This window comes from Escherichia sp. WS3227_2 (assembly GCF_046486495.1).
GTDB lineage: Bacteria > Pseudomonadota > Gammaproteobacteria > Enterobacterales > Enterobacteriaceae > Escherichia > Escherichia coli.
Window position 1 is genome coordinate 1 of sequence record NZ_JBJQLG010000018.1, and the last position, 57,671, is coordinate 57,671.

Genomic DNA, 57,671 nt, shown 5'->3' on the forward strand with positions numbered 1-57,671 from the left:
GGTGGTCCCACCTGACCCCATGCCGAACTCAGAAGTGAAACGCCGTAGCGCCGATGGTAGTGTGGGGTCTCCCCATGCGAGAGTAGGGAACTGCCAGGCATCAAATTAAGCGAAAGGCCATCCGTCAGGATGGCCTTTTTGCGTTGGTGAAAAAAATGCCGGGTGCGACGCTGGCGCGTCTTCTCCAGCCTGGGCAGGCACGGCAGGGGCAGCTTATTCCCCCACATACGCCAGATTCAGCAACGGATACGGTTTCCCCAAATCGTCCACCTCAGAGCGTCCCGTAACCTTAAAACCCATCTTCTTATAGAACCCAACAGCCTGCTTATTTTGCTCATTAACATTGGTTGTCAGTTCCGGTGCCATCGAGAGCGCATGTTCCACCAGCATCCGACCCACGCCGCAGCCGCGCACATCAGGATCGATAAACAGCGCATCCATATGCTGCCCACTTAACAACATAAACCCAACCGGCCGATCCCGCTCATTAACCGCGACCCACAACGGTGCTTCCGGCAGAAAGGAACGAACCAGCTCTTCCAGCTCGACCCGATACTCTGCTGATAAAAAATCGTGGGTGGCATCGACAGATCGACACCAAATCGCAACGAGTTCCTCCCCTTCCTCATGCCGCGAACGGCGAATACTAATAACCATTTTCTCTCCTTTTCGTCATTCTTATATTCTAACGTAGCCTTTTCCTTGAAACTTTCTCACCTTCAACATGCAGGCTCGACATTGGCAAATTTTCTGGTTATCTTCAGCTATCTGGATGTCTAAACGTATAAGCGTATGTAGTGAGGTAATCAGGTTATGCCGATTCGTGTGCCGGACGAGCTACCCGCCGTCAATTTCTTGCGTGAAGAAAACGTTTTTGTGATGACAACTTCTCGTGCGTCTGGTCAGGAAATTCGTCCACTTAAGGTTCTGATCCTAAACCTGATGCCGAAGAAGATTGAAACTGAAAATCAGTTTCTGCGCCTGCTTTCAAACTCACCTTTGCAGGTCGATATTCAGCTGTTGCGCATCGATTCCCGCGAATCGCGCAACACGCCCGCAGAGCATCTGAACAATTTCTACTGTAACTTTGAAGATATTCAGGAACAAAACTTTGACGGTCTGATAGTTACCGGCGCGCCGCTGGGCCTGGTGGAGTTTAATGATGTCGCTTACTGGCCGCAGATCAAACAGGTGCTGGAGTGGTCGAAAGATCACGTCACCTCGACGCTGTTTGTCTGTTGGGCGGTCCAAGCCGCGCTCAATATCCTCTACGGCATTCCTAAGCAAACCCGCACCGACAAACTCTCTGGCGTTTACGAGCATCATATTCTCCATCCTCATGCGCTTCTGACGCGTGGCTTTGATGATTCATTCCTGGCACCGCATTCGCGCTATGCTGACTTTCCGGCAGCGTTGATTCGTGATTACACCGATCTGGAAATTCTGGCAGAGACGGAAGAAGGGGATGCATATCTGTTTGCCAGCAAAGATAAGCGAATTGCCTTTGTGACGGGCCATCCCGAATATGATGCGCAAACGCTGGCGCAGGAATATTTCCGCGATGTGGAAGCCGGACTAGACCCGGAAGTACCGTATAACTATTTCCCGCACAATGATCCGCAAAACAAACCGCGAGCGAGCTGGCGTAGTCACGGTAATTTGCTGTTTACCAACTGGCTCAACTATTACGTCTACCAGATCACGCCATACGATCTACGGCACATGAATCCAACGCTGGATTAATCTTCTGTGATAGTCGATCGTTAAGCGATTCAGCACCTTACCTCAGGCACCTTCGGGTGCCTTTTTTATTTCCGAAACGCACCTCAGTAGGTGAATAAATTTTATTCATATTGTTATCAATAAGTTATCATGTATTTTTAATTAAAATGGAAATTGTTTTTGATTTTGCATTTTAAATGAGTAGTCTTAGTTGTGCTGAACGAAAAGCGCACAACGATCCTTCGTTCACAGTGGGGAAGTTTTCGGATCCATGACGAGGAGCTGCACGATGACTGAACAGGCAACAACAACCGATGAACTGGCTTTCATAAGGCCGTATGGCGAGCAGGAGAAGCAAATTCTTACTGCCGAAGCGGTAGAATTTCTGACTGAGCTGGTGACGCATTTTACGCCACAACGCAATAAACTTCTGGCAGCGCGCATTCAGCAGCAGCAGGATATCGATAACGGAACGTTGCCTGATTTTATTTCGGAAACAGCTTCCATTCGTGATGCTGACTGGAAAATTCGTGGTATTCCCGCGGACTTACAAGATCGTCGGGTAGAGATTACCGGCCCGGTTGAGCGCAAGATGGTGATCAACGCGCTCAACGCCAATGTGAAAGTCTTTATGGCCGATTTCGAAGATTCACTGGCACCAGACTGGAACAAAGTGATCGACGGGCAAATTAACCTGCGTGATGCAGTTAACGGCACCATCAGCTATACCAATGAAGCAGGCAAAATTTATCAGCTCAAGCCCAATCCAGCGGTGTTGATTTGTCGGGTACGCGGTCTGCACTTGCCGGAAAAACATGTCACCTGGCGTGGTGAGGCAATCCCCGGTAGCCTGTTTGATTTTGCGCTCTATTTCTTCCACAACTATCAGGCACTGTTGGCAAAGGGCAGCGGTCCCTATTTCTATCTGCCGAAAACCCAGTCCTGGCAGGAAGCGGCCTGGTGGAGCGAAGTCTTCAGCTATGCAGAAGATCGCTTTAATCTGCCGCGCGGCACCATCAAGGCGACGTTGCTGATTGAAACGCTGCCCGCCGTGTTCCAGATGGATGAAATCCTTCACGCGCTGCGTGACCATATTGTTGGTCTGAACTGCGGTCGTTGGGATTACATCTTCAGCTATATCAAAACGTTGAAAAACTATCCCGATCGCGTCCTGCCAGACAGACAGGCAGTGACGATGGATAAACCGTTCCTTAATGCCTACTCACGCCTGCTGATTAAAACCTGCCATAAACGCGGTGCTTTTGCTATGGGCGGCATGGCAGCGTTTATTCCGAGCAAAGATGAAGAGCGTAATAACCAGGTGCTCAACAAAGTAAAAGCGGATAAAGCGCTGGAAGCCAATAACGGTCACGATGGCACATGGATCGCTCACCCAGGCCTTGCGGATACGGCAATGGCGGTATTCAACGACATTCTCGGCTCCCGTAAAAATCAGCTTGAAGTGATGCGCGAACAAGACGCGCCGATTACTGCCGATCAGCTGCTGGCACCTTGTGATGGTGAACGCACCGAAGAAGGTATGCGCGCCAACATTCGCGTGGCTGTGCAGTACATCGAAGCATGGATCTCCGGCAACGGCTGCGTGCCGATTTATGGCCTGATGGAAGATGCGGCGACGGCTGAAATTTCCCGTACCTCGATCTGGCAGTGGATCCATCATCAAAAAACGTTGAGCAATGGCAAACCGGTGACCAAAGCCTTGTTCCGCCAGATGCTGGGCGAAGAGATGAAAGTCATTGCCAGCGAACTGGGCGAAGAACGTTTCTCCCAGGGGCGTTTTGACGATGCCGCACGCTTGATGGAACAGATCACCACTTCCGATGAGTTAATAGATTTCCTGACCCTGCCAGGCTACCGCCTGTTAGCGTAAACCACCACATAACTATGGAGCATCTGCACATGAAAACCCGTACACAACAAATTGAAGAATTACAGAAAGAGTGGACTCAACCGCGTTGGGAAGGCATTACTCGCCCGTACAGCGCGGAAGATGTGGTGAAATTACGCGGTTCAGTCAATCCTGAATGCACCCTGGCGCAACTGGGCGCGGCGAAAATGTGGCGTCTGCTGCACGGCGAGTCGAAAAAAGGCTACATCAACAGCCTCGGCGCACTGACTGGCGGTCAGGCGCTGCAACAGGCGAAAGCGGGTATTGAAGCAGTCTATCTGTCGGGATGGCAGGTAGCGGCGGACGCTAACCTGGCGGCCAGCATGTATCCGGATCAGTCGCTCTATCCGGCAAACTCGGTGCCAGCTGTGGTGGAGCGGATCAACAATACTTTCCGCCGTGCGGATCAGATCCAATGGTCCGCGGGCATTGAGCCGGGCGATCCGCGCTATGTCGATTACTTCCTGCCGATCGTTGCCGATGCGGAAGCCGGTTTTGGCGGTGTCCTGAATGCCTTTGAACTGATGAAAGCGATGATTGAAGCCGGTGCAGCGGCAGTTCACTTCGAAGATCAGCTGGCATCAGTGAAGAAATGCGGTCACATGGGCGGCAAAGTTTTAGTGCCAACTCAGGAAGCTATTCAGAAACTGGTCGCGGCGCGTCTGGCAGCTGACGTGACGGGCGTTCCAACCCTGCTGGTTGCTCGTACCGATGCCGATGCGGCGGATCTGATTACCTCCGATTGCGACCCATATGACAGCGAATTTATTACCGGCGAGCGTACCAGCGAAGGCTTCTTCCGTACTCATGCAGGTATTGAACAAGCGATCAGCCGTGGCCTGGCGTATGCGCCATATGCTGACCTGGTATGGTGTGAAACCTCCACGCCAGACCTGGAACTGGCGCGTCGCTTTGCACAAGCTATCCACGCGAAATATCCGGGCAAACTGCTGGCTTATAACTGCTCGCCGTCGTTCAACTGGCAGAAAAACCTCGACGACAAAACTATTGCCAGCTTCCAGCAGCAGCTGTCGGATATGGGCTACAAGTTCCAGTTCATCACCCTGGCAGGCATCCACAGCATGTGGTTTAACATGTTCGACCTGGCAAATGCCTATGCCCAGGGCGAAGGCATGAAGCATTACGTTGAGAAAGTGCAGCAGCCGGAATTTGCCGCTGCGAAAGATGGCTATACCTTCGTATCTCACCAGCAGGAAGTGGGTACAGGTTATTTCGATAAAGTGACGACCATTATTCAGGGCGGCACGTCTTCAGTCACCGCGCTGACCGGCTCCACCGAAGAATCGCAGTTCTAACAACCAACGCCCCTTTCCGTAAGGCGAGGGGCGAATTAAGGAGAGGCGATGCCGCGTGGCCTGGAATTACTGATTGCACAAACCATTTTGCAAGGTTTCGACGCTCAGTATGGTCGATTCCTCGAAGTGACTTCCGGGGCGCAGCAGCGTTTCGAACAAGCCGACTGGCACGCTGTCCAGCAGGCGATGAAAAACCGTATCCATCTTTACGATCATCACGTGGGTCTGGTCGTGGAGCAACTGCGCTGCATTACCAACGGCCAAAGCACGGACGCGGCATTTTTACTGCGCGTCAAAGAGCATTACACCCGGCTGTTGCCGGATTACCCGCGCTTCGAGATTGCGGAGAGCTTTTTTAACTCCGTGTACTGTCGGTTATTTGACCACCGCTCGCTTACTCCCGAGCGGCTTTTTATCTTTAGCTCCCAGCCAGAGCGCCGTTTTCGTACCATTCCCCGCCCGCTGGCGAAAGACTTTCACCCCGATCACGGCTGGGAATCTCTGCTGATGCGCGTTATCAGCGATCTGCCGCTGCGTCTGCGTTGGCAGAATAAAAGCCGTGACATTCATTACATCGTTCGCCATCTGACGGAAACGCTGGGGACAGACAACCTCGCGGAAAGTCATTTACAGGTGGCGAACGAACTGTTTTACCGCAATAAAGCCGCCTGGCTGGTGGGCAAACTGATCACGCCTTCCGGCACATTGCCATTTTTGCTGCCGATCCACCAGACGGACGACGGCGAGTTATTTATTGATACCTGTCTGACGACGACCGCCGAAGCGAGCATCGTCTTTGGCTTTGCGCGTTCTTATTTTATGGTTTACGCGCCGCTGCCCGCAGCGCTGGTCGAGTGGCTACGGGAAATTCTGCCAGGTAAAACCACCGCTGAATTGTATATGGCTATCGGCTGCCAGAAGCACGCCAAAACCGAAAGCTACCGCGAATATCTCGTTTATCTCCAGGGCTGTAATGAGCAGTTCATTGAAGCGCCGGGTATTCGTGGCATGGTGATGCTGGTGTTTACGCTGCCGGGCTTTGATCGGGTATTCAAAGTGATCAAAGACAAGTTCGCGCCGCAGAAAGAGATGTCTGCCGCTCACGTTCGCGCCTGCTATCAACTGGTGAAAGAGCACGATCGCGTGGGCCGAATGGCGGACACCCAGGAGTTTGAAAACTTTGTGCTGGAGAAGCGGCATATTTCCCCGGCATTAATGGCATTACTGCTCCAGGAAGCAGCGGAAAAAATCACCGATCTCGGCGAACAAATTGTGATTCGCCATCTTTATATTGAGCGGCGGATGGTGCCGCTCAATATCTGGCTGGAACAAGTGGAAGGTCAGCAGCTGCGCGACGCCATTGAAGAGTACGGTAACGCTATTCGCCAGCTTGCCGCTGCTAACATTTTCCCTGGCGACATGCTGTTTAAAAACTTCGGTGTCACCCGTCACGGGCGTGTGGTGTTTTATGATTACGACGAAATTTGCTACATGACGGAAGTGAACTTCCGCGACATCCCGCCGCCGCGCTACCCGGAGGACGAACTTGCCAGCGAACCGTGGTACAGCGTCTCGCCGGGCGATGTTTTCCCGGAAGAGTTTCGCCACTGGCTATGCGCCGACCCCCGCATTGGGCCACTCTTTGAAGAGATGCACGCCGACCTGTTCCGCGCTGATTACTGGCGCGCACTACAAAACCGTATTCGTGAAGGACATGTGGAAGATGTTTATGCGTATCGGCGCAGGCAAAGATTTAGCGTACGGTATGGGGAGATGCTTTTTTGAGTAAAGCTTCCATAGAATTTTTCTCCGCAATGTATCGAGGGTTATCCGTAAAGCCAAAGCTTTCAGCCATCTTATTTATCGTATTAAGGATTAATTCAGCAATAACCCGGTGATCCAATTCAAAAGCCAACTCAAAGGCAGAGTATTTTTGTGGCGCTTTGTGTTGCCAAAAATCCATAATATCTTCAGCAGTAAATCCAAACAGGCGTGCATGGTCAGATAAAGCAAGATAAACCGTCTCTACAACGTTTTGTTGTTTATGCTGTATCGCTGAAAACAAACCGGGATATTCATTAGAGTTATTTGCCAGGAGGAGGGGCTTCATATTTTTTTTATCGAATTTAAACGTATTAAACAGAGTGGGTAATGCGTTAAAAATAGTATTAATAACGTTCATATGTCCGCGCTGCATGGCCATAAACAAACCCGTGTCGCGCGCAAGACTTTTAGCGGTCAGAAGATCTACAATATCGGAAGCTGAAATGTTAATTTCCTGGGCCAGACAAGGTAATGCTTCGAGAATAACTTTCACGATATCGCTATGTCCATTTTGCATCGCCAGGTATAGTCCTGGGCAACCATAAAAATCCTTTGCCTTCAGGAGATCGAGTACCTGTTCTTTAGTCAAATGACATGTGCGAATTAACAACGGTAATGCGTCCAAAAAAACTTTCAGCATGTCGGCATCACCATTCGCCATAACATGGTATAAAACATGGCTGGACGTTCTATTTTTGGCACTCAGGAATTTATACACTTGTTCGTTATCTAAATGATGTGTTGCGGCCAGTTTAGGTAAGGCGTTCAGAATCGAGGTTACAACATTTTTATCCTTACGTGATATCGCTAAAAATAATCCAGAACAACCATTTTTATCTTTTGCCTCCAGAATATGCATGAGATTTTTTTTCGAGAGTAACCCTTCATATCCTGGCTCTGACAATGAATTGAAAATAGTCTCAACGATATCCGCATTACCATAATTTATAGCCAAATATAAGCCTGGCAGGTTAATACTATTATAGGCAGTCAACATTTCTGTTCTATGTAGTTCTGGCATTTTCTGGAGCTGAATCATCAGTTGCGTAAGTTGGTGATTCTGACCAATTGCCATGAGCAAATTCATCGTTGAAGGTGATAATGGAGGGGTTATTTCATCCACAGATCCTTTTAACATCAATAGCTGTTCTTTCGGAAGTGCTGGAATTATTGCAACAGATTGGTTAATAACATGATCATTTGACCATTTCAGGAGGCTATAATCTACATTCATAAAGTCCATCAGTGAATAGTGTTTAATATCCTCTTTACTTTCGCTCATGATTCTTATTTTATCGTTAGTTACATTTGGATCATAAACCGAAACCACGTAATGGGTACATCCTTCAGTTGTGTTCTTTATTCTTAGCCGGACCGTCAAAGCATGGTTATCCACCAATAATATGGCTGCCATAACACTGATGCCATTTGATTCCATCTTGTCAAAATATGCTTTCATAACTAGCCCGAAATCACCGCAGGCAGCAACGCAACGCCCCTCAGGACGGCTGGAAATCAACGCCAAAGTCTGATTTTTGCATTTTTTGTTGAAGTGAGTGAGAAATTTTTCAGCTGAAGAGTAATCATCTTTATGGGGTTTGTAGTCAACATTCTGATAAATATCATTAATATATTGTGCAGCAATGTGTCGGCATACTATACGGTTTTGGGGTCGCCCCGGAAAATAACATTGACCATTAAGTTTAATTCTTGGAAATTCTTTTTCTTTTCTATCTGATTTTAGATTTAATTTTTGTTTATCAAGAGCGTCTGAGCGTTGAGGTAAAATTTCCATCAGGTATTCTTCAAATATTGGAGCAATGGTTTGAGTGAGTGTCGTGTTTTCATTTTTATTAATTATCGTAATTTCTTTTTTATCAGTCTGTAAGACGGACGTGGAAAACTTAATGACAAAATCCTTGTTACTAAAGATATGACGACCATTTTGTCTACAGTTCTCTGAGAAGCTTTTTAATAGAGGCGTCGCCAGCTCCTTGCCAGAAAATTTATCCTCGAGTTCTTTATAAAACAATTCACTCAGGGTTTGGTGTTCATTTGTCTGGGCTGTATTATTAATATTTGCAGAGAAAGAACTACGAGGAATACGAGTAATCATTTAAATATCTCATTGTTTATTGATGTCTTGAATTTTAACTATCAGAACAGTGAAAAAATTTAATATGATTACAAGTAAAGAAATATCATAAATCGCTCAATCTCATAATGCAGCCGTAAAAGTTTCGGTGGAATGAGATCTTGCGATTTTGTTAATAATTAAGTGGTTTGATGTTTAAAAATAATGCTGAGGTAATAAAAGCGTGTGAAGTATATGACAATAAGTTATTTTGGCGTCAATGCGATTAACAGACACCCTTATTCTATTGCCAGTCGGGTATGACGGGCAGAATATTGCCTCTGCCCGCCAGAAAAAGTCAGCGCATTCCACCGTACGCCAGCGTCACTTCCTTCGCCGCTTTAATCACCATCGCGCCAAACTCGGTCACGCGGTCATCGGTAATACGTGAAATCGGTCCGGAAATAGAAATTGCGGCAAACGGTTCACGGTGCTCATCGAAAATACACGCTGCAAGGCAACGTAGCCCCAGCGCATGTTCCTCATCGTCAAATGAATAACCCCGTTTGCGCGTTTGGGCGAGATCTTCTTTTAAATGCACAGGAGACACCAGCGTTGCGTGGGTATAGGCATGTAACCCTTTGCGGTGCAGCAGCTTCGTCACCTGTTCTTCGCTCAGTTGGGCTAAAAAGGCTTTACCCGCACCGGAAGCATGCATCGGTAATTTACCGCCGATAGGCGCGGACATTCGCATCAGGTGAGTACATTGTACCTGATCGATAATAATCGCTTCATGATCGCTTTGATCCAGCACCGCCATATTCACGGTTTCGCCGGACTCTTCCATCAGATTGCGCAGAATAGGATGGACAATGGCTAACAGATTACGACTCTGAAGAAAGCTGCTACCGACCATAAAAGCATGCGCGCCGATCGCCCAGTGTCCCAGTTCGCCAACCTGACGCACAAAGCCCTGCTGTTGCATCGTGGTTAGCAGGCGGTGGGTCGTGGAATTGGGTAACCCGGCTTGTTGCGCCAGCTCCGTGAGTGCCACACTGCCATTGGATTCGGCAATCCACTCCAGTAATTTCAGGCCACGCGTTAAAGACTGAACCTGTCCAGTCGCTGGTGCGGTGGCAACGGCGGGTTTTCTGCCGCGTTTCGCGGGAATGGGTGCGACCATGACAGTCTCCTTTTTCTGTATCGTGGAAATCATTTTCATTTTTATTGTTAGCTAATGCAATAGTTGCTGAACTGATCCGATGAGTTAATGTTGAACAAATCTCATGTTGCGTGGTGGTCGCTTTTACCACAGATGCGTTTATGCCAGTATGGTTTGTTGAATTTTTATTAAATCTGGGTTGAGCGTGTCGGGAGCAAGTGTGAGCAGCAAAGTGGAACAACTGCGTGCGCAGTTAAATGAACGTATTCTGGTGCTGGACGGCGGTATGGGCACCATGATCCAGAGCTATCGACTGAACGAAGCCGATTTTCGTGGTGAACGCTTTGCCGACTGGCCATGCGACCTCAAAGGCAACAACGACCTGCTGGTACTCAGTAAACCGGAAGTGATCGCCGCTATCCACAACGCCTACTTTGAAGCGGGCGCGGATATCATCGAAACCAACACCTTCAACTCCACAACCATTGCGATGGCGGATTACCAGATGGAATCCCTGTCGGCGGAAATCAACTTTGCGGCGGCGAAACTGGCGCGCGCCTGTGCTGATGAGTGGACCGCGCGCACGCCGGAGAAACCGCGCTACGTTGCCGGTGTTCTCGGCCCGACCAACCGCACGGCGTCTATTTCTCCGGACGTCAACGATCCGGCATTCCGCAACATCACTTTTGACCAGCTGGTGGCGGCCTATCGCGAATCCACCAAAGCGCTGGTGGAAGGTGGTGCGGATCTGATCCTGATTGAAACCGTTTTCGACACCCTTAACGCCAAAGCGGCGGTCTTTGCGGTGAAAACGGAGTTTGAAGCGCTGGGCGTTGAGCTGCCGATTATGATCTCCGGCACCATCACCGACGCCTCCGGGCGCACGCTCTCCGGGCAGACTACTGAAGCGTTTTACAACTCCCTGCGCCACGCTGAAGCGCTGACCTTTGGCCTGAACTGTGCGCTGGGGCCAGACGAACTGCGCCAGTACGTACAGGAACTGTCGCGTATTGCGGAATGCTATGTCACCGCGCACCCGAACGCCGGGCTGCCCAACGCCTTTGGTGAATACGATCTCGACGCCGACACGATGGCAAAACAGATACGTGAATGGGCACAAGCGGGCTTTCTCAATATTGTCGGCGGCTGCTGTGGCACCACGCCACAACATATTGCAGCGATGAGTCGTGCAGTAGAAGGATTAGCGCCGCGCAAACTGCCGGAAATCCCCGTAGCCTGCCGTTTGTCCGGCCTGGAGCCGCTGAACATTGGCGACGATAGCCTGTTTGTGAACGTGGGTGAACGCACCAACGTCACCGGTTCCGCTAAGTTCAAGCGCCTGATCAAAGAAGAGAAATACAGCGAGGCACTGGATGTGGCGCGTCAGCAGGTGGAAAACGGTGCGCAGATTATCGATATCAATATGGATGAAGGGATGCTCGACGCCGAAGCGGCGATGGTGCGTTTTCTCAATCTGATTGCCGGTGAACCGGATATCGCTCGCGTGCCGATTATGATCGACTCCTCAAAATGGGACGTCATTGAAAAAGGTCTGAAGTGTATCCAGGGCAAAGGCATTGTTAACTCTATCTCGATGAAAGAGGGCGTCGACGCTTTTATCCATCACGCGAAATTGTTGCGTCGTTACGGTGCGGCAGTGGTGGTAATGGCCTTTGACGAACAGGGGCAGGCCGATACCCGCGCACGGAAAATCGAGATTTGCCGTCGGGCGTACAAAATCCTCACCGAAGAAGTTGGCTTCCCGCCAGAAGATATCATCTTCGACCCGAACATCTTCGCGGTCGCAACTGGCATTGAAGAGCACAACAACTACGCACAGGACTTTATCGGCGCGTGTGAAGACATCAAACGCGAACTGCCGCACGCGCTGATCTCCGGCGGCGTATCTAACGTTTCTTTCTCATTCCGTGGTAACGATCCGGTGCGCGAAGCCATTCACGCGGTGTTCCTCTACTACGCTATTCGCAATGGCATGGATATGGGGATCGTCAACGCCGGGCAGCTGGCGATTTACGACGACTTGCCCGCTGAACTGCGCGACGCGGTGGAAGATGTGATTCTTAACCGTCGCGACGATGGCACTGAGCGTTTACTGGAGCTTGCCGAGAAATATCGCGGCAGCAAAACCGACGACACCGCTAACGCCCAGCAGGCGGAGTGGCGCTCGTGGGAAGTGAATAAACGTCTGGAATACTCGCTGGTCAAAGGCATTACCGAGTTTATCGAGCAGGATACCGAAGAAGCCCGCCAGCAGGCTACGCGCCCGATTGAAGTGATTGAAGGCCCGTTGATGGACGGCATGAACGTGGTCGGCGATCTGTTTGGCGAAGGGAAAATGTTCCTGCCACAGGTGGTCAAATCGGCGCGCGTCATGAAGCAGGCGGTGGCCTACCTCGAACCGTTTATTGAAGCCAGCAAAGAGCAGGGCAAAACCAACGGCAAGATGGTGATCGCCACCGTGAAGGGCGACGTCCACGACATCGGTAAAAATATCGTTGGTGTGGTGCTGCAATGTAACAACTACGAAATTGTCGATCTCGGCGTGATGGTGCCTGCGGAAAAAATTCTCCGTACCGCCAAAGAAGTGAATGCTGATTTGATTGGCCTTTCAGGATTGATCACGCCGTCGCTGGACGAGATGGTTAACGTGGCGAAAGAGATGGAGCGTCAGGGCTTCACCATTCCGTTACTGATTGGCGGCGCGACCACCTCAAAAGCGCACACGGCGGTGAAAATTGAGCAGAACTACAGCGGCCCGACGGTGTATGTACAGAACGCATCGCGCACCGTTGGTGTGGTGGCGGCGCTGCTTTCCGATACTCAGCGTGATGATTTTGTCGCTCGTACCCGCAAGGAGTACGAAACCGTACGTATTCAGCACGGGCGCAAGAAACCGCGCACACCACCGGTCACGCTGGAAGCGGCGCGTGATAACGACTTCGCTTTTGACTGGCAGGCTTATACGCCGCCGGTGGCGCACCGTCTCGGCGTGCAGGAAGTCGAAGCCAGCATCGAAACGCTGCGTAATTACATCGACTGGACACCGTTCTTTATGACCTGGTCGCTGGCCGGGAAGTATCCGCGCATTCTGGAAGATGAAGTGGTAGGCGTTGAGGCGCAGCGGCTGTTTAAAGACGCCAACGACATGCTGGATAAATTAAGCGCCGAAAAAACGCTGAATCCGCGTGGCGTGGTGGGCCTGTTCCCGGCAAACCGTGTGGGCGATGACATTGAAATCTACCGTGACGAAACGCGTACCCATGTGATCAACGTCAGCCACCATCTGCGTCAACAGACCGAAAAAACCGGCTTCGCTAACTACTGTCTCGCTGACTTCGTTGCGCCGAAGCTTTCTGGTAAAGCAGATTACATCGGCGCATTTGCCGTGACTGGCGGGCTGGAAGAGGACGCACTGGCTGATGCCTTTGAAGCGCAGCACGATGATTACAACAAAATCATGGTGAAAGCGCTTGCCGACCGTTTAGCCGAAGCCTTTGCGGAGTATCTCCATGAGCGTGTGCGTAAAGTCTACTGGGGCTATGCGCCGAACGAGAACCTCAGCAACGAAGAACTGATCCGCGAAAACTACCAGGGCATCCGTCCGGCACCGGGCTATCCGGCCTGCCCGGAACATACGGAAAAAGCCACCATCTGGGAGCTGCTGGAAGTGGAAAAACACACTGGCATGAAACTCACAGAATCTTTCGCCATGTGGCCTGGTGCATCGGTTTCGGGTTGGTACTTCAGCCACCCGGACAGCAAGTATTACGCGGTGGCGCAAATCCAGCGCGATCAGGTTGAAGACTATGCCCGCCGTAAAGGTATGAGCGTCTCAGATGTTGAGCGCTGGCTGGCACCGAATCTGGGGTATGACGCGGACTGATTCACAAATCTGTCACTTTTCCTTACAACAAACAGGGCGCTCAATGAGTGCCCTGTCTCTTTATTAATATGAAACACTTATACTGGAATCAGGCTGGAATAATCTTAGCCGGAAAAACGAAGGTCAAAAGGCACAGTAAAGATGCCAGTCAGCGTGTTTCCGATCCTTTGGTCATTCAATTGCTTCAGGAACATATAACGATAAGGAGAACCTGAACTCGTGTTAACGCTGCTTCACCTGCTTTCTGCCGTCGCCCTGCTGGTCTGGGGGACTCATATTGTTCGAACCGGCGTAATGCGCGTCTTCGGCGCGCGTTTGCGTACTGTCCTTAGCCGGAGCGTCGAAAAAAAGCCGCTCGCCTTTTGCGCGGGGATCGGCGTTACCGCACTGGTACAGAGCAGTAATGCCACCACCATGCTGGTGACCTCGTTCGTCGCTCAGGATCTGGTAGCCCTCGCACCGGCTCTGGTGATTGTGCTGGGTGCAGATGTCGGGACGGCGCTAATGGCGCGTATTCTCACCTTCGACTTATCCTGGCTGTCACCATTACTTATTTTTATCGGCGTGATTTTTTTCCTCGGACGCAAACAGTCACGCGCCGGGCAACTGGGCCGCGTCGGTATTGGTCTTGGGTTGATTTTGCTGGCGTTGGAGTTGATTGTGCAGGCCGTAACGCCGATCACCCAGGCAAACGGCGTTCAGGTGATCTTTGCCTCGCTGACCGGCGATATTCTGCTGGATGCGCTGATTGGCGCGATGTTCGCCATTATCAGCTACTCCAGCCTTGCTGCTGTACTGCTGACCGCGACTCTGACCGCCGCAGGCATTATCTCCTTCCCCGTGGCGCTCTGTCTGGTGATTGGTGCTAACCTCGGTTCCGGCCTGCTGGCGATGCTCAACAACAGTGCCGCCAATGCCGCAGCCCGCCGTGTCGCGCTGGGTAGTCTGCTGTTTAAGCTGGTGGGTAGCCTGATTATCCTGCCGTTTGTCCATTTGCTGGCAGAGACAATGGGGAAGTTGTCATTGCCAAAAGCGGAACTGGTGATCTATTTCCACGTCTTCTACAACCTTGTACGTTGCCTGGTCATGCTGCCATTTGTTGACCCGATGGCACGGTTTTGCAAAACGATTATTCGCGATGAACCGGAACTGGATACCCAGCTACGGCCCAAACATCTGGATGTCAGCGCGCTGGATACGCCCACGCTTGCTCTGGCGAACGCCGCGCGCGAAACCCTGCGCATTGGCGACGCCATGGAACAGATGATGGAAGGGTTGAATAAAGTGATGCACGGCGAGCCACGGCAGGAGAAAGAGCTGCGTAAGCTGGCAGATGATATCAACGTTCTCTACACCGCCATTAAGCTGTATCTGGCGCGAATGCCAAAAGAGGAACTGGCAGAAGAAGAGTCGCGCCGCTGGGCGGAGATCATCGAAATGTCGCTCAACCTTGAACAGGCCTCCGATATCGTCGAGCGCATGGGTAGTGAAATTGCCGACAAATCGCTGGCTGCAAGGCGAGCATTTTCGCTTGATGGTTTGAAGGAACTGGATGCACTCTATGAGCAATTGCTCAGTAATTTAAAACTGGCAATGTCGGTTTTCTTCTCTGGCGATGTTACCAGCGCCCGTCGTTTGCGCCGCAGCAAGCATCGTTTTCGCATTCTTAATCGCCGCTATTCCCACGCCCACGTCGATCGCCTGCATCAGCAAAACGTGCAGAGCATTGAAACCAGTTCGCTACATTTAGGCTTACTGGGAGATATGCAGCGTCTGAACTCGCTGTTTTGTTCGGTGGCTTACAGTGTGCTGGAACAGCCGGATGAAGATGAAGGACGGGACGAGTATTAATATTGTGAATCCTGTAGGCCTGATAAGACGCGTCAAGCGTCGCATCAGGCACTATGAACAAGATGCCGGATCATGCATCCGGCAATTCACTTAAAAACGGTGACCCGCTTCCAGCGGAACCGCTTCTTCACCAGCCTTAAACACATAAGTGGTGTTCGGGCCACCCAGCGTAGCGTGACCTTTACTCACTGTGATCCAGTTACCTTCCGGCAGACCAATAATTGTGAGTTCTGGCGCGACGACCAGCAGTTCGCGAATACGCTGTTCACGGGTTTCACCTTTATGGCCTTCCGGCAGCGCGTTGGTGAAGTGCGGGTTGATTTGCAGCGGGAACAGATTTAGCGCATCGAAACCTTGCGGATCGACAATCGGCATATCGTTGGTGGTACGAATGGTTGGGCAAGCAAGGTTAGCGCCTGCGCTCCAGCCAATATACAGCGCGCCACGTTTCACCACGTCAGTAATTGGTGCCAGCAGCCCGCGCTCGCGGCACTGTTTCAGCAACTGGAAAGTATTCCCGCCGCCGACAATCACGATCTCAGCATTTTCAATCGCGGCAACGGGATCGACAACGCTATGAATACCGGTGACAGAAACACCCAGCGGAGCGAGAACCGCAGCCGTTTTCGCTGTGTAATCATCCCAGGTCTGCGTTACGCCAGCGAAAGGGATAAACACCGCTGAGCGGCGACCCTGCAACTGTTCAGCAATTAGCGGCAGTGCATGTTCCAGCCAGGCTTTACCCGGCAGCGTCGAGTTACTCAATAAAAGCAGTTCCATTACTTCTCCGGTTAGTAAGAAATCACGGAAGGCATGCTACCACTGCGAATTTAACCACTTACTGACATGGCTCACGATGTCACGTATTGCACCGGGCGTTGAGCCTGATGACAAACACAGCATTGCCTGATGCGCTACGCTTATCAGGCCTACAAGCTAATTGCAATGTCTTGAATTTTCGCGATTTTGTAGGCCGAATAAGGCTTTATTCCGCATCCGGCATAAACAATGTGTACTTTGCCACCAATTTGAGCGCCCCTTAAGGCGCTGATGTTTTTTTATCCTTCTCGTGCACATTGGGCCGCTTCAGCAATCAGCCGCACATCAGGTCGCGAAGTTGCCGCGGCGACCAGCCAGCGACATGCAGAGTTAAGTAGCGCGATTAATCATGGGAAATTGCCTCTGCATGAGTGAGCAGATATTGCTCCGCCTCACCGGACCAGATCCCCTGATGACGCGCCAGAATTGCCGCCAGTGCTTGATCCTGAATCTGCGTGAGTGACATAAGCGGCAGGTATTTCCCGGTATACACCAGCTTTTTGCCGCCGCCGACGGCAGGCAATTCAAGCGTGGTTTCGCCCGCGGCATTCAGCCCAAGAATATGTGTTACCACTTTTGCGGCCTGCACTTTTTTCTCTTCAATCAATTTGACTGCTGCGCGCATGTCATCGGTATTGCCGCCTGACGTGCCCACGTAGTGGGTAAATGCATAATGCACATCGTAGAAATTAATTGGCGCGCTGAAATGTTTATCCTGCGGTCCGGCGAAGAAATTCAGGCAACCATCTGTCGCCAGCAAGGAAGAGGCGAGAGTCACCAGTCCTTCATTAGGCACAAAGACGAAAATATCATCGAAGCCGTGACCGCCACTCAGCGCCATTAACGTATCAAATGCTGCATCAGTGGCATTGAGATAATGAATCAGTGTTTGCGATTCTGATGGATAGTGCTTCCGCGCATAACTCAATTTATCGTTGTCGGTATCGGTAATGACGAGCAGCGACGGGTTAATGGGTCCATGCAGCGCATAATCAATCGCCAACAGTCCCATTGGTCCGGTGCCGCCGAGGATCAGCGTACGCCCTTGCGGGCGAATCCCCATCGTGTGGTTATAACTACCTTCCTGAAGATGATAGTTGGCGTTGAACGCGCCAATCACGCAGGAAAGCGGTTCAACCAGCGAGCCTTCAAAATAGGTTTCGCCGTCGTATGCCAGCAGGCAATCTTGTTCCATAACCTCATTTGGGATAACCACATGTGTGGCTTCACCGCCCACCCACGGGAAGGAGTAGCCGGGGCAGTCCGGGCGATCCGGCAATTGCAGGTTGGCCTGAATCACATAGCGCTGGCCCGGCTGAAATTTGTGCTGCCACTTTTTACCCACGGCCAGAATATCGCCGCAAAACTCGTGGCCGATGATGATGGGGTTGGTCGCCACATCGTCGGGTACTTTTTTATGGTTTTCACCCAGATTGGCCTCTTTCCAGGAAGAGAGGCACAGGCTGTCGGTGACCACCGTCGCGAGGATTTCATCCTCCTGCATTTCAGGAAGATCAAAGGTTTCCAGGCGTAAATCACGTTTACCATAAAGACGCAGAGCTGTTGTTTTCATAAACCACCTCATGTTGAGCGATGGCCCCGGCAGTCGTGCCGGGGCGAAGAATCAGGACAGGAAGCCCAGCGCATTGCCGATAATCCCTAAGCCAAACAGGGCGAAAATCAGCCATACCGGGTTAATTTTTTTGTTGAGCAGACGAACCATCAGTAGCGTCAGACCGAGCGCCAGCAAACCAGGGCAAAGTTGGTCGAGAATGTTCTGCACGGTCATGGTGACGGTGGAGCCATCGGCGGCATGCGTTTGTGAAACCACCAACGGTACGTTGATTGACGTCCATTTGGTCACCAGCACGCCCATCACAAACAGTCCGAGAATCGACGCGCCTTCGGTGAGTTTTTGCAGCAAATTACCGCCCATATCGCTGACGATATTCACCCCTTTGCGAAAGCCGAGCTGTAGGCCATACCACTTCATCGCCAGACGCACCGCGTTGAAAATAAAGAAGAACAGCAGCGGGCCGAGAATGTTGCCCGAAAGTGCCAGAGATGCGCCGAGCGCGGCGGTAATCGGGCGCAGCGTTCCCCAGACCAGTGGATCGCCAACCCCTGCCAATGGTCCCATCAGACCGACTTTGATGCCGTTAATGGTGCCGTCATCAATTTCCGCGCCGTTGGCCCGCGCCTCTTCCATGGCGGCAGTGACGCCGATGACCGGGCCACATACGGCTGGCGTGGTATTGAAGAACACCAGGTGTCGCCTGAGCGCCGCAACCTGATCCTCTTTTAATGGGTAAAGTCGCTTGATGGCGGGGATCATGTCGTAGCAAAAACCCAGCCCGTGAATACGTTCAAAGTTAAAGGACGCCTGTTGCAGGTTGGAGCGCAGAAACATGCTCACCAGATCGCTGCGTGTAATTTTTCTCTGTTCCATGATGGCTCCGTTAATCATCAAGTTGGTCAAGGGCGGTGATAGTGGTGGTCTGGGGATGTGGTTCAGCTTTACGCCACTGTGGATTTAACTGGATGTAGAGCAGGGCCATGATCACGCCGACGCCACCGAACGCCAGCAGACTGAGATCGAGGTAGCCACCTGCGAGGAAACCGAGGAAAAAGAAAGGCATCAAATATTTCACGCCCATCATACGTAGCACCATGGCGTAACCGACCACCACGATAAAACCGCCAGCAATCTGTAGTCCTCGGGTCACAAATTCGGGAATGGCGTTTAACATATTGCTGACCATATCGGCGCTGACGAACAGCGAGACAATCAGTGCCGGAATAGCAACGCGCAGCGCCTGCACGCCAAGCGCGGAGACATGCAGAATATCGAGAGTGCGAAACCGCGCCTCTTCCGCTGCTTTATCCGCCGCGTGCTGGAACACTACGGTGATGGTACGGGCAAACACCGTCAGCACCTGGCCTGCCGCAGCCACAGGCAACGCGATGGCGATTCCGGTGGCGATGCTTTGCTGACCAACGATAACCAGAATGGCGGAGATTATGCTGGCGAGTGCAGAATCCGGAGATTGCGCCGCGCCGACGTTCATCCAGCCGAGAGCTATCAATTCCAGCGTACCACCGAGTATTATTCCGGTTTTTAAATCACCGAGAATTAAACCAATCACCGTACAGGCAATTAACGGGCGATGAGTCTGAAATTCATCCAGCACGCTGCCCATTCCGGCAATACAGGAAAAAAGAAATATAGCAATGATTTGTAGGGTACTTATTTCCATGATTTGTCACCTTTTAAGTGTCGTCATCCCTGCCTGTTAAAGCATATGTACACAGGCGCTATTATTTAATTTGCGATTAACTGTTCGTTTATTTTATCGATAATATTGATTGAGGGATCTGACGCTACGACGCGTAAATCCAGTATGACGCCAAGATTATTTAACTCATGAAATGCGTTAATATCATCATCATCTAATGAAACCGCTTTGGTTAACTGTTTTTTACCGGGCCGCCAGGCCATGCCGCCAATATTCAGGGTGTCTATTTTTACCCCCTGGCGAACCATCGCTAAGGCATCCTGTGGGCGAGTGAAAAGATAAAAAACGGTTTCGTCCTGATATTGCGGGTTGTGATAAACCGCGACGGCTTTTTCAATATTGACCACGTTAACCTTCATTCCCGGCGGGGCGGCCTGACGCAATAATGTCCGGCGAACTTCATCGTTATACACCTCGTCATTGCAGATAATAATGCGCTGGGCGTTAGCCACTTTCGACCAGACGGTTGTGACCTGGCCGTGGATCAGGCGGTCATCAATGCGGGCGAGCGTAATGTTCATCAGAAATCCTCCTCTGCCGTTGCCAGTTGTTTCCAGACAACGCAGGTTTGCTTTGCGATTTGCGTCAGGTGTTCACACAGTTCATCAACGTTCATGCTGTCCTGGTTATCGACCAGTTCGAGCGCCAGTGGCAGGGAAAGGCCGCTGATCACCCGCAGGTGCGGATTGCGCATCGCAAGCGTCGCTGCTGCATTCCACGGGCTACCGCACTGTAAATCCACGGCGATTAGCCACTCGTCATGATTGTGAATGCTCACTAACTTCTCCAGCTTTGCCACAATGTCTCCGGCGTTCTCGCCGGGCACAAATTCAACTGCCTCGACCCTGGCATCGCCGTACACCATCTGAACCGATTCCAGCATGGCGCAGGCTAATTTGCCGTGGGCGCAAAAAATGGCATTGACCATAAAGCCTCCTTAGCCGCGCGTTTTGCCGCCTGCAATGTTAGTGGTTACTCCGGTGATATAGCTGGCGCGTTCAGACAGCAAATAACAAACAAAATCAGCCACTTCTGCTAATCTTCCGGCGCGCCCAATAGGAATGGAATTTTTGGTATAGCCTTCACGCAGCTGCTCGACGGTGATATTGCGCGTCCACGCCAGCGCTTCTTCATATTCCGGCGTGCGCAGTCCTGTTTTTTCCAGAATCCCTGGCGCGATACCGACCACACGGATACCGTGCTTACCCAGCTCTTTCGACCAGGAGCGCGTGAAGCTATTGAGCGCGGCTTTGGTCGCGGCGTAACAGCTTTGGCCTTCTGAGCCTTCCAGCCCACTTTCTGAGGAAACATTCACAATCACGCCATCATGTTGTTTGACCATTTGTCGCGCCACCGCCTGCGACATCAGAAAAACGCCTTTCTGGTTGATATTGACCATTTTTTCGAATGCAGCTTCGTTGAGTTCATACTGCCCGGCAGGCGCTTTCTCATCGACCAGCAGACGCGGGAAATTGACCCCGGCGTTATTGACCAGACCGTCGATGCGACCAAAACGCTGGATAATTTCCGCTACCGTATGATTTACCTCTTTGGCGCTGGAAATATCGGTCGGCCAAAACTGATAGCCTTTATGACCTTCATATTGTCCATCGCCACCGTGAATATCGACCATCTGTGCATTCGCGCCTTGTGCTAATAATTCATCCACAATCGCCAGACCAATGCCGGATGCGCCACCGGTGACAATAATGATTTTATCCTGCAAATTTAACCACGTTTGCATAACAGACTCCTGATTTTAGATAATAGGGACCCGCCGTAATTTTTATTACGGTAAACATCGGGAAGATTTTTATTTCAGTAATAGTTCAGCTGTGCTGCTATTCGTTACCAGACAATTAATATATTTTCCACGCAGTGCACCAACAATTCCGCTGTATTTTTCTTCGCTCATGGCAATGCCAATGGAATACCGTGCCTGCTTTAATTTATTCATTTCGATAGAGAGTGTTTTTTCGCTCATATTCGTTTCAACCATTGCGCCGTGAATATCAAAAAAGCGCGAGCAAATATCGCCAGCAACCTGGCGGGCATTCAGGTCGTCACTCTCTTCACCACCATAAAACGCATGCCAGTTAGCGCCGTCGCGAATGGCCGGTGAGCCAATTCCCACCAGGGCGACATCCAGATTATCCCAGTAGGCAGAGATGGTTTTAAAGTGCTGAGACTGCATGATCCCATTACGAATTAAGGGGTTATCCAGCAGAGCCGGAAAATCCGCGAGATGCGATTCCCCTTTCAGCTTCGCTGCCGCGCTATAGGTTAATGTGTTTACATGATAGCGGCTTTCGAGTTTACCGGACGGTCCGCCAATAATTGGTACGCAGATTAACTGCCGCGATTGCCCCGCCTGCGGCAAGTTTTCAACCAGTGCGCTCACCGCGCGACCCCAGGAAAAACCGACAATATCGCCAGGCTCCAGCAAGCGATCCAGCAGTTGCGCGCCGTGTAACCCCATCATCGCCAGTTGAGTCTCTTCATCCTCATCATTTCCCGACACCACCACAACGTCTTTCAGGCCAAACTTTTGCTTCAGTTGCTGCTCCAGCCAGAGATTTTCGTTGTAGTCATAGTTGATGGCGATGGTGACAATTCCCTGATCGCGGCCTCGTTTAAGCAAGCGGCTGATGGTGGTGCGGTAAATACCCAGTTCGCGCGCGATTTGCGCCTGCGTCATATCCTGTTCGTAATAGAGTTGGGCAATCTTCACAATCAAACGGATATCGTCACTGTTTTCCATTGCCGCCTCCTGGTTCTGCACATTTGTGCAAATACGCTTTCTCACCGCTTGATCTGATATAACCCCATCATGAGGGCCTTTCAAAGCGATTTTTCACTCTTTGCATGGGGAGAAATAGCGCTTTCTCTTGCACATTTGTTTCTCTGCGTAGTAGTCATCAGCACAGGTGTGCAGCGATTCGTAATATGTTGATTATCCTTATTTTGCCAGGCAAATTTGCATCGTACTTCCGGAGACACTTTTGTGATAAAAGGCGTGGCAGATCACATTTAATTTCGACGTTGCCGCATAACCCTGTTTTTCCCCGCTAAGAGGTACGGTATATTCCGCGTTTTACAGGAGAATTTATGCTGCCCGACTCATCAGTCCGTTTAAATAAATACATCAGCGAAAGCGGAATTTGCTCACGCCGCGAAGCGGATCGCTATATCGAGCAAGGCAATGTGTTCCTTAATGGCAAGCGAGCCACCATTGGCGATCAGGTGAAACCCGGCGACGTTGTGAAAGTAAACGGTCAGTTGATTGAGCCTCGGGAAGCCGAAGATTTGGTAGTTATCGCCCTGAACAAGCCCGTCGGTATTGTCAGCACCACCGAAGATGGCGAGCGCGATAACATTGTCGATTTCGTTAACCACAGCAAACGCGTGTTCCCGATTGGCCGCCTGGATAAAGACTCCCAGGGGCTGATTTTCCTCACCAATCACGGCGATCTGGTGAATAAGATCCTCCGTGCGGGTAACGATCATGAGAAAGAGTATCTGGTGACGGTCGATAAACCGATTACCGATGAATTTATTCGTGGTATGGGGGCGGGGGTGCCGATCCTCGGGACGGTGACGAAAAAGTGCAAAGTCAAAAAAGAAGCGCCGTTTGTCTTCCGCATTACCCTGGTGCAGGGGCTGAACCGTCAGATCCGTCGCATGTGCGAGCACTTTGGTTACGAAGTGAAAAAGCTGGAACGTACGCGCATTATGAACGTCAGCTTAAGCGGCATTCCGCTGGGTGAGTGGCGCGATTTAACTGACGATGAGTTAATCGACCTCTTTAAGCTCATCGAAAATTCCTCTTCCGAGGCAAAACCTAAAGCGAAGGCTAAACCGAAAACGGCGGGCATCAAACGTCCAGTCGTTAAGATGGAAAAAACGGCGGAAAAAGGCGGTCGCCCGGCGTCCAACGGTAAGCGTTTTACCTCGCCGGGGCGTAAGAAAAAAGGGCGCTAATCAGCGCCTGCCGCGCGTCGACGTATTTGCCGACCAGCTAAACGATGCTTCGGGATCCGGTTTATAAGCCTGCTTTTTCTTCAACTGGCGGGCTTTTTTTGCTGCTGCTTCACGCTCAACCATCAGCTTATCGATGTACTCTTTTTTAATGCTGTTGGTTTCCGAATTAGTCAACACGCGACCATGCGCAATCCGCGCCCGATCCAGCAGTGTTTTAAGTTCACGCTGCTCGCGTTCAGTCATCTCTTTTTGGGTAATACGGGGGAGTGCCATGATGGTGCCCTCAGTGAGCCAGAGAGTTCAGTGTACGGGAATTCGTTTGCGAGCAGAACTGATAATATTCATTTTGCCTTCTCTTAACTATTTATCTCTTTCGATAATTAATTAGAGATGCAGATAAAAAAATTAAAGGCAATTATTCTCCGATAAAGACGCTGGTTAACAGAGTACAGGCTCGTTTATTGATGAGCATAGTGACAAGAAAATCAATACGGCCCGAAATATAGCTTCCAGGCCATACAGTATTTACTCAAACAAATTACTATGCAGTTTTTGCACCACCTGCTCGGCATCTTCGCCGGGTACCAGGAAGCACAGGTTATGGCTGGATGCGCCGTAACAAATCATGCGAATGTTGAACGGTTCCAGTACGCCGAATACCTCTTTGCCTACGCCGCAGGCTTTTGACAGGTCATTGCCAATCAACGCGACCAGCGCCAGACCTTCTTCCACTTCTACCCGGCACAGTGCGGAAAGCTCCATCAGCAGAGATTGCGTCAGCAATGTATCGCCAGTGGAGGTGGAACCGGTGGTATCAAGTGTCAACGCCACGCTCACTTCGGAGGTGGTGATGAGATCCACCGAAATATTATGTCGCGCGAGGATGCCGAAAACCTCCGCGAGGAAACCGCGAGAATGCAGCATATTCAGGCTGTGCAAAGTGAGCAGAGTCTGATTGCGACGAAGCGCCAGCGCGCGGAATAGCGGCGGATTTTCAGTTTTATTGCACACCAGCGTACCACCTGCGCGTGGGTCTTTGCTGGAGCCAACAAAGACCGGGATATCGCTACGTACTGCGGGTAGCAACGTTGCCGGATGCAGTACTTTTGCACCAAAAGTTGCCATCTCTGCCGCTTCGGCAAACGCGATTTCATCAATGCGTTTTGCTGCGGAAACCACGCGTGGATCGGTGGTGTAGATGCCCGGGACGTCGGTCCAGATATCAACACGAGATGCGTGTAAAGCCTCCGCCAGCAAGGCTGCCGTATAATCGCTGCCTCCACGGCCAAGCGTCGTTGTCCGACCTTTATTTTCGCTACCGATAAATCCCTGGGTGATCACTAAGCCTTCATTGAGGCGTGGGAGCAGCTGCAGCGCGGCCAGTTCCGCCAGCGCGGCTACATCTGGCTCTGCACGACCAAATCGGTCGTTGGTACGCATCACTTTACGTACATCAAACCACTGTGCCTGAACATCGCGTTCGCGCAGGATTTCGACAAACAGCAGGGTCGACATCAGCTCGCCGTGGCTGACCAGTTCATCTGTCAGCGCCGGAGACGTTGCCAGCGCCGCCGCTTCTGCCAGAACAGTAATGTTCTCCAGCAGACGTTCAATCTCTTCGCGGATAACGTTCGGGTAACGCAGACGTTCCAGAATGGCAAACTGGATATTGCGGATTGCGTCGAGTTTTTCGAATCGCTCGCCAGGTTCCAGTCCTTCAGCTAAAGCGACCAGCAGATTAGTGATACCAGCAGAAGCCGAGAGGACAACTAAACGTACGTTGGCATCAGAAAGCACAATATCAGCGCTGCGGTTCATGGCGTCAAAATCAGCTACGCTGGTACCGCCAAATTTGGAGACAACAATTTCAGACATAACTACCTCGTGTCAGGGGATCCATTTTCAGCCTTGGCACAAGGGAAGAGCGGAAGACGGGTGGGCGCAGAGCGATACTTCGCTACTATTTTCACCCAGAAGTGCTCCACCACTTGCGAAACGCCCGACTGCGAACGCTTCTGGTGACAACCCAGGGGATTCAGCCCCTGTAGCCGATGATGAACGTGGCCAGCCGTTCAATCACCTCGGCGATGCACCCCCTCAGGTGTTATCACAGGACTGGCTCCTCCAACACCGTTACTTGGGCAACGCGCCTCTTCTGGCCTGCGCTAGCGCAGGTAGTACATTTATAAATAAAGGGTGAGCGGGGCGGTTGTCAACGATGGGGTCATGCGGATTTTTCATCCACTCCTGGCGGTCAGTAGTTCAGCTAATAAATGCTTCACTGCGCTAAGGGTTTACACTCAACATTACGCTAACGGCACTAAAACCATCACATTTTTCTGTGACTGGCGCTACAATCTTCCAAAGTCACAATTCTCAAAATCAGAAGAGTATTGCTAATGAAAAACATCAATCCAACGCAGACCGCTGCCTGGCAGGCACTACAGAAACACTTCGATGAAATGAAAGACGTTACGATCGCCGATCTTTTTGCTAAAGACGGCGATCGTTTTTCTAAGTTCTCCGCAACCTTCGACGATCAGATGCTGGTGGATTACTCCAAAAACCGCATCACTGAAGAGACGCTGGCGAAATTACAGGATCTGGCGAAAGAGTGCGATCTGGCGGGCGCGATTAAGTCGATGTTCTCTGGCGAGAAGATCAACCGTACTGAAAACCGCGCCGTGCTGCACGTAGCGCTGCGTAACCGTAGCAATACCCCGATTCTGGTTGATGGCAAAGACGTAATGCCGGAAGTCAACGCGGTGCTGGAGAAGATGAAAACCTTCTCGGAAGCGATTATCTCCGGTGAGTGGAAGGGTTATACCGGCAAAGCAATTACTGACGTAGTGAACATCGGGATCGGTGGTTCTGACCTCGGCCCGTACATGGTGACCGAAGCACTGCGTCCGTACAAAAATCACCTGAACATGCACTTTGTTTCTAACGTCGATGGGACTCACATCGCGGAAGTGCTGAAAAAAGTAAACCCGGAAACCACGCTGTTCCTGGTAGCCTCTAAAACCTTCACCACTCAGGAAACCATGACCAACGCCCATAGCGCGCGTGACTGGTTCCTGAAAGCGGCAGGTGATGAGAAGCACGTTGCGAAACACTTCGCTGCGCTCTCAACCAACGCCAAAGCCGTTGGCGAGTTTGGTATTGATACTGCCAACATGTTCGAGTTCTGGGACTGGGTTGGCGGCCGTTACTCTTTGTGGTCAGCGATTGGCCTGTCGATTGTTCTCTCCATCGGCTTTGATAACTTCGTTGAACTGCTTTCTGGCGCACACGCGATGGACAAGCATTTCTCCACCACGCCTGCCGAGAAAAACCTGCCTGTACTGCTGGCGCTGATTGGCATCTGGTACAACAATTTCTTTGGCGCGGAAACTGAAGCGATTCTGCCGTATGACCAGTATATGCACCGTTTCGCGGCGTACTTCCAGCAGGGCAATATGGAGTCCAACGGTAAGTACGTTGACCGTAACGGTAACGTCGTGAATTACCAGACTGGCCCGATTATCTGGGGTGAACCAGGCACAAACGGTCAGCACGCGTTCTACCAGCTGATCCACCAGGGAACCAAAATGGTACCGTGCGATTTCATCGCCCCGGCTATCACCCATAACCCACTCTCTGATCATCACCAGAAACTGCTGTCTAACTTCTTTGCTCAGACCGAAGCGCTGGCGTTTGGTAAATCCCGCGAAGTGGTTGAGCAGGAATATCGTGATCAGGGTAAAGATCCGGCAACGCTTGACTACGTGGTGCCGTTCAAAGTGTTCGAAGGTAACCGCCCGACCAACTCCATCCTGCTGCGTGAAATCACTCCGTTCAGCCTGGGTGCGTTGATTGCGCTGTATGAGCACAAAATCTTTACTCAGGGCGTGATCCTGAACATCTTCACCTTCGACCAGTGGGGCGTGGAACTGGGTAAACAGCTGGCGAACCGTATTCTGCCAGAGCTGAAAGATGACAAAGAAATCAGCAGCCACGATAGCTCGACCAATGGTCTGATTAACCGCTATAAAGCGTGGCGCGGTTAATTTATAAACCTTAATAACAATGCCGACGTTATGTCGGCATTTTTTTATCAGATAAATCCCCTTGTCTGTGATTTAACGGAAATCATACCGTGAGGTTAATCCTAAAATAGATTTTTAATCGTTGTTTATTTCGGAAAATACGCAGATTAATCACTTTTGTTTTTATTTTAAGTTTATGATTTTTATTGTTATTTAAATATAAGTTGAAACTTATATTTGATATTCATTCCAATTATCCTAAAACGCCATCGCTAATTCTCCGCGCCGTAATTCGCATGCTTTAGTTGTGTATACTCGATCCCGCCCGAAATGTTTTTGGGTAAATCTCCATTCATTCAATGAAGGGAAATTGTTATGAAAAAAGTTCTGTATGGCATTTTTGCCATATCTGCGCTTGCGGCGACTTCTGCGTGGGCTGCACCTGTACAGGTGGGCGAAGCGGCAGGGTCGGCAGCAACGTCGGTTTCGGCGGGGAGTTCCTCCGCGACCAGCGTCAGCACCGTAAGCTCGGCGGTGGGTGTCGCGCTCGCGGCAACCGGTGGCGGTGATGGTTCTAATACCGGGACCACAACAACCACGACCACCAGTACCCAGTAATAAAGTATGTATCCCAAAATAATTCGGGTCATTGCATCTGTGGCTTGAAATATGAAGGGATTAACCATAACCACACTCCGGTGTGGTTATTCTGCCCCTCTGGAGAAGAGTCGTGAAGCGACCTGCACTCATTCTTATCTGCCTGCTATTACAGGCCTGTTCAGCCACGACTAAAGAGCTGGGCAATTCACTGTGGGACAGTCTGTTCGGCACGCCAGGCGTACAGCTGACGGACGATGATATTCAAAATATGCCCTACGCCAGCCAGTACATGCAGCTTAATGGCGGGCCGCAATTGTTTGTGGTGCTGGCCTTCGCTGAAGACGGACAACAAAAATGGGTCACTCAGGATCAGGCCACTCTTGTCACACAACATGGTCGTCTGGTGAAGACTTTGCTTGGCGGCGACAACCTGATTGAAGTGAATAACCTTGCTGCCGACCCGCTGATTAAACCCGCACAAATTGTTGATGGTGCAACCTGGACGCGCACGATGGGCTGGACCGAGTACCAGCAGGTACGCTACGCCACCGCACGCTCAGTCTTCAAATGGGATGGCACCGATACCGTCAAAGTCGGCAGCGATGAAACCCCGGTTCGCGTGCTGGACGAAGAAGTCTCCACCGACCAGGCGCGCTGGCATAACCGCTACTGGATCGACAGCGAAGGGCAAATTCGCCAGTCGGAACAGTATCTCGGCGCGGATTATTTCCCGGTGAAAACCACTCTCATCAAGGCGGCAAAACAATGATTAAACAAACTATTGTCGCATTGATTTTGAGTGTGGGGGCGTCATCGGTCTTCGCGGCGGGAACCGTCAAGGTATTCAGCAATGGCAGCAGTGAGGCCAAAACGCTGACGGGTGCAGAGCATTTAATCGATCTGGTAGGCCAACCACGGCTGGCAAACAGTTGGTGGCCCGGTGCGGTGATTAGCGAAGAGCTGGCAACGGCGGCAGCATTGCGTCAGCAGCAGGCGTTGCTGACACGGCTGGCAGAACTAGCCGCAGACTCCAGCGCCGACGATGCCGCCGCGATTAACGCCTTACGCCAGCAAATTCAGGCGTTGAAAGTGACGGGCAGGCAAAAAATCAATCTTGATCCCGATATCGTCCGCGTTGCCGAACGCGGTAACCCGCCGTTGCAGGGCAACTACACGCTGTGGGTCGGACCACCGCCGTCCACGGTCATGTTGTTCGGGCTTATCAGCCGTCCTGGCAAGCAGCCATTCACTCCGGGTCGCGACGTGGCGAGCTATCTCTCCGGGCAGAACCTGCTTAGCGGTGCGGATCGCAGCTACGCGTGGGTGGTTTACCCGGACGGACGCACGCAAAAAGCGCCGGTGGCTTACTGGAACAAGCGTCACGTAGAGCCGATGCCCGGCAGCATTATTTATGTTGGCCTCGCGGACTCCGTCTGGAGTGAGACGCCTGATGCCCTTAACGCCGACATTCTTCAGACTCTGACGCAGCGGATACCTCAATAATGAAAAAAAGACATCTGCTTAGCTTACTGGCGCTGGGCATTAGCACAGCTTGCTACGGCGAAACATATCCTGCGCCCATTGGTCCGTCGCAGTCGGATTTCGGTGGCGTAGGATTATTACAAACGCCTACCGCCCGCATGGCGCGGGAAGGGGAGTTGAGTTTGAACTATCGCGATAACGATCAGTACCGTTATTACTCAGCTTCAGTGCAACTCTTCCCGTGGCTGGAAACAACGCTGCGCTATACCGATGTGCGCACCCGGCAGTACAGCAGCGTCGAAGCGTTCTCTGGTGATCAAACGTATAAAGATAAAGCCTTCGATCTCAAACTGCGTTTGTGGGAAGAGAGTTACTGGCTGCCGCAAGTGGCGGTTGGTGCGCGGGATATCGGCGGTACGGGGCTGTTTGATGCGGAATATCTTGTTGCCAGCAAAGCCTGGGGGCCGTTCGATTTTACGCTCGGCCTGGGCTGGGGATATCTGGGCACCAGCGGTAATGTGAAAAATCCGCTCTGTTCAGCCAGTGATAAATTTTGCTATCGCGATAACAGCTACAAACAGGCGGGATCTATCGACGGTAGCCAGATGTTCCACGGCCCGACCTCACTGTTTGGCGGCGTGGAATACCAGACGCCCTGGCAACCGCTGCGCCTGAAACTGGAGTATGAAGGCAATAATTATCAGCAGGATTTTGCCGGGAAGCTGGAGCAAAAAAGTAAGTTTAACGTCGGTGCGATTTATCGCGTTACCGATTGGGCCGACGTTAACCTTAGCTATGAACGTGGCAACACCTTTATGTTTGGCGTTACGTTGCGCACCAACTTTAACGATCTGCGCCCGTCTTACAGCGATAACGCCCGCCCGCAATATCAACCGCAGCCGCAGGATGCCATTTTGCAGCACTCGGTGGTGGCGAATCAGTTAACGCTGTTGAAATACAACGCCGGACTGGCCGATCCGCAGATCCAGGCGAAAGGCGATACGCTGTATGTTACCGGCGAGCAGGTGAAATATCGTGATTCGCGCGAAGGGATCATCCGTGCTAATCGGATCGTGATGAACGATCTGCCGGATGGGATCAAAACGATCCGCATTACGGAAAATCGCCTTAACATGCCGCAGGTGACGACGGAAACCGATGTCGCCAGCCTGAAAAATCATCTCGGCGGAGAGCCGTTGGGCCACGAAACGACGCTGGCGCAAAAACGCGTCGAGCCAGTGGTTCCGCAGTCCACCGAGCAGGGCTGGTATATCGACAAATCACGCTTTGATTTCCATATCGATCCGGTGCTGAACCAGTCGGTCGGTGGCCCGGAAAACTTTTACATGTATCAGCTGGGCGTGATGGGAACGGCGGATTTATGGCTGACGGACCATCTGCTCACCACCGGCAGCCTGTTTGCAAATCTTGCCAACAACTACGACAAGTTTAACTACACCAACCCGCCGCAGGACTCGCACTTACCGCGCGTTCGTACCCATGTGCGCGAGTATGTGCAGAACGATGTCTATGTGAATAACCTGCAAGCCAACTACTTCCAGCATCTGGGCAACGGCTTCTACGGTCAGGTCTACGGTGGTTATCTCGAAACCATGTTTGGCGGTGCGGGGGCAGAAGTGTTGTATCGCCCGCTGGACAGCAACTGGGCGTTTGGTCTGGATGCCAACTACGTTAAACAGCGCGACTGGCGTAGCGCAAAAGATATGATGAAATTCACCGACTACAGCGTGAAAACCGGACATCTGACCGCATACTGGACGCCATCTTTCGCTCAGGATGTGTTAGTGAAAGCCAGCGTCGGGCAGTATCTGGCAGGGGATAAAGGCGGCACGCTGGAGATCGCCAAACGCTTTGATAGCGGCGTGGTGGTGGGTGGCTATGCCACGATCACGAATGTTTCGAAAGAGGAGTACGGCGAAGGGGACTTTACCAAAGGCGTGTATGTCTCTGTACCGCTGGATCTCTTCTCGTCTGGCCCGACACGCAGCCGTGCGGCAATTGGCTGGACGCCGCTGACGCGTGACGGTGGTCAGCAACTTGGGCGTAAGTTCCAGTTGTATGACATGACCAGCGACCGTAGCGTCAATTTCCGCTAAGTCATGGGAAAGGTGCCAGTTTTCGCACTCACTGGCACCTTCATTCTTAATGGCCTGTCGAGCCATCAGGAACGCAGTTCACCCCCGGTTTGCGATCTGGTGTGTAAAGGCGAAAACATTCTGTCTTCCTGTCCGTCGATATCGGTTGCAGGTCTGGTTGCCTGAGCGACTGGGCCATCATTGGGCTGGAGACATTGCTTTGCGGTAGGTCGGTTTTATCAGCAGTACCGAGCGGACCAGCATAAGCAGGAAGAACAGAGACTGATAACATCAAAGCAGCAAAATAAGGCTTCATTTTTACCACCTTTATCAGGTTACGTTTCATTTGTTCCAGAGGAACATTGTCGATTTTTCGCGCATTGCTGGTGGCTGGGAATCACCTGAATGGGTGATTTTTTGGGGCTGTGTGTTTTGCCAGATGCGACGTTGATGGGAGATGCTCACTTAATCGAGCTGAACAAAAAATACACAAAAAATATAGATCTCCGTCACATTTTTGCGTTATACAGGAAGCTCGCCACTGTGAAGGAGGTACTGCTATGACGTCACTCTCTCGTCCGCGCGTGGAGTTTATCTCCACCATTTTGCAGACCGTACTCAATCTTGGTCTGCTGTGCCTCGGCCTGATTTTGGTTGTCTTCCTCGGCAAAGAAACGGTGCATCTGGCTGATGTGCTGTTCGCGCCAGAACAAACCAGCAAATATGAGTTGGTAGAAGGGCTGGTGGTTTACTTTCTCTATTTCGAATTTATCGCGCTGATTGTGAAGTACTTTCAGTCCGGTTTTCACTTCCCGCTACGTTACTTTGTCTATATTGGGATCACCGCCATTGTGCGCTTGATCATCGTCGATCATAAATCGCCACTGGATGTGTTGATCTACTCGGCAGCGATCCTGTTACTGGTGATCACCCTGTGGCTGTGTAATTCGAAACGGCTGAAGCGGGAGTAAAAAAAGGCGCTCCGTGGAGCGCCGAATAACAGTCACAAGTTGGGATAACGTAAGTTGAGGGTGCAGCGGCATAACATTGGCAGAACAACATCTTTAACCTTTCACACCACCTGCCGTCAGGCCGTTGACCAGCCAGCGTTGAGCCAGCAAGAAGACGATGGTGATCGGTAATGCAGACATCACGGCAGCGGCGGCAAAGTCACCCCACAGGTAGTTTTGCGGGTTGAGGTATTGCTGCATCCCCACGGCCAGGGTGTAGCTATTTACGTCACGCAGTAACAGCGATGCGACCGGAACTTCAGTAATGGCAGCGATAAACGACAGAATGAACACCACCGCCAGAATCGGTACTGACAGCGGCAACAGGACAAGGCGGAAGGCCTGCCACGGTGTCGCACCATCCAGCGCCGCCGCTTCTTCCAGCGAACTGTCGATGGTTTCGAAATAGCCTTTGATGGTCCAGACATGCAGCGCAATCCCACCCAGATACGCGAAAATTACGCCGCCGTGAGTATTCAGGCCAATGAATGGAATGTACTCACCCAGACGATCAAACAACGCATACAACGCGACCAGTGAAAGTACTGCCGGGAACATCTGGAAAATCAGCATTCCTTTCAGCAGCGTCGCTTTGCCTGGAAAGCGCATACGGGCGAAAGCGTAGGCGCAGGTGGTGGAGAGCGCCACAATGCCAATCGCGGAAATCCCGGCGACCTTTACCGAGTTCCACAGCCACAGCAGTACCGGGAATGGCGGTGGCGTAATGCGACCATCAGCCTGTTCCACACTAAAACCTAACGCCAGTTTCCAGTGATCCCAGGAGATTTGCTCCGGGATCAGACTACCGGTCGCGAAGTTCCCCTGACGCAGCGAGATGGCGACGACCATCAGCAGCGGGAACATAATCGCCGCGATAAAAAGTAGCAGTAGCAGGTGAGTAATAAACAAACGTGCTTTTTGCGATTTCGGTTGGACCATTGCCATTTTTGTTATCTCCCTTAATCAAACTTCATTCGCGTGGCTTTCAGGTTCACTATCGCCAGCGCGCCCACCAGCAGGAAGATCAGCGTGGCAATTGCTGCTGCCAGACCGAAGTCCTGACCCCCGCCGCCTTCAAAAGCGATGCGGTAGGTGTAGTTAACAAGCAGGTCGGTATAACCGGCTGGTGTGGTCGTGCCAAGACGATCCGGGCCGCCGTTGGTTAACAGTTGAATCAGCACGAAGTTGTTAAAGTTAAAGGCGAAGCTGGCGATCATCAGCGGCGTCAGCGGTTTAATCAGCAGCGGCAGCGTAATCTTAAAGAAGTTCTGGAACGGACCTGCGCCATCCATTGCTGAGGCTTCATACAAATCGTCCGGAATCGCTTTCAGCAAGCCCATGCAGAGGATCATCATGTACGGATAACCCAGCCAGGTATTGACGATAATCAGCATCGTTCGGGCGGTGGTCGGATCGCTGAACCAGGCGGGCTTCACGCCAAACAGCGCGCTCAACATCATGTTGATCTCACCGAAGCTCTGGTTAAACAACCCTTTGAAAATCAAGATTGAAATGAACGATGGCACCGCGTAGGGCAGAATCAGCAGGACGCGATAGACCGCTTTGCCGCGCAACGCTTCCCACTGCACCAGACACGCCAGAACCATGCCGACCGCCACCGTTAAAAAGACGGTGATCAGCGAGAACACCACGGTCCAGACGAAAATGGCAAGGAACGGTTTCTGAATGCCTTCGTCGGTAAAGACGCGGGTAAAGTTTTTCCAGCCGGTGGTCACGGTGTAACCGGGGCTTAGCTTTTCATCGCCCCAGTTGCCGTCGGCGGTAATGGACTGGTAAAAGCCAATTTTGTTATTCGGACGATATTTCACGCCGCTCTGATTATTCGTCAACGTACCGTCACCGTCGAGTGTGTAGAGCGGCTGCGTGCCAGAAAACTGGCGCAGGGAGCTCATCATCACTTTGTTGCCATCCGGCAGAATGGCGGTAATGTCACTCAGCGCCTGACGATTCTGGGTAATCACGCGGAGATTCGCGCGTTCGCCTTCAGGCTGGGCGGCCGTTTCTTTCAGTTGCAGTTTTTGCTCGCCGCCAAATTTAAAAGCGTCGGAGAGATAATTTTTGCCGGTTTCGCCGTCGCTGAGCGCCAGTTGCCACTCATCGCCCGCCGGGTAAAGACCAAAATTATAGGTTTTGCCTGCTTGCCAGGAGCGATCTAACAACACTTCCTGCGCACGTTCAAAAGTCAGCTGGTTAGTGCTGCTGTAGTTGGTGAAGGCAATGGCGATGGTGCAGACCAAAGGGAAGAGGACGAATAATCCCATTCCAGCCATTCCCGGGTAAACATAGCGCCAGGCGTAGGCTTTACGATTGGCGAAAATATACAGCCCCGCTGAACTCAATATCAGCGTGGTAATGGCGAACAGGTATTCCCCTTGTGCGTACATTAAAACAACAAGGTAACCCACCAGCAGGCCGAGCAGACCTAACACTGACCATTTCAGCGCGTCGCTTTGCCACCAATGTTTCTTTTTAATGACATCCATGGGGTTCTTCCTCATTCCAGGACGGATAAGGCTTTCACGCCTTATCCGACAACAACTGCCTGATGCGACGCTGACGCGTCTTATCAGGCCTACATACGTTTCGGTTTTGTAGGCCGGACAAGGCGTTCACGCCGCATCCGGCATTTCACAGCATTACTTGGTGATACGAGTCTGCGCGTCTTTCAGGGCTTCATCGACAGTCTGACGACCGCTGGCGGCGTTGATCACCGCAGTACGCACGGCATACCAGAAAGCGGACATCTGCGGGATGTTCGGCATGATTTCACCTTTCTGGGCGTTTTCCATGGTGGCGGCAATACGTGGATCTTTCGCCAACTCTTCCTCGTAAGACTTCAGCGCTACGGCACCCAGCGGTTTGTCTTTATTGACCGCTTCCAGACCTTCGTCAGTCAGCAGATAGTTTTCGAGGAACTCTTTCGCCAGCTCTTTGTTCGGACTGGCGGCGTTAATACCGGCGCTCAGCACGCCAACGAACGGTTTAGATGGTTGACCCTTGAAGGTCGGCAGTACCGTTACACCATAATTCACTTTGCTGGTGTCGATGTTGGACCATGCCCACGGGCCGTTGATGGTCATCGCTGTTTCGCCTTTATTAAAGGCAGCTTCTGCGATGGAGTAATCGGTGTCTGCATTCATGTGTTTGTTTTTAATCAGGTCAACCAGGAAGGTCAGACCCGCTTTCGCGCCAGCGTTATCCACGCCCACGTCTTTAATGTCGTACTTGCCGTTTTCATACTTGAACGCATAACCCCCGTCAGCAGCAATCAGCGGCCAGGTGAAGTACGGTTCTTGCAGGTTGAACATCAGCGCGCTCTTACCTTTCGCTTTCAGTTCTTTATCCAGCGCCGGGATCTCTTCCCAGGTTTTTGGCGGGTTCGGCAGCAGATCTTTGTTATAAATCAGCGATAACGCTTCAACAGCGATCGGGTAAGCAATCAGCTTGCCGTTGTAACGTACGGCATCCCAGGTAAACGGATACAGCTTGTCCTGGAACGCTTTGTCCGGGGTGATTTCAGCCAACAGGCCTGATTGAGCGTAGCCACCAAAGCGGTCGTGCGCCCAGAAGATAATGTCAGGGCCATCGCCAGTTGCCGCAACCTGAGGGAATTTCTCTTCCAGTTTATCCGGATGCTCAACGGTGACTTTAATTCCGGTATCTTTCTCGAATTTCTTACCGACTTCAGCGAGACCGTTATAGCCTTTATCGCCGTTAATCCAGATTACCAGTTTACCTTCTTCGATTTTGGCGAGAGCCGAGGCGGAAAACATCATCGTCGTTAATGCGGATAATGCGAGGATGCGTGCACCTGTTTTTATTTTCATAATCTATGGTCCTTGTTGGTGAAGTGCTCGTGAAAACACCTAAACGGACTCTAGTTTCTTTATACGGCAACCTCTTTCCATCCTCCTTGCCCCTACGCCCCACCGTTGCTTTGTGTGATCTCTGTTACAGAATTGGCGGTAATGTGGAGATGCGCACATAAAATCGCCACGATTTTTGCAAGCAACATCACGAAATTCCTTACATGACCTCGGTTTAGTTCACAGAAGCCGCGTTCTCATCCTCCCGCCTCCTCCCCCATAAAAAAGCCAGGGGGTGGAGGATTTAAGCCATCTCCTGATGACGCATAGTCAGCCCATCATGAATGTTGCTGTCGATGACAGGTTGTTACAAAGGGAGAAGGGCATGGCGAGCGTACAGCTGCAAAATGTAACGAAAGCCTGGGGCGAGGTCGTGGTATCGAAAGATATCAATCTCGATATCCATGAAGGTGAATTCGTGGTGTTTGTCGGACCGTCTGGCTGCGGTAAATCGACTTTACTGCGCATGATTGCCGGGCTTGAGACGATCACCAGCGGCGACCTGTTCATCGGTGAGAAACGGATGAATGACACTCCGCCAGCAGAACGCGGCGTTGGTATGGTGTTTCAGTCTTACGCACTCTATCCCCACCTGTCAGTAGCAGAAAACATGTCATTTGGCCTGAAACTGGCAGGCGCAAAAAAAGAGGTGATTAACCAACGCGTCAACCAGGTGGCGGAAGTACTACAACTGGCGCATTTGCTGGATCGCAAACCGAAAGCGCTCTCCGGTGGTCAGCGTCAGCGTGTGGCGATTGGCCGTACGCTGGTGGCCGAGCCAAGCGTATTTTTGCTCGATGAACCGCTCTCCAACCTCGATGCTGCACTGCGTGTGCAAATGCGTATCGAAATCTCCCGCCTGCATAAACGCCTGGGCCGCACAATGATTTACGTCACCCACGATCAGGTCGAAGCGATGACGCTGGCCGACAAAATCGTGGTACTGGACGCCGGTCGCGTGGCGCAGGTTGGGAAACCGCTGGAGCTGTACCACTATCCGGCAGACCGTTTTGTCGCCGGATTTATCGGTTCGCCAAAGATGAACTTCCTGCCGGTAAAAGTGACCGCCACCGCAATCGATCAAGTGCAGGTGGAGCTGCCGATGCCAAATCGTCAGCAAGTCTGGCTACCTGTTGAAAGCCGTGATGTCCAGGTTGGAGCCAATATGTCGCTGGGTATTCGCCCGGAACATCTACTGCCGAGTGATATCGCTGACGTCATCCTTGAGGGTGAAGTTCAGGTCGTCGAGCAACTCGGCAACGAAACTCAAATCCATATCCAGATCCCTTCCATTCGTCAAAACCTGGTGTACCGCCAGAACGACGTGGTGTTGGTAGAAGAAGGTGCCACATTCGCTATCGGCCTGCCGCCAGAGCGTTGTCATCTGTTCCGTGAGGATGGCACTGCATGTCGTCGACTGCATAAGGAGCCGGGCGTTTAAGCACCCCACAAAACACACAAAGCCTGTCACAGGTGATGTGAAAAAAGAAAAGCAATGACTCAGGAGATAGAATGATGATTACTCTGCGCAAACTTCCTCTGGCGGTTGCCGTCGCAGCGGGCGTAATGTCTGCTCAGGCAATGGCTGTTGATTTCCACGGCTATGCACGTTCCGGTATTGGCTGGACAGGTAGCGGCGGTGAACAACAGTGTTTCCAGACTACCGGTGCTCAAAGTAAATACCGTCTTGGCAACGAATGTGAAACTTATGCTGAATTAAAATTGGGTCAGGAAGTGTGGAAAGAAGGCGATAAGAGCTTCTATTTCGACACTAACGTGGCCTATTCCGTCGCACAACAGAATGACTGGGAAGCTACCGATCCGGCCTTCCGTGAAGCAAACGTGCAGGGTAAAAACCTGATCGAATGGCTGCCAGGCTCCACCATCTGGGCAGGTAAGCGCTTCTACCAACGTCATGACGTTCATATGATCGACTTCTACTACTGGGATATTTCTGGTCCTGGTGCCGGTCTGGAAAACATCGATGTTGGCTTCGGTAAACTCTCTCTGGCAGCAACCCGCTCCTCTGAAGCAGGTGGTTCTTCCTCTTTCGCCAGCAACAATATTTATGACTATACCAACGAAACCGCGAACGACGTTTTCGACGTGCGTTTAGCGCAGATGGAAATCAACCCGGGCGGCACATTAGAACTGGGTGTCGACTACGGTCGTGCCAACCTGCGTGATAACTATCGTCTGGTTGATGGCGCATCGAAAGACGGCTGGTTATTCACTGCTGAACATACTCAGAGTGTCCTGAAGGGCTTTAACAAGTTTGTTGTTCAGTACGCTACTGACTCGATGACCTCGCAGGGTAAAGGTCTGTCGCAGGGTTCTGGCGTCGCGTTTGATAACGAAAAATTTGCCTACAATATCAACAACAACGGTCACATGCTGCGTATCCTCGACCACGGTGCGATCTCCATGGGCGACAACTGGGACATGATGTACGTGGGTATGTATCAGGATATCAACTGGGATAACGACAACGGCACCAAGTGGTGGACCGTCGGTATTCGCCCGATGTACAAGTGGACGCCAATCATGAGCACCGTGATGGAAATCGGCTACGACAACGTCGAATCCCAGCGCACCGGCGACAAGAACAATCAGTACAAAATTACCCTCGCACAACAATGGCAGGCTGGCGACAGCATCTGGTCACGCCCGGCTATTCGTGTCTTCGCAACCTACGCCAAGTGGGATGAGAAATGGGGTTATGACTACAACGGCGATAGCAAGGTTAACCCGAACTACGGCAAAGCCGTTCCTGCTGATTTCAACGGCGGCAGCTTCGGTCGTGGCGACAGCGACGAGTGGACCTTCGGTGCCCAGATGGAAATCTGGTGGTAATAGCAAAAACTGGGCCGGATAAGGTGCTTGCGCCGCATCCGGCATAAAAACAGGTTGTCATTATCTGAAAGGGGCGCAAGCCCCTCTGATTATCGGGTTTAGCGCGCTATTGCCTGGCTACCGCTGAGCTCCAGATTTTGAGGTGAAAACAATGAAAATGAATAAAAGTCTCATCGCCCTCTGTTTATCAGCAGGGTTGCTGGCAAGCGCGCCTGGAATCAGCCTTGCCGATGTTAACTACGTACCGCAAAACACCAGCGACGCGCCAGCCATTCCATCTGCCGCGCTGCAACAACTCACCTGGACACCGGTCGATCAATCTAAAACCCAGACCACCCAACTGGCGACCGGCGGCCAACAACTGAACGTTCCCGGCATCAGTGGTCCGGTTGCTGCGTACAGCGTCCCGGCAAATATTGGCGAACTGACCCTGACGCTGACCAGCGAAGTGAACAAACAAACCAGCGTTTTTGCGCCGAACGTGCTGATTCTTGATCAGAACATGACCCCATCAGCCTTCTTCCCCAGCAGTTATTTCACCTACCAGGAACCAGGCGTGATGAGTGCAGATCGGCTGGAAGGCGTTATGCGCCTGACACCGGCGTTGGGGCAGCAAAAACTTTATGTTCTGGTCTTTACCACGGAAAAAGATCTCCAGCAGACGACCCAACTGCTCGACCCGGCTAAAGCCTATGCCAAAGGCGTCGGTAACTCGATCCCGGATATTCCTGACCCGGTTGCTCGTCATACCACCGATGGCTTACTGAAACTGAAAGTCAAAACGAACTCCAGTTCCAGCGTGTTGGTCGGGCCACTATTTGGTTCTTCCGCTCCAGCTCCGGTTACGGTAGGCAACACGGCGGCACCAGCTGTGGCTGCACCCGCTCCGGCACCGGTGAAGAAAAGCGAGCCGATGCTCAACGACACGGAAAGTTATTTTAATACCGCGATCAAAAACGCTGTCGCGAAAGGTGATGTTGATAAGGCGTTAAAACTGCTTGATGAAGCTGAACGCCTGGGGTCAACATCTGCCCGTTCCACCTTTATCAGCAGTGTAAAAGGCAAGGGGTAATTACGCCCCACAGTGCTGATTTTGCAACAACTGGTGCGTCTCCTGGCGCACCTTTTTTTATGCTTCATTCCAGGGATATGAGCGATTTTTTATAGTACTTCACTTCTTCTTCACTAAGAATATCTATTATCTCAATGCCTTATCAGAGATTCTTTTCCTTTCGCCGGTAGTGTCTGGACGCTCAGGCTACTTTTCCAGGTTATTTTATTTCTGTAATACAGAGGTTTTATGATAGGTCATATCACAAATTCTGGCGGCAATAACTCTTTGATGAAACATGATGTGGTGCAAGGAAATAATATAGTAGATCTTGATTTACTACGTAATTTTAATGGGGTGCCAGGGTTAAATCGAGAAAATTTTATTTATATCAGCAATATATTTTTAAATATAAAACAACGGAACGAAAAAAATCATGCAATAAATATGTTTCGTGAAGTCTCAATCAGTAATGATATTATAAGCGTAAAATTTTATAGAAATGAAAAAATAGAATGCGCTTGTGATTTTATGATGGATAAAGATGCGCAGGGGTATATCGACCTGTCTGATTTGGATTTAACAAGTTGCCATTTTAAAGGTGACGTTATTTCGGAGGTGTCTTTTTTATCGTCAAATCTACAACATGCAACTTTCGAATGTAAAGACATTGAGAATTGCAATTTTACTAAGGCAACAGTTAATAATGTCATATTTAAATGTCGACGTTTACACAATGTGATTTTTCTCAAAACGAGTGGCGAATGTGTTGATTTTAGCCAAAATATTCTTGATACAGTTGACTTCTCGCAGAGTCAACTTGGTCATAGTAATTTTCGCGAATGTCAGATTAAAAATTCAAACTTCGATAATTGTTATCTTTATGCTTCGCACTTCACCAGAGCAGAATTTCTTTCTGACAAAGAAATATCATTTATTAAATCGAATTTGACAGCTGTTATGTTTGATCATGTGCGAATGTCGACAGGGAATTTTAAAGATTGCATTACAGAACGATTGGAATTAACTATTGATTATTCAGATATATTTGGGAATGAAGATCTTGATGGTTATATCAATAACATTATAAAAATGATTGATACATTGCCAGATAATGCAATGATATTGAAATCCGTTCTGGCAGTAAAATTGGTGATGCAATTAAAAATTCTTAATATTGTTAATAAAAACTTTATTGAGAATATGAAGAAAATATTTAGCCATTGCCCTTATATAAAAGATCCAATTATACGTAGTTATATCCATTCTGATGAAGATAACACGTTCGATATTTTTATGCGTCAACATCGATTCAGTAAAGTGAATTTCGATACCCAACAGATGATCGTTTTTATTAACAGATTTAATATGAATAAAGGGCTGATTGATCAAAATAACAATTTTTTTATCCAACTTATCGATCAGGCTCTACGATCAACGGATGATACGATCAAAGCAAATGCCTGGCATCTTTATAAAGAGTGGATTCGTAGTGATGATGTTTCACCTATCTTTATAGAAACTGAAGATAATTTAAGAACCTTTAACACGAATGAATTAACACGAAACGATAATATCTTTATCCTGTTCTCCTCTGTCTATGATGGGCCAGTTATGGTGGTAAGCTCCCAGCGCTTACATGATATGTTGAATCCTACAAAAGATACCAATTGGAATTCCACGTATATCTACAAATCCAGACATGAGATGTTGCCTGTTAATCTTACTCCGGAAACACTTTTCGGCACCAAATCTCAGGATAAACATGCGCTTTTCCCAATTTTTACTGCGAGTTGGCGAGCTAATCGTATAAAGAATAAAGGTATTTAAGTAAAGGAAAACATCATCGTTCCTGGCATCCTGGGCGGTGATGTCCCTATGGTTGCCCTCGCCAGCACGGGCATCGGCAAAGCGTAAGGTTCAACAGCGTTTTACCACTTCATGCGATTGTTGCGTTTTTGTTGCGCATTAGATCACTTAATTTGCTTTACATCTCCCGTAAACACTTTTCTGCGATACAATGCCTTTACGTTATGTAACGGAGAGTTCGGCATGTCACACCCCGCGTTAACGCAACTGCGTGCGCTGCGCTATTTTACAGAGATCCCTGCCCTGGATACGCAACTGCTCGACTGGCTGTTGCTGGAAGATTCCATGACAAAACGTTTTGAACAGCAGGGAAAAACGGTGAGCGTGACGATGATCCGCGAAGGGTTTGTCGAGCAGAATGAAATCCCCGAAGAACTGCCGCTGCTGCCGAAAGAGTCTCGTTACTGGTTACGTGAAATTTTGTTATGTGCCGATGGTGAACCGTGGCTTGCCGGTCGTACCGTCGTTCCTGTGTCAACGTTAAGCGGGCCGGAGCTGGCGTTACAAAAATTGGGTAAAACGCCGTTAGGACGCTATCTGTTCACATCATCGACATTAACCCGGGACTTTATTGAGATAGGCCGTGATGCCGGACTGTGGGGGCGACGTTCCCGCCTGCGATTAAGCGGTAAACCGCTGTTGCTAACCGAACTGTTTTTACCGGCGTCACCGTTGTACTAAGAGGAAAAAAATATGGAGTGGAGTCTGACGCAGAATAAGCTGCTGGCGTTTCATCGCTTAATGCGTACGGATAAGCCAATTGGCGCGTTACTGCTGCTCTGGCCAACATTATGGGCGTTGTGGGTGGCGACACCGGGCGTTCCCCAGCTCTGGATCCTGGCGGTGTTTGTCGCGGGTGTCTGGCTGATGCGCGCTGCTGGTTGCGTGGTGAATGATTATGCTGACCGCAAGTTTGATGGTCATGTTAAGCGTACGGCGAACCGACCACTTCCCAGCGGCGCGGTAACGGAGAAAGAGGCGCGCGCGCTGTTTGTCGTGCTGGTACTGATTTCGTTTTTACTGGTGCTGACGCTGAATACGATGACCATTCTGTTGTCGATTGCCGCGCTGGCGCTGGCGTGGGTGTACCCGTTTATGAAGCGGTATACCCATCTACCGCAAGTGGTGCTGGGGGCGGCGTTTGGCTGGTCGATTCCAATGGCTTTTGCCGCTGTGAGTGAGTCGGTGCCGTTGAGTTGCTGGTTAATGTTCCTCGCCAATATTCTCTGGGCGGTGGCTTACGACACGCAGTATGCGATGGTTGACCGCGATGATGATGTGAAGATTGGCATTAAATCCACTGCAATCCTGTTCGGCCAATACGATAAATTGATTATTGGTATTTTGCAGATTGGCGTACTGGCGTTGATGGCGATTATCGGTGAGTTAAATGGCTTAGGCTGGGGATATTACTGGTCAATTCTGGTGGCTGGCGCGCTGTTTGTTTATCAACAAAAACTGATTGCCAACCGTGAGCGAGAAGCCTGCTTTAAGGCATTTATGAATAATAACTATGTTGGTCTGGTACTGTTTTTAGGGCTGGCAATGAGTTACTGGCATTTCTGATGATGTAAAAAAGCCGGATGATCATCCGGCTTTCTTCTGGGCTGCCTGATGCGCTGCGCTTCTCAGACCTACACAACATATCGCAATTTATTGAATTTGCAGTTCATAGTAGGCCGAATAAGGCGTTTGAGCCGCATCCGGCAATTCTCACTGATTACCCTTCGCCCTGCGTCGCACTCTCAATCGTCAAACGCACGTCTGATGTAATCAACTCCGCCAGCAACTGATACACCTTCATCGTTTCTGCCGGTTCGGCGTCGCCGCTATCGCTGATATACCCTTCATCACGCAGTGTCAGCACCAGAGAACTGAACACCGCCTTGTCGAAGAACTCCGGCGCGTTGATCCCGTGCAGCACGGAGAGACGTTGCGCGACGGTGCGGCTCTCTTTCTCCAGCGTACCGCGGTTGATCGACGGGTTGGCGCTCAACAGCCAAAAAGTGATGGCATAACGTTGCAGCGTTTCGCGCGCGCCTGCGGCTAGCAGCTGTAGCGTGCGAGAATGCGCCGGGTTGATATGCAACTCATCATCTTGCAGGGTAATCAGCCCCTGACGTTGCATCTCATTGGCCAGCGCATCAATAACGTCCGGCAACTCGTCGCGATCCCAGCGCAGGAACAGCTCCGCTTTCAGCATTGGGTAAAGCACATTGACGTGCTCCATCAATACGTCGCGGGAGATGTGGCGATGCTGGGTGACAATTGCCGCCATCAGCGAAGGCAGCACCAACATATGCGCAATGTTGTTGCGATAGTAGGTCATCAGTACCGCTTGCTCGCGCGGCAGAATGATGATGTCGCCGATCGTGTCTTTCTCGACTTCAAACTTGTTCATTTGCAGCGCGTGATCGATAAGCTCGCTGGCGCTGGCTGAAGGAACGGTAGAGTCCGTGGAGTAAGGCACATTGCGCATCAGATCCAGGTAGCAGTTGAGTTGCTCGGTTAACTGCTCGCGGGTGAGTGAGCGCTGACGTGACGCCAGAAGCGCAGTACAGCACAGGTTCATGGCGTTTGCCGCGCCTGCGTTGTTAATGCGTACCATCAGATCGGCAGCAATATTATTGACCGTCGGCGTTAACCATGCCGGACGCACCGCTTCGATGGGATCGATAGATTCACGCCAGTCTGGTACGTGCTGGTTAAGGTAGGTCATCAACGGCATTGGTTCACCGAAGTTGACGTAACCCTGACCGAGATTACGCAGCTTGCTTAAACCGCGCAGCATCTGCGGCAGGCTCTCTTTCTCTTTCGTCGCACCGCGCAGTTCTTTGGCGTAAGTACCCACTTCCATGACGTGCTCATAACCGATATAGATCGGAATCAGCGTAATCGGACGCGTGCCGCCACGCAGCATCGCCTGAATGGTCATCGACAGCGTACCGGTTTTCGGATCCAGCAAACGCCCCGTGCGGGAACGACCGCCTTCCACGAAGTACTCGACGGAATAACCACGGCTGAACAGTTCGCCGAGATACTCACGGAAAACGGTGGAATAAAGTTTATTGCCTTTAAAAGTACGGCGAATAAAGAACGCCCCCAGACGGCGGAAAATCGGCCCAGCCGGCCAGAAGTTCAGGTTGATCCCGGCGGCGATATGCGGCGGCACCAGCCCCTGGTGATACAGCACGTAAGAAAGCAGCAGGTAGTCCATGTGACTGCGGTGGCAAGGCACATACACCAGCTCATGACCGTCGTGGGCCAGCTGACGAACGCGCTCAGCGTTATGGACGTTGATGCCCTGGTAAAGGCGGTTCCAGGTGAAGCCCAGAATACGGTCAGTCAGGCGGATCATCTCGTAAGAGAAATTCGCCGCAATCTCTTCCATCAGCGCAATCGCGTTCTGCTGCGCTTTTTCATGGGAGATTTTTTTGCTGCGCGCTTCATCTTCTACCGCTTTGGCAATGGCGCGGGAGGCGAGCAGCTTATTAAACAGATCCTGACGAGCAGGCAGACGTGGGCCTACGGCAGCCAGACGTTGACGGGCAAAGTGCATACGCGCCACGCGCGCCAGTTTCTGAGCGATAGTTTTATCCGTGCCGTGTTCATCCGCCATACGGCGCAGCGAAACTGACGGCGAGAAACGCACAAAACTGTCGCGACCGAGCCACAGTACAGCGAAAAATTTCTGTACGCCGTTAAGCATACGCAGCGGCGGGTTCACTTCGCCTTTTTCACGCCCCGGCGCGCGACCAAACATCACCGATACTGGCACCATCTGCACATCCAGATTTGGGTTGCTACGGTGCAAATCGAGATAGTCGTGGAACAGCTTAATAGACTCTTCTTTCGGCGTGTAATAGGTGAATACACGCGGCCCGCCGTGAATGAACACATAGCGCGGCAGTAGCGTGCCGTCGATTTCCAGCGGCTCTAACGGGTCAGGCAGGTCATGTGCCAGACACTGGGCGCGCAACGTCAGCAAATCTGCTTTCGAGTTGTACGGTAAAACGTACATAATTGGACGAGAGGTATCCAGCCCCAGTTCCGGGGCAGGATCTGCCGGAATAGACTTGCTTTTTACCAGGATGCTTAATGGTAAATTCAGTAATTTGTAGTAAATTCGTGGCCAGCCGGACATAAACGATGTAAAGCCTCTGGTTAATAATGCAAATGCGCGGCAAGGATAGCAGAAAGTCATGGGAAATTCTGTGGTATCCGCTCATGTTTCGCGCGGCGTTACGCAAACCCGAATCATCGGATTTAACGGTACACTGATATTGACGCTCATAATGTAAAAAGGTTCTTTCAATGGCCAATAATACCACTGGACTCACCCGAATTATCAAAGCTGCTGGCTATTCCTGGAAAGGTTTACGCGCTGCATGGATCAACGAAGCGGCCTTCCGTCAGGAAGGCGTAGCGGTATTGTTGGCGGTGGTCATCGCCTGCTGGCTGGATGTGGACGCAATTACCCGCGTGCTGCTTATCAGCTCCGTGATGCTGGTGATGATTGTGGAAATCCTCAATAGCGCCATCGAAGCAGTGGTTGACCGAATTGGCTCTGAATACCATGAGCTATCCGGACGCGCTAAAGATATGGGATCCGCCGCGGTGCTGATTGCGATTATCGTCGCCGTGATTACCTGGTGCATCCTGTTATGGTCGCATTTTGGATAACCCTTCCAGATTTCGATAAATCTCTGGTTTATTGTGCAGTTTATGGTTCCAAAATCGCCTTTTGCTGTATATACTCACAGCATAACTGTATATACACCCAGGGGGCGGAATGAAAGCGTTAACGGCCAGGCAACAAGAGGTGTTTGATCTCATCCGTGATCACATCAGCCAGACAGGTATGCCGCCGACGCGTGCGGAAATCGCGCAGCGTTTGGGGTTCCGTTCCCCAAACGCGGCTGAAGAACATCTGAAGGCGCTGGCACGCAAAGGCGTTATTGAAATTGTTTCCGGCGCATCACGCGGGATTCGTCTGTTGCAGGAAGAGGAAGAAGGGTTGCCGCTGGTAGGTCGTGTGGCTGCCGGTGAACCGCTTCTGGCGCAACAGCATATTGAAGGTCATTATCAGGTCGAGCCTTCCTTGTTCAAGCCGAATGCTGATTTCCTGCTGCGCGTCAGCGGGATGTCGATGAAAGATATCGGCATTATGGATGGCGACTTGCTGGCAGTGCATAAAACTCAGGATGTACGTAACGGTCAGGTCGTTGTCGCACGTATTGATGACGAAGTTACCGTTAAGCGCCTGAAAAAACAGGGCAATAAAGTCGAACTGTTGCCAGAAAATAGCGAGTTTAAACCAATTGTCGTTGACCTTCGTCAGCAGAGCTTCACCATTGAAGGGCTGGCGGTTGGGGTTATTCGCAACGGCGACTGGCTGTAACATATCTCTGAGACCGCGATGCCGCCTGGCGTCGCGGTTTGTTTTTCATCTCTCTTCATCAGGCTTGTCTGCATGGCATTCCTCACTTCATCTGATAAAGCGCTCTGGCATCTCGCCTTACCCATGATTTTCTCCAATATCACCGTTCCGTTGTTGGGGCTGGTCGATACGGCGGTTATTGGTCATCTTGATAGTCCGGTTTATTTGGGCGGCGTGGCGGTTGGTGCAACGGCGACCAGCTTTCTCTTTATGTTGTTGCTGTTTTTACGCATGAGCACCACCGGGCTGACTGCGCAGGCTTATGGTGCCAAAAATCCTCAGGCATTAGCCCGTGCGCTGGTGCAACCGTTGCTGTTGGCGTTGGGGGCTGGGGCGTTAATTGCGCTGTTGCGTACGCCGATTATCGATCTGGCGCTGCATATTGTTGGCGGTAGTGAAGCAGTCCTGGAACAGGCGCGGCGCTTTCTTGAAATCCGCTGGTTAAGCGCACCGGCGTCGCTGGCGAATCTGGTATTACTTGGTTGGTTACTCGGCGTGCAATATGCCCGTGCGCCAGTAATTTTGTTAGTGGTCGGCAATATCCTCAACATTGTGCTGGATGTCTGGCTGGTGATGGGGCTGCATATGAACGTGCAGGGCGCGGCGCTGGCGACGGTTATTGCGGAATATGCAACATTGCTGATTGGTCTGCTAATGGTGCGTAAAATCCTCAAACTACGCGGAATCTCCGGCGAAATGCTGAAAACTGCCTGGCGAGGAAATTTCCGTCGCTTGCTGGCGCTTAACCGCGATATCATGCTGCGCTCGCTGTTGTTGCAACTCTGTTTCGGCGCGATCACCGTACTTGGCGCGCGACTGGGGAGTGACATTATCGCTGTTAACGCGGTTCTGATGACGCTACTCACCTTTACCGCCTATGCGCTGGATGGTTTTGCCTACGCGGTTGAAGCACATTCCGGTCAGGCATACGGTGCGCGCGACGGTAGCCAGTTGCTGGATGTCTGGCGGGCAGCGTGCCGCCAGTCGGGGATCGTAGCGTTACTGTTTTCGGTGGTTTATTTGCTGGCAGGGGAACACATCATTGCGTTACTGACGTCGTTAACCCAGATTCAGCAGCTGGCCGACCGCTATCTTATCTGGCAGGTGATTTTGCCGTTGGTTGGCGTCTGGTGTTATCTGCTGGACGGCATGTTTATAGGCGCAACGCGTGCCGCCGAAATGCGTAACAGTATGGCGGTGGCCGCCGCAGGTTTTGCGCTGACGCTCCTTACGCTGCCGTGGCTGGGTAATCATGGTTTGTGGCTGGCATTAACCGTCTTTCTGGCTTTGCGCGGGCTTTCTCTGGCGGCTATCTGGCGGCGTCACTGGCGCAACGGTACCTGGTTTGCCGCAACGTGACGGTTAAAAATTCTGAATAAATAATCCTAAGCCAAATTGCTGACTACACTTAATCTCACGTTCAGAAGAAAAGTGAACGTACTCTCATTCACAACCTAACGATGAGGTCTTGATTATGAATAAAGATGAAGCCGGCGGTAACTGGAAACAGTTTAAAGGTAAAGTGAAAGAGCAATGGGGCAAACTGACCGATGATGATATGACGATCATTGAAGGTAAACGTGATCAACTGGTCGGTAAAATCCAGGAACGTTATGGTTATCAGAAAGATCAGGCAGAAAAAGAGGTCGTGGATTGGGAAACCCGCAATGAGTATCGCTGGTAATTAATCCCTCCTGCCCGACGTGTACAAGGATGTACGCCCTCTTAACGTGATTTCTTTTTCACCTGTACAGAGTGATCATGCTGGCACTGTTCAGGATGACGACACGCTTCCACTTCCACGCATGCCGCACAGAGTCCATGTGCTTCAATCACATTATGCCGCAGGGCAAACCCCATTTTTGCCGCCAGCGTATGCATGATGTCTTCCACGCCTTCTGCACATTCTTCTTTCACCGCGCCGCAGCGATCGCAAATAAACATGGCTGAAGTATGGGTGGGCTGGTCGAACAGATGACAGAGCACATAACTGTTGGTGGATTCCACCTTATGCACAAAACCTTGCTCAAGCAGAAAATCCAGCGCGCGATAAACCGTTGGCGGCTTGGCTTGCGGTTCAGCTTCGCGCAGCAAATCAAGCAGATCATAAGCGCTGATAGCGCCATCCTGCAGACTCATCAGGCGCAACACTTCCAGGCGCTGTGGAGTCAGGCGCACATTACGCTGCGCGCAGATTTTTTCAGCCTGCGCTAATAACTCCTGCGTTGTGGTCTTTTCCATCGGGCACCTCAAAGTGGGGGGTTAAGAATGTCCTTACTTTACCATGTTCCAGGAAAAACACCGAGAACCCTTATTGTTACCGTAATGTTGATTTTTTGATTTGTCGGTAAGGTGTTGTATTGCCTGGTAGTACCATTATCTACACGATAATAATTAATAATTCATTTTTAAATGAATTGCTTTAAGTTAACTCACTATTTATTTAACTGGGGTTGATCGCATACCCGTAGTTCAGAAAATTATGAGCGATTTTTGATAGTGACCAGATGGCAAAAGAATTATAAGGAGGACACGGTACGACAAAAAAGGTAGATGAATCATGTTGAAGATAATACCCGGTGCAACTGGATACTTTAATAAAACACTCAATTCAAATCAATTCGATAATGAAGATGCAATCAAAGGTAAAGTAAATAGTATATATGGTAAATCTATTGATTATTCAACGATGCGTCATCGGGATATAATTATTGCAAAAATAGATTTGTTTATTCAAAGAATCACTCATAATTTATGGACTGCACGTGAAAAAAATGTGACGTTAATTAAGCAAATAAATGATCTCAAAATATGTGTCAATGAGTATATTGGAGATTGTACTGATGAGGAATTAAACGATCGTGAATATATTGCATCAGTTGTTGACCGGGCTATTTTTCATTTCGCGATTAATAGTATATGTAATCTCGAGGATAATAAAGATGCGACGCCCATAGAACGATGTACTTTTGACGTAGAAACTAAGAATGGCCTTCCCTCCACGGTTCAGCTATTTTATGAGGAATCTAAAGATAATGAACCTTTAGCGAATATACATTTGCAAGCAATAGGTTATGGTTTCTTAACGTTTGTTAATGCATGTCAGGAATATGATGACAACAGCTTAAAATTATTCGCTTCGCTGTTAATTTCACGTTCATATTCTAGTGCCTACGCAGATTTAGCAGGAAGAGTGAATATTAATGAATATAATAATAACTACCTGACAGCTCAGTTTGAAGAATTATCTCAACGTGATATGAAGAAGTATCTGGGAGAGATGAAGCGTCTGGCAGATGGGGGAGAAATGAATTTTGATGACTATCTGGAGAAGATGTCACTTCTGGTGAATGAAGGAAAGCTCGAACCTGATATTTTAAGCAAAATGCGAGATGCTGCACCGCAATTAATTAGCTTCGCTAAGTCGTTTGACCCAACCTCAAAGGAAGAGATTAAAATACTTACAGACACTTCTAAATTAATTTATGATTTATTCGGGGTTAAATCGGGGAAATAATATGTGAAGTTCTTCGATGGTATGGAAGGCATTATACAAAAGAACTCAACAATGATTGGGTTCTTTTTTATCTATCAATACTATTCGCCGCGAGATATATCAGCATGGTTTATGTGTGATTTTTTATTTATCAGTCGAAACTGAATTGTTTATCATTGCTTTTCACAACGCTAACATCTAATAAGATTATATCTTCACTTCGTGAGAGCTTCATGCCTTGAGAGGATCTCAATTTTCTTTTGCAATGAGACAGGCGCTTCCTGTTGTTATGGTATAGTACCCCGCTATTGAGCCTCCTGAACAGTGATGCTGAATAACATAACTCAATGATATATCGATAAAATAATCTCTACATTTGAAAATGCACGGTAATTCTGAAATGCAAAAAATCAACCAAACCAGCGCAATGCCTGAAAAAACTGACGTTCACTGGAGTGGTCGGTTTAGCGTTGCACCAATGCTCGACTGGACGGACAGACATTGCCGCTATTTCTTGCGTCTGCTTTCCCGCAATACGTTGCTGTATACCGAAATGGTGACCACAGGGGCGATTATTCACGGTAAAGGTGATTATCTGGCGTACAGTGAAGAAGAACATCCGGTAGCGTTGCAACTCGGCGGTAGCGATCCGGCGGCGCTGGCGCAGTGTGCGAAGCTGGCAGAAGCGCGCGGATATGATGAGATCAACCTGAATGTCGGCTGCCCGTCTGACCGGGTGCAGAACGGCATGTTTGGGGCGTGTCTGATGGGTAATGCGCAGCTGGTTGCCGACTGCGTGAAAGCGATGCGCGATGTGGTGTCGATTCCGGTGACGGTGAAAACGCGTATTGGAATCGATGACCAGGACAGCTATGAATTTCTCTGCGATTTCATCAACACCGTTTCCGGCAAAGGCGAGTGTGAGATGTTCATCATCCACGCACGTAAAGCCTGGCTTTCTGGGTTAAGCCCGAAAGAAAACCGTGAAATCCCGCCGCTCGATTATCCGCGTGTGTATCAACTGAAGCGTGACTTTCCGCATCTGACGATGTCGATTAACGGTGGCATCAAGTCGCTGGAAGAGGCTAAAGCGCATTTGCAACATATGGATGGCGTGATGGTCGGGCGCGAAGCGTATCAGAATCCAGGCATTCTGGCGGCGGTAGACCGAGAGATCTTTGGTTCTTCGGATACCGATGCCGATCCGGTGGCGGTGGTGCGTGCCATGTATCCGTACATTGAGCGTGAACTCAGCCAGGGGACGTATCTCGGCCATATTACCCGGCATATGCTGGGCTTGTTCCAGGGTATTCCTGGCGCGCGGCAGTGGCGGCGTTATTTAAGTGAAAATGCCCATAAAGCGGGTGCTGACATTAACGTGCTGGAACACGCGCTCAAACTGGTGGCAGATAAGCGTTAACTTTTCACCAAAAAGTAGTCAAATTCACCACGCCCTGCGCACCGTCGCGGGGCGTTTTGCTGTTAAATCAATAGATTATTTTTGGCATGATTCTTGTAATGCCAGCAAGAGATTTCATATTTGGGAGAGCATCATGCTGGAACTACTTTTTGTGATTGGCTTTTTTGTCATGCTGATGGTCACCGGCGTTTCGTTGCTGGGTATTATCGCTGCGCTGGTTGTGGCGACGGCCATTATGTTCCTCGGCGGTATGCTGGCATTGATGATTAAGTTGCTGCCGTGGTTACTACTGGCGATTGCGGTGGTGTGGGTTATTAAGGCGATTAAAGCACCAAAAGTGCCTAAATATCAGCGTTATGACCGCTGGCGTTACTAAGGGATTGTGCGGATGATCACAACCTAAGGTTTTATCCTTAGAACAAAATAGGAATTGATAATCAAATCTGTCACTATTGCGCCTCTAACAGATTCATCGTGCTGTACCCTACATACAGCCGAACTATAAAAAGAAAGGGCTTCCCAGGTGGAAGCCCTATTTCTTTTATGGAATCAACAGGCTGGAACCTTGCGTCGCCCGGCTTTCCAGAATCTCATGCGCACGCTGCGCATCCTTCAGCGGATATTTCTGCTGCTCGGCGACATCGACCTTAATCACACCGCTGGCAATCAAAGAGAACAGTTCATTACTGGCCTCGGTTAATTCCTCCCGCGTGGTGATATAGCCTTGCAGGGAAGGGCGTGTCACATACAACGAGCCTTTCTGATTGAGAATGCCTAAGTTCACACCGGTAACCGCACCTGATGAGTTGCCAAAACTCACCATTAAGCCGCGGCGTTGCAGGCAATCCAGCGACCGTTCCCAGGTGTCTCTGCCCACGGAATCGTACACTACGCGCACTTTCTTACCGCCGGTGATCTCTTTCAATCGCTCGACCAGATTCTCTTCACGATAGTTAATAACCTGCCACGCGCCGGCTTTTAGCGCGCTCTGCGCTTTTTGCGCGGTTCCTACGGTGCCGATAAGTTTCGCGCCCAGAGCTTTTGCCCACTGGCAGGCAATCAAGCCAACGCCGCCAGCCGCTGCGTGGAACAGGAACTGCTCATCAGGTTTAATTTCATAGGTTTTGCGCAGCAGATAATAAACCGTTAAGCCTTTCAGGAAGGATGCCGCCGCTTGCTCAAAAGAAATTGCCGCAGGCAGAATCGCCGCTTTATCCGCATTAATGTTATGCACCGAGCTGTAAGCGCCTAACGCCGACTGCGCATAGACTACACGATCGCCTGCCTTAATATGCTTTACACCACTGCCGACTTTACTCACGATGCCTGCCGCTTCGGTACCTAATCCGCTGGGTAGCGATGGCGGTGGGTAAAGACCGCTGCGGATATACGTGTCGATAAAATTGATGCCGATGGCTTTATTTTCGACCTGGATTTCATTCTCCGCCGGATCGGCAGGAGTGAACTCTACGGCTTGAAGTACTTCCGGGCCACCGTGCTTGTGAAATTCAATTCGTGTTGCCATGTGTCCTCCAGAACGTATCGTCAGGGTCTGCTTCATATGGTAAAGTTTCGACCCATTCTTTATCTCGGTAACTCCATTCACTATGGCAGGAAATAAACCCTTCAACAAACAGCAGGCTGAACCCCGCGAACGCGATCCACAAGTTGCCGGGCTGAAAGTGCCTCCGCACTCGATCGAAGCGGAGCAGTCGGTGTTGGGCGGTTTAATGCTGGATAACGAACGCTGGGACGATGTAGCCGAGCGTGTGGTGGCAGACGATTTTTACACCCGCCCACACCGTCATATCTTTACTGAAATGGCGCGTTTGCAGGAAAGTGGTAGTCCTATCGATCTGATTACCCTTGCGGAATCGCTGGAACGCCAGGGGCAACTCGATAGCGTCGGTGGTTTCGCTTATCTGGCGGAGCTGTCAAAAAATACGCCAAGTGCGGCGAACATCAGTGCTTATGCGGACATCGTGCGTGAACGTGCCGTTGTTCGCGAGATGATTTCGGTTGCGAATGAGATTGCCGAAGCCGGTTTTGATCCGCAGGGGCGCACCAGCGAAGATCTGCTGGACCTGGCTGAATCCCGCGTCTTTAAAATTGCCGAAAGTCGTGCAAACAAAGACGAAGGGCCGAAGAACATCGCTGATGTGCTCGACGCCACGGTGGCGCGTATTGAGCAGTTGTTTCAGCAGCCACACGATGGCGTTACCGGGGTAAACACCGGTTATGACGATCTCAACAAAAAAACCGCTGGCTTGCAGCCGTCGGATTTGATCATCGTCGCCGCGCGTCCGTCGATGGGTAAAACGACATTTGCGATGAACCTCGTCGAAAACGCGGCGATGTTGCAGGATAAACCGGTACTTATCTTCTCGCTGGAGATGCCATCAGAACAGATTATGATGCGTTCTCTGGCGTCGCTGTCGCGCGTTGACCAGACTAAAATCCGTACCGGGCAGCTCGATGATGAAGACTGGGCGCGCATTTCCGGCACCATGGGTATTTTGCTCGAAAAACGTAATATCTATATCGATGACTCCTCCGGCCTGACGCCAACGGAAGTGCGTTCCCGCGCGCGCCGTATTGCCCGTGAACACGGCGGCATCGGGCTTATCATGATCGACTACCTGCAACTGATGCGCGTACCGGCGCTTTCCGATAACCGTACGCTGGAAATTGCAGAAATCTCCCGCTCGCTGAAAGCACTGGCGAAAGAACTGAACGTGCCGGTGGTGGCGCTGTCCCAGTTGAACCGTTCTCTGGAACAACGTGCCGACAAACGCCCGGTCAACTCCGACCTGCGTGAATCTGGCTCTATCGAGCAGGATGCGGACTTGATCATGTTTATCTATCGTGATGAGGTGTATCACGAAAACAGTGATTTAAAAGGCATCGCGGAAATTATTATCGGTAAACAACGTAACGGCCCAATCGGGACGGTACGCCTGACCTTTAACGGTCAATGGTCGCGCTTCGACAACTATGCGGGGCCGCAGTACGACGACGAATAATAATTATTTTATGAATTAGGTAATTAAAGCAAACACTTATCAAGGAACACAAATGCAAGCGGCAACTGTTGTGATTAACCGCCGCGCTCTGCGACACAACCTGCAACGTCTTCGTGAACTGGCACCTGCCAGTAAAATGGTTGCGGTGGTGAAAGCGAACGCTTATGGTCACGGTCTTCTTGAGACCGCGCGAACGCTCCCCGATGCTGACGCCTTTGGCGTAGCCCGTCTCGAAGAAGCTCTGCGACTGCGTGCGGGGGGAATCACCAAACCTGTACTGTTACTCGAAGGCTTTTTTGATGCCAGAGATCTGCCGACGATTTCTGCGCAACATTTTCATACCGCCGTGCATAACGAAGAACAGCTGGCTGCGCTGGAAGAGGCTAGCCTGGACGAGCCGGTTACCGTCTGGATGAAACTCGATACCGGTATGCACCGTCTGGGCGTAAGGCCGGAACAGGCTGAGGCGTTTTATCATCGCCTGACCCAGTGCAAAAACGTTCGTCAGCCGGTGAATATCGTCAGCCATTTTGCGCGCGCGGATGAACCAAAATGCGGCGCAACCGAGAAACAACTCGCTATCTTTAATACCTTTTGCGAAGGCAAACCTGGTCAACGTTCCATTGCCGCATCGGGTGGCATTTTACTCTGGCCACAGTCGCATTTTGACTGGGTGCGCCCGGGTATTATTCTTTACGGTGTATCTCCGCTGGAAGATCGCTCCACCGGTGCCGATTTTGGCTGTCAGCCAGTGATGTCACTAACCTCCAGCCTGATTGCCGTGCGTGAGCATAAAGCCGGAGAGCCTGTTGGTTATGGTGGAACCTGGGTAAGCGAACGTGATACTCGTCTTGGCGTAGTCGCGATGGGTTATGGCGATGGTTATCCGCGCGCCGCGCCGTCCGGTACGCCAGTGCTGGTGAACGGTCGCGAAGTCCCGATTGTCGGGCGCGTGGCGATGGATATGATCTGCGTAGACTTAGGTCCACAGGCGCAGGATAAAGCCGGGGACCCGGTCATTTTGTGGGGCGAAGGTTTGCCCGTAGAACGTATCGCTGAAATGACAAAAGTGAGCGCTTACGAACTTATTACGCGCCTGACTTCAAGGGTCGCGATGAAATACGTGGATTAATCGTTCTGTAATATTTGATTGTCTGTGCCGGATGCGGCGTGAATGCCTTATCCGGCCAATAAAATCCTACCAATTCAATAAGTTGATGTTCTTTCATGTTCTTATAAAGGTCGTGCCTCTGGCGAATGTACGTTTGTCATGAGTCTCACTCTGTTGCTAATTACCGTTCGCTCCTGAACATCCACTCGATCTTCGCCTTCTTCCGGTTTATTGTGTCTTAACCACCTGCCCGTAAACCTGGAGAACCATCGCGTGTTTCAAAAAGTTGACGCCTACGCTGGCGACCCGATTCTTACGCTTATGGAGCGTTTCAAAGAAGACCCTCGCAGCGACAAAGTGAATTTAAGTATCGGTCTGTACTACAACGAAGACGGAATTATTCCCCAACTGAAAGCCGTGGCGGAAGCGGAAGCGCGCCTGAATGCA

Annotated in this window: 49 protein-coding genes, 1 rRNA gene and 1 riboswitch (1 of these 51 running past the window's edge); of the genes, 30 read left to right on the forward strand and 20 right to left on the reverse strand. The window is 50.8% G+C overall.

Annotation, left to right across the window (positions count from 1 at the left end; translation table 11 throughout):
* Positions 1–99, forward strand: a 5S ribosomal RNA gene (gene rrf / locus ACJHXB_RS20975); the annotation flags it as partial.
* A gap of 114 nt (positions 100–213) precedes the next feature.
* Here rrf and ACJHXB_RS20980 read toward each other — a convergent pair.
* Positions 214–657, reverse strand: a complete 444-nt coding sequence (locus ACJHXB_RS20980) for an acetyltransferase (RefSeq protein WP_000237006.1) — start codon at positions 655–657, stop codon at positions 214–216.
* A gap of 156 nt (positions 658–813) precedes the next feature.
* Between ACJHXB_RS20980 and metA the strand changes: the two genes are divergently transcribed.
* From metA to aceK, 4 genes are all read left to right on the forward strand, one after another.
* Positions 814–1,743, forward strand: coding sequence for a homoserine O-succinyltransferase (gene metA / locus ACJHXB_RS20985; protein WP_001122786.1), 930 nt, complete (start codon positions 814–816; stop codon positions 1,741–1,743).
* A 268-nt stretch (positions 1,744–2,011) separates the two neighbouring features.
* Positions 2,012–3,613 carry a malate synthase A gene (gene aceB / locus ACJHXB_RS20990; protein ID WP_000138867.1) on the forward strand — a complete coding sequence of 534 codons (1,602 nt, stop codon included), beginning with the start codon at positions 2,012–2,014 and terminating at the stop codon, positions 3,611–3,613.
* A gap of 29 nt (positions 3,614–3,642) precedes the next feature.
* The gene (aceA, locus tag ACJHXB_RS20995; RefSeq protein ID WP_000857856.1) at positions 3,643–4,947 is read left to right on the forward strand and encodes an isocitrate lyase; all 1,305 of its coding nucleotides are present in this window, start codon (positions 3,643–3,645) and stop codon (positions 4,945–4,947) included.
* A gap of 48 nt (positions 4,948–4,995) precedes the next feature.
* Positions 4,996–6,732 carry a bifunctional isocitrate dehydrogenase kinase/phosphatase gene (gene aceK, locus ACJHXB_RS21000; protein WP_001137232.1) on the forward strand — a complete coding sequence of 579 codons (1,737 nt, stop codon included), beginning with the start codon at positions 4,996–4,998 and terminating at the stop codon, positions 6,730–6,732.
* Here the strand turns inward: aceK and espL4 are convergent.
* Together espL4 and iclR are read right to left on the reverse strand one after the other, a co-directional pair.
* Entirely contained in the window at positions 6,701–8,887 is a 2,187-nt protein-coding gene (gene espL4, locus ACJHXB_RS21005) for a type III secretion system effector EspL4 (RefSeq protein ID WP_000632927.1), read from the reverse strand. The two genes, aceK and espL4, sit on opposite strands and share 32 nt — an antisense overlap.
* A gap of 316 nt (positions 8,888–9,203) precedes the next feature.
* Positions 9,204–10,028, reverse strand: coding sequence for a glyoxylate bypass operon transcriptional repressor IclR (gene iclR / locus ACJHXB_RS21010; RefSeq protein ID WP_000226403.1), 825 nt, complete (start codon positions 10,026–10,028; stop codon positions 9,204–9,206).
* Between the two features lie 199 nt (positions 10,029–10,227).
* Here iclR and metH point away from each other — a divergent pair, with 199 nt between their 5' ends.
* Positions 10,228–13,911, forward strand: coding sequence for a methionine synthase (gene metH, locus ACJHXB_RS21015; RefSeq protein WP_000096041.1), 3,684 nt, complete (start codon positions 10,228–10,230; stop codon positions 13,909–13,911).
* A 219-nt stretch (positions 13,912–14,130) separates the two neighbouring features.
* Positions 14,131–15,762: a Na/Pi cotransporter family protein gene (locus tag ACJHXB_RS21020; RefSeq protein ID WP_000956830.1), complete on the forward strand. Its 1,632-nt coding sequence runs from the start codon at positions 14,131–14,133 to the stop codon at positions 15,760–15,762.
* Between the two features lie 90 nt (positions 15,763–15,852).
* Here ACJHXB_RS21020 and pepE read toward each other — a convergent pair whose 3' ends face one another.
* The 8 genes from pepE to ACJHXB_RS21060 form a co-directional block, all read right to left on the reverse strand.
* Positions 15,853–16,542, reverse strand: coding sequence for a dipeptidase PepE (gene pepE / locus ACJHXB_RS21025; RefSeq protein WP_000421763.1), 690 nt, complete (start codon positions 16,540–16,542; stop codon positions 15,853–15,855).
* A gap of 382 nt (positions 16,543–16,924) precedes the next feature.
* Complete coding sequence (sorE, locus tag ACJHXB_RS21030; RefSeq protein ID WP_000858551.1) at positions 16,925–18,154, reverse strand: L-sorbose 1-phosphate reductase; 1,230 nt, start codon at positions 18,152–18,154, stop codon at positions 16,925–16,927.
* Positions 18,155–18,205: 51 nt separating this feature from the next.
* Complete coding sequence (locus tag ACJHXB_RS21035) at positions 18,206–19,030, reverse strand: PTS system mannose/fructose/sorbose family transporter subunit IID (protein ID WP_000437895.1); 825 nt, start codon at positions 19,028–19,030, stop codon at positions 18,206–18,208.
* A gap of 10 nt (positions 19,031–19,040) precedes the next feature.
* On the reverse strand, positions 19,041–19,838 hold the full coding sequence (locus ACJHXB_RS21040) for a PTS mannose/fructose/sorbose transporter subunit IIC (protein WP_000406312.1): 798 nt from the start codon (positions 19,836–19,838) through the stop codon (positions 19,041–19,043).
* Between the two features lie 65 nt (positions 19,839–19,903).
* Positions 19,904–20,398 (reverse strand): PTS system mannose/fructose/N-acetylgalactosamine-transporter subunit IIB, encoded by a 495-nt coding sequence (locus ACJHXB_RS21045; RefSeq protein ID WP_001027849.1) that lies wholly within the window; start codon positions 20,396–20,398, stop codon positions 19,904–19,906.
* Positions 20,398–20,805, reverse strand: coding sequence for a mannose/fructose/sorbose PTS transporter subunit IIA (locus ACJHXB_RS21050; RefSeq protein WP_000245625.1), 408 nt, complete (start codon positions 20,803–20,805; stop codon positions 20,398–20,400). Before ACJHXB_RS21050 ends, ACJHXB_RS21045 begins: the two co-directional genes overlap by 1 nt.
* Before the next feature lie 9 nt (positions 20,806–20,814).
* Positions 20,815–21,621: an SDR family oxidoreductase gene (locus tag ACJHXB_RS21055; protein WP_001195406.1), complete on the reverse strand. Its 807-nt coding sequence runs from the start codon at positions 21,619–21,621 to the stop codon at positions 20,815–20,817.
* Between the two features lie 69 nt (positions 21,622–21,690).
* A complete protein-coding gene (locus ACJHXB_RS21060) occupies positions 21,691–22,638 on the reverse strand; it encodes a sugar-binding transcriptional regulator (RefSeq protein WP_000431660.1) in 948 nt (315 codons plus the stop codon).
* Between the two features lie 347 nt (positions 22,639–22,985).
* Between ACJHXB_RS21060 and rluF the strand changes: the two genes are divergently transcribed.
* The gene (gene rluF, locus ACJHXB_RS21065; RefSeq protein ID WP_000936383.1) at positions 22,986–23,858 is read left to right on the forward strand and encodes a 23S rRNA pseudouridine(2604) synthase RluF; all 873 of its coding nucleotides are present in this window, start codon (positions 22,986–22,988) and stop codon (positions 23,856–23,858) included.
* On the opposite strand, the gene ACJHXB_RS21070 is transcribed toward rluF, so the two are convergent.
* Positions 23,859–24,131, reverse strand: a complete 273-nt coding sequence (locus ACJHXB_RS21070; protein WP_001207635.1) for a DUF3811 domain-containing protein — start codon at positions 24,129–24,131, stop codon at positions 23,859–23,861.
* 252 nt (positions 24,132–24,383) lie between these two features.
* On the reverse strand, positions 24,384–25,733 hold the full coding sequence (gene lysC, locus ACJHXB_RS21075) for a lysine-sensitive aspartokinase 3 (protein WP_001290322.1): 1,350 nt from the start codon (positions 25,731–25,733) through the stop codon (positions 24,384–24,386).
* Between the two features lie 91 nt (positions 25,734–25,824).
* Positions 25,825–26,021, reverse strand: a riboswitch (Lysine riboswitch).
* Positions 26,022–26,257: 236 nt separating this feature from the next.
* Between lysC and pgi the strand changes: the two genes are divergently transcribed.
* The 5 genes from pgi to ACJHXB_RS21100 all read left to right on the forward strand — a co-directional run bounded on the left by pgi (position 26,258) and on the right by ACJHXB_RS21100 (position 32,085).
* Positions 26,258–27,907 (forward strand): glucose-6-phosphate isomerase, encoded by a 1,650-nt coding sequence (gene pgi / locus ACJHXB_RS21080; protein ID WP_000789988.1) that lies wholly within the window; start codon positions 26,258–26,260, stop codon positions 27,905–27,907.
* A 354-nt stretch (positions 27,908–28,261) separates the two neighbouring features.
* On the forward strand, positions 28,262–28,504 hold the full coding sequence (gene yjbE / locus ACJHXB_RS21085) for an exopolysaccharide production protein YjbE (RefSeq protein ID WP_000757333.1): 243 nt from the start codon (positions 28,262–28,264) through the stop codon (positions 28,502–28,504).
* A gap of 112 nt (positions 28,505–28,616) precedes the next feature.
* A complete protein-coding gene (locus tag ACJHXB_RS21090) occupies positions 28,617–29,255 on the forward strand; it encodes a YjbF family lipoprotein (RefSeq protein ID WP_001296632.1) in 639 nt (212 codons plus the stop codon).
* Positions 29,252–29,989, forward strand: coding sequence for a capsule biosynthesis GfcC family protein (locus ACJHXB_RS21095; protein WP_000595521.1), 738 nt, complete (start codon positions 29,252–29,254; stop codon positions 29,987–29,989). The genes ACJHXB_RS21090 and ACJHXB_RS21095 overlap by 4 nt, the downstream gene beginning before the upstream one ends.
* On the forward strand, positions 29,989–32,085 hold the full coding sequence (locus tag ACJHXB_RS21100) for a YjbH domain-containing protein (RefSeq protein ID WP_000745729.1): 2,097 nt from the start codon (positions 29,989–29,991) through the stop codon (positions 32,083–32,085). The genes ACJHXB_RS21095 and ACJHXB_RS21100 overlap by 1 nt, the downstream gene beginning before the upstream one ends.
* A 46-nt stretch (positions 32,086–32,131) precedes the next feature.
* On the opposite strand, the gene ACJHXB_RS21105 is transcribed toward ACJHXB_RS21100, so the two are convergent.
* A complete protein-coding gene (locus ACJHXB_RS21105) occupies positions 32,132–32,410 on the reverse strand; it encodes a hypothetical protein (protein ID WP_001328330.1) in 279 nt (92 codons plus the stop codon).
* A gap of 214 nt (positions 32,411–32,624) precedes the next feature.
* Between ACJHXB_RS21105 and psiE the strand changes: the two genes are divergently transcribed.
* Complete coding sequence (gene psiE, locus ACJHXB_RS21110) at positions 32,625–33,035, forward strand: phosphate-starvation-inducible protein PsiE (protein WP_000202902.1); 411 nt, start codon at positions 32,625–32,627, stop codon at positions 33,033–33,035.
* 93 nt (positions 33,036–33,128) lie between these two features.
* Here psiE and malG read toward each other — a convergent pair whose 3' ends face one another.
* The 3 genes from malG to malE all read right to left on the reverse strand — a co-directional run bounded on the left by malG (position 33,129) and on the right by malE (position 36,922).
* Positions 33,129–34,019, reverse strand: coding sequence for a maltose ABC transporter permease MalG (malG, locus tag ACJHXB_RS21115; protein ID WP_001252058.1), 891 nt, complete (start codon positions 34,017–34,019; stop codon positions 33,129–33,131).
* A 14-nt stretch (positions 34,020–34,033) separates the two neighbouring features.
* Complete coding sequence (malF, locus tag ACJHXB_RS21120) at positions 34,034–35,578, reverse strand: maltose ABC transporter permease MalF (protein WP_001468914.1); 1,545 nt, start codon at positions 35,576–35,578, stop codon at positions 34,034–34,036.
* A 153-nt stretch (positions 35,579–35,731) separates the two neighbouring features.
* Positions 35,732–36,922: a maltose/maltodextrin ABC transporter substrate-binding protein MalE gene (malE, locus tag ACJHXB_RS21125; protein WP_000695387.1), complete on the reverse strand. Its 1,191-nt coding sequence runs from the start codon at positions 36,920–36,922 to the stop codon at positions 35,732–35,734.
* A 364-nt stretch (positions 36,923–37,286) separates the two neighbouring features.
* On the opposite strand from malE, the gene malK reads away from it, so the two are divergent.
* The 6 genes from malK to ubiA all read left to right on the forward strand — a co-directional run bounded on the left by malK (position 37,287) and on the right by ubiA (position 44,300).
* A complete protein-coding gene (gene malK, locus ACJHXB_RS21130) occupies positions 37,287–38,402 on the forward strand; it encodes a maltose/maltodextrin ABC transporter ATP-binding protein MalK (RefSeq protein WP_000179165.1) in 1,116 nt (371 codons plus the stop codon).
* A gap of 71 nt (positions 38,403–38,473) precedes the next feature.
* A complete protein-coding gene (gene lamB / locus ACJHXB_RS21135; RefSeq protein WP_000973658.1) occupies positions 38,474–39,814 on the forward strand; it encodes a maltoporin LamB in 1,341 nt (446 codons plus the stop codon).
* 151 nt (positions 39,815–39,965) lie between these two features.
* Positions 39,966–40,886 (forward strand): maltose operon protein MalM, encoded by a 921-nt coding sequence (gene malM / locus ACJHXB_RS21140; protein WP_000783444.1) that lies wholly within the window; start codon positions 39,966–39,968, stop codon positions 40,884–40,886.
* A gap of 228 nt (positions 40,887–41,114) precedes the next feature.
* Positions 41,115–42,695 (forward strand): SopA family protein, encoded by a 1,581-nt coding sequence (locus ACJHXB_RS21145; RefSeq protein WP_000579095.1) that lies wholly within the window; start codon positions 41,115–41,117, stop codon positions 42,693–42,695.
* A 222-nt stretch (positions 42,696–42,917) separates the two neighbouring features.
* The gene (ubiC, locus tag ACJHXB_RS21150) at positions 42,918–43,415 is read left to right on the forward strand and encodes a chorismate lyase (RefSeq protein ID WP_001468913.1); all 498 of its coding nucleotides are present in this window, start codon (positions 42,918–42,920) and stop codon (positions 43,413–43,415) included.
* A 12-nt stretch (positions 43,416–43,427) separates the two neighbouring features.
* Positions 43,428–44,300 (forward strand): 4-hydroxybenzoate octaprenyltransferase, encoded by an 873-nt coding sequence (gene ubiA / locus ACJHXB_RS21155; RefSeq protein WP_000455227.1) that lies wholly within the window; start codon positions 43,428–43,430, stop codon positions 44,298–44,300.
* 154 nt (positions 44,301–44,454) lie between these two features.
* Here ubiA and plsB read toward each other — a convergent pair whose 3' ends face one another.
* Positions 44,455–46,878 carry a glycerol-3-phosphate 1-O-acyltransferase PlsB gene (plsB, locus tag ACJHXB_RS21160; protein ID WP_000017354.1) on the reverse strand — a complete coding sequence of 808 codons (2,424 nt, stop codon included), beginning with the start codon at positions 46,876–46,878 and terminating at the stop codon, positions 44,455–44,457.
* Between the two features lie 170 nt (positions 46,879–47,048).
* Here plsB and dgkA point away from each other — a divergent pair, with 170 nt between their 5' ends.
* The 4 genes from dgkA to ACJHXB_RS21180 all read left to right on the forward strand — a co-directional run bounded on the left by dgkA (position 47,049) and on the right by ACJHXB_RS21180 (position 49,858).
* Positions 47,049–47,417, forward strand: a complete 369-nt coding sequence (gene dgkA, locus ACJHXB_RS21165) for a diacylglycerol kinase (RefSeq protein ID WP_000002913.1) — start codon at positions 47,049–47,051, stop codon at positions 47,415–47,417.
* A gap of 109 nt (positions 47,418–47,526) precedes the next feature.
* Entirely contained in the window at positions 47,527–48,135 is a 609-nt protein-coding gene (gene lexA / locus ACJHXB_RS21170) for a transcriptional repressor LexA (RefSeq protein WP_050876214.1), read from the forward strand.
* 72 nt (positions 48,136–48,207) lie between these two features.
* Positions 48,208–49,533, forward strand: coding sequence for an MATE family efflux transporter DinF (dinF, locus tag ACJHXB_RS21175; protein WP_001301116.1), 1,326 nt, complete (start codon positions 48,208–48,210; stop codon positions 49,531–49,533).
* 115 nt (positions 49,534–49,648) lie between these two features.
* A complete protein-coding gene (locus ACJHXB_RS21180) occupies positions 49,649–49,858 on the forward strand; it encodes a CsbD family protein (RefSeq protein ID WP_001030593.1) in 210 nt (69 codons plus the stop codon).
* A 41-nt stretch (positions 49,859–49,899) separates the two neighbouring features.
* Here ACJHXB_RS21180 and zur read toward each other — a convergent pair whose 3' ends face one another.
* Positions 49,900–50,415, reverse strand: coding sequence for a zinc uptake transcriptional repressor Zur (zur, locus tag ACJHXB_RS21185; protein ID WP_000416263.1), 516 nt, complete (start codon positions 50,413–50,415; stop codon positions 49,900–49,902).
* A gap of 319 nt (positions 50,416–50,734) precedes the next feature.
* Here zur and ACJHXB_RS21190 point away from each other — a divergent pair, with 319 nt between their 5' ends.
* The 3 genes from ACJHXB_RS21190 (at position 50,735) to pspG (ending at position 53,466) form a co-directional block, all read left to right on the forward strand.
* The gene (locus tag ACJHXB_RS21190; protein WP_000912586.1) at positions 50,735–51,691 is read left to right on the forward strand and encodes a DUF2713 family protein; all 957 of its coding nucleotides are present in this window, start codon (positions 50,735–50,737) and stop codon (positions 51,689–51,691) included.
* 361 nt (positions 51,692–52,052) lie between these two features.
* Positions 52,053–53,090 (forward strand): tRNA dihydrouridine(20/20a) synthase DusA, encoded by a 1,038-nt coding sequence (gene dusA, locus ACJHXB_RS21195; protein WP_001298868.1) that lies wholly within the window; start codon positions 52,053–52,055, stop codon positions 53,088–53,090.
* A gap of 133 nt (positions 53,091–53,223) precedes the next feature.
* Positions 53,224–53,466, forward strand: a complete 243-nt coding sequence (gene pspG, locus ACJHXB_RS21200; protein WP_000891404.1) for an envelope stress response protein PspG — start codon at positions 53,224–53,226, stop codon at positions 53,464–53,466.
* 165 nt (positions 53,467–53,631) lie between these two features.
* Here the strand turns inward: pspG and ACJHXB_RS21205 are convergent, their stop codons facing one another.
* Positions 53,632–54,615, reverse strand: a complete 984-nt coding sequence (locus ACJHXB_RS21205) for a quinone oxidoreductase (RefSeq protein WP_000235522.1) — start codon at positions 54,613–54,615, stop codon at positions 53,632–53,634.
* Positions 54,616–54,697: 82 nt separating this feature from the next.
* On the opposite strand from ACJHXB_RS21205, the gene dnaB reads away from it, so the two are divergent.
* The 3 genes from dnaB to tyrB form a co-directional block, all read left to right on the forward strand.
* A complete protein-coding gene (dnaB, locus tag ACJHXB_RS21210; protein WP_000918363.1) occupies positions 54,698–56,113 on the forward strand; it encodes a replicative DNA helicase in 1,416 nt (471 codons plus the stop codon).
* A gap of 52 nt (positions 56,114–56,165) precedes the next feature.
* The gene (gene alr / locus ACJHXB_RS21215; protein ID WP_001147328.1) at positions 56,166–57,245 is read left to right on the forward strand and encodes an alanine racemase; all 1,080 of its coding nucleotides are present in this window, start codon (positions 56,166–56,168) and stop codon (positions 57,243–57,245) included.
* Between the two features lie 252 nt (positions 57,246–57,497).
* Positions 57,498–57,671 carry the 5' end (the start) of an aromatic amino acid transaminase gene (tyrB, locus tag ACJHXB_RS21220; RefSeq protein WP_000486972.1) on the forward strand. Its footprint extends 1,020 nt past the window's final position, so only the first 174 of its 1,194 coding nucleotides appear in the window; it begins with the start codon at positions 57,498–57,500; its stop codon lies beyond the right edge, outside the window.

Coding starts and splice junctions, on each gene's coding strand:
- zur (WP_000416263.1), bottom strand. CDS start 50,415: ATGGAAAAGACCACAACGCAGGAGTTATTAGCGCAGGCTGAAAAAATC.
- metA (WP_001122786.1), top strand. CDS start 814: ATGCCGATTCGTGTGCCGGACGAGCTACCCGCCGTCAATTTCTTGCGT.
- lysC (WP_001290322.1), bottom strand. CDS start 25,733: ATGTCTGAAATTGTTGTCTCCAAATTTGGCGGTACCAGCGTAGCTGAT.
- iclR (WP_000226403.1), bottom strand. CDS start 10,028: ATGGTCGCACCCATTCCCGCGAAACGCGGCAGAAAACCCGCCGTTGCC.
- ACJHXB_RS21105 (WP_001328330.1), bottom strand. CDS start 32,410: ATGAAACGTAACCTGATAAAGGTGGTAAAAATGAAGCCTTATTTTGCT.
- espL4 (WP_000632927.1), bottom strand. CDS start 8,887: ATGATTACTCGTATTCCTCGTAGTTCTTTCTCTGCAAATATTAATAAT.
- malK (WP_000179165.1), top strand. CDS start 37,287: ATGGCGAGCGTACAGCTGCAAAATGTAACGAAAGCCTGGGGCGAGGTC.
- pepE (WP_000421763.1), bottom strand. CDS start 16,542: ATGGAACTGCTTTTATTGAGTAACTCGACGCTGCCGGGTAAAGCCTGG.
- ACJHXB_RS21055 (WP_001195406.1), bottom strand. CDS start 21,621: ATGCAAACGTGGTTAAATTTGCAGGATAAAATCATTATTGTCACCGGT.
- ACJHXB_RS21190 (WP_000912586.1), top strand. CDS start 50,735: ATGTTGAAGATAATACCCGGTGCAACTGGATACTTTAATAAAACACTC.
- sorE (WP_000858551.1), bottom strand. CDS start 18,154: ATGAAAACAACAGCTCTGCGTCTTTATGGTAAACGTGATTTACGCCTG.
- ACJHXB_RS21035 (WP_000437895.1), bottom strand. CDS start 19,030: ATGGAACAGAGAAAAATTACACGCAGCGATCTGGTGAGCATGTTTCTG.
- yjbE (WP_000757333.1), top strand. CDS start 28,262: ATGAAAAAAGTTCTGTATGGCATTTTTGCCATATCTGCGCTTGCGGCG.
- aceK (WP_001137232.1), top strand. CDS start 4,996: ATGCCGCGTGGCCTGGAATTACTGATTGCACAAACCATTTTGCAAGGT.
- pspG (WP_000891404.1), top strand. CDS start 53,224: ATGCTGGAACTACTTTTTGTGATTGGCTTTTTTGTCATGCTGATGGTC.
- pgi (WP_000789988.1), top strand. CDS start 26,258: ATGAAAAACATCAATCCAACGCAGACCGCTGCCTGGCAGGCACTACAG.
- dusA (WP_001298868.1), top strand. CDS start 52,053: ATGCACGGTAATTCTGAAATGCAAAAAATCAACCAAACCAGCGCAATG.
- ACJHXB_RS21095 (WP_000595521.1), top strand. CDS start 29,252: ATGATTAAACAAACTATTGTCGCATTGATTTTGAGTGTGGGGGCGTCA.
- ACJHXB_RS21145 (WP_000579095.1), top strand. CDS start 41,115: ATGATAGGTCATATCACAAATTCTGGCGGCAATAACTCTTTGATGAAA.
- dgkA (WP_000002913.1), top strand. CDS start 47,049: ATGGCCAATAATACCACTGGACTCACCCGAATTATCAAAGCTGCTGGC.
- ubiC (WP_001468913.1), top strand. CDS start 42,918: ATGTCACACCCCGCGTTAACGCAACTGCGTGCGCTGCGCTATTTTACA.
- plsB (WP_000017354.1), bottom strand. CDS start 46,878: ATGTCCGGCTGGCCACGAATTTACTACAAATTACTGAATTTACCATTA.
- lexA (WP_050876214.1), top strand. CDS start 47,527: ATGAAAGCGTTAACGGCCAGGCAACAAGAGGTGTTTGATCTCATCCGT.
- lamB (WP_000973658.1), top strand. CDS start 38,474: ATGATGATTACTCTGCGCAAACTTCCTCTGGCGGTTGCCGTCGCAGCG.
- malF (WP_001468914.1), bottom strand. CDS start 35,578: ATGGATGTCATTAAAAAGAAACATTGGTGGCAAAGCGACGCGCTGAAA.
- malM (WP_000783444.1), top strand. CDS start 39,966: ATGAAAATGAATAAAAGTCTCATCGCCCTCTGTTTATCAGCAGGGTTG.
- ACJHXB_RS21205 (WP_000235522.1), bottom strand. CDS start 54,615: ATGGCAACACGAATTGAATTTCACAAGCACGGTGGCCCGGAAGTACTT.
- ACJHXB_RS21060 (WP_000431660.1), bottom strand. CDS start 22,638: ATGGAAAACAGTGACGATATCCGTTTGATTGTGAAGATTGCCCAACTC.
- ACJHXB_RS21180 (WP_001030593.1), top strand. CDS start 49,649: ATGAATAAAGATGAAGCCGGCGGTAACTGGAAACAGTTTAAAGGTAAA.
- ACJHXB_RS21070 (WP_001207635.1), bottom strand. CDS start 24,131: ATGGCACTCCCCCGTATTACCCAAAAAGAGATGACTGAACGCGAGCAG.
- ACJHXB_RS21045 (WP_001027849.1), bottom strand. CDS start 20,398: ATGAACATTACGCTCGCCCGCATTGATGACCGCCTGATCCACGGCCAG.
- alr (WP_001147328.1), top strand. CDS start 56,166: ATGCAAGCGGCAACTGTTGTGATTAACCGCCGCGCTCTGCGACACAAC.
- ACJHXB_RS21040 (WP_000406312.1), bottom strand. CDS start 19,838: ATGGAAATAAGTACCCTACAAATCATTGCTATATTTCTTTTTTCCTGT.
- dinF (WP_001301116.1), top strand. CDS start 48,208: ATGGCATTCCTCACTTCATCTGATAAAGCGCTCTGGCATCTCGCCTTA.
- malE (WP_000695387.1), bottom strand. CDS start 36,922: ATGAAAATAAAAACAGGTGCACGCATCCTCGCATTATCCGCATTAACG.
- rluF (WP_000936383.1), top strand. CDS start 22,986: ATGCTGCCCGACTCATCAGTCCGTTTAAATAAATACATCAGCGAAAGC.
- aceA (WP_000857856.1), top strand. CDS start 3,643: ATGAAAACCCGTACACAACAAATTGAAGAATTACAGAAAGAGTGGACT.
- ACJHXB_RS21050 (WP_000245625.1), bottom strand. CDS start 20,805: ATGGTCAATGCCATTTTTTGCGCCCACGGCAAATTAGCCTGCGCCATG.
- ubiA (WP_000455227.1), top strand. CDS start 43,428: ATGGAGTGGAGTCTGACGCAGAATAAGCTGCTGGCGTTTCATCGCTTA.
- ACJHXB_RS20980 (WP_000237006.1), bottom strand. CDS start 657: ATGGTTATTAGTATTCGCCGTTCGCGGCATGAGGAAGGGGAGGAACTC.
- ACJHXB_RS21100 (WP_000745729.1), top strand. CDS start 29,989: ATGAAAAAAAGACATCTGCTTAGCTTACTGGCGCTGGGCATTAGCACA.
- psiE (WP_000202902.1), top strand. CDS start 32,625: ATGACGTCACTCTCTCGTCCGCGCGTGGAGTTTATCTCCACCATTTTG.
- aceB (WP_000138867.1), top strand. CDS start 2,012: ATGACTGAACAGGCAACAACAACCGATGAACTGGCTTTCATAAGGCCG.
- dnaB (WP_000918363.1), top strand. CDS start 54,698: ATGGCAGGAAATAAACCCTTCAACAAACAGCAGGCTGAACCCCGCGAA.
- malG (WP_001252058.1), bottom strand. CDS start 34,019: ATGGCAATGGTCCAACCGAAATCGCAAAAAGCACGTTTGTTTATTACT.